Genomic DNA, 54,613 nt, shown 5'->3' on the forward strand with positions numbered 1-54,613 from the left:
CCGTCCCTTCGGACAAGCTCGCGAAGGCGCCGCGCGGTTCGCAGATCGGCATTCCCGGCGCCCCCGACTCGCTGCCCGCGGCGGCCGCGCTCGTCAAAACGCCGTGGACGAGCTGCTCGCGGACCACTCAGGACGCGCCCGCGTCGGCAGAACCGGAGACGACGGTGCTCCTCGGCGCGCCCGCGGCCGGGGTCGACCTGCCGAGGGACCAGGCCGTCGTGGTCCGTGTCCCCGACGGCGAGCGCTACCTCGTGACGGCGGGACGCCGCTACAAGCTCACCCCGGAAGCCGCCACGGCGCTGCAGTTCGACACCTATCCGGTGATCGCGGTGTCGTCCCGGTGGATCGGTACCGTCGCCGCCGGCCGCGATCTGGCCTACCGCGCGGTCGAGGACGCCGGACGGCCCGGCCCGAAGGTCGGCGGCACCGCGACGAAGGTCGGTTCGGTGCTCGGCGTCGTCGACGCGATGGCGTCGCCCAACGACGCGACGTCCTACTACCTCGTCCGCGCCGAAGGGCTCCAACCGATCGGACAGACCGAGGCGAGCCTGCTGATCAACACGCCGGAGAACGCGGACGCCTACAACGGTGTCCCGGCGCCCGTCGCGGTGCGCGCGGCCGACGTCGCCGCGGTGCCGAAGGTCGCCTCGGCGAGGACCGGCGGCGCCGATCCCGCCGAGTATCCGGACCGGATCCCGCGAAAAGCGCCCGTTACCGGACAGTCCGTGACGTTATGCGCACACGGTTCTCGAATCGTTATCTCCGCACAGGTCCCGTTGCCGCAAGGTGCGAAGGCGATCCCGGTGACGGCGCGCACGGACGCGCTCGTCGCCGACGCCGTCTTCGTGCCTCCGTCGGGAGGCGCGGTGGTGGCGGAATCCGGTTCCGGCACGGTCTACGTCGTCACCGACACGGGCCTGAAGTACCCGGTGGCGAGCACCGAGGCACTCGCTTCGCTCGGGTACGGCCAAGCCGAACGGCAACCGGTTCCGAATGGATTGCTGGCACTGGTGCCGCGCGGGCCCGCGCTGGACCCGGCGCAGGCAGGCCGCGCGGTGTCCGCGGCGGTGGGTGGGACGGGGTGATCGGAACGTGCAGGTGACCGAAGACAGGCCGGAGACCGACCGGGTCGACGTCGCGGTGATCGAAGACCATCCGCTGTACCGGCACGCCGTGGTGCGGGTCCTCACCGAGGCCGAAGGGATCGAACTGGGCGCGGTGGTCGATTCGGTCGCCCGGTTCCACGTCCATCCGCAGCCGCCCGGCAGCGTGGTGCTGCTCGACCTCGGCCTGCCGGGGATCGCCGGGGCGGCCGCCGTGCTCCAGGTGGCCGAACTGGGACATCACGTGCTCGTGGTGTCCGCGCAGGCCGAGCCCGAGCAGGTGCTCGGCGCGATCGCCGCCGGTGCCAAGGGATTCCTGTCCAAGGACGTCGACGTCGACGAACTGCTGACCGCGATCAGGACGGTCGCGCGGGGCAGGGCCTACGTTTCCGCGGTGGTGGCCGGGATGATCATCAAGGACAACGCCGACCGTCCCGCGCCGGCCCCGGACGTCGCGCTCTCCGCGCGGGAGAAGCAGGTCCTGCGGCTGGTCGCGGCGGGCGAACGCGACGTCGACATCGCCCGCATCCTCGGGATCGGAGTTCGGACGGTCCGCGGTTATCTGGACCGGATCCGTGACAAACTCGGAGAGAGAAGGCGGGCCGGTCTGGTCCGCAAGGCCATCCAGTTCGGGCTCGCGTCTCCGCCGGAGGTGCCCGGCCCGTCTCGGCCGGTCGCGCCCCGCGCCGACGCGGGCGGATTCGAAGGACGCCGGTGAACGCAGACGAGCAGCAGCCGAAACGCACCACGCCGATCAACGTCGGGGTGATCGAAGATCATCCGCTGTACCGGGACGCCGTCGCGCGTGTCCTCACCGAAGCGCCCGACATCGCGCTGGGCGCCGTCGCCGACTCCGTCGCGCGGTTCGCCGTCCAGGAACAGCCGCCCGGCAGCGTCGTCGTCCTCGACCTCAAGCTGAGAGGCGTCCAGGACGCCGCCGCCGTGCTCGAAGTGGGCCAGATGGGGCACAAGGTGCTCGTGGTGTCCGCGCACGCCGAGCAGCCCGAGGTACTGGGCGCCATGCAGGCCGGGGCGAAAGGCTTTCTCTCCAAGGACGTCGACGGCGACGAACTCCTGCGCGCCATCCGCACCATCGCCGAGGACAACGCGTACGTGTCGCCGACGCTGGCCGGGATGATCATCCAGGACAGCGAAGACCGTCACGCCGGGCCCAAGATCGTCCTTTCCGAGCGGGAGAAGCAGGTCCTGCGGCTGGTCGCGGCGGGCGAACGCGACGTCGACGTGGCGGAGATCCTGAACATCAGCGTGCGGACCGTGCGGTCCTATCTCGACCGGATCCGGGACAAGACCGGGGAACGGCGGCGGGCCGGATTCGTCCGCGTGGCGATCCGCGAGGGCCTGCTGCGCTAGCCCCCGCGTTTAGTCCTCTGGATGCGGTAGTTGCCCAGCGCAACGACCGCATCCAGAGGACTAAACGCGTGGTCCCGAGAAGTTCACCCGCAGCGTGTAGACCGAACTGGACGCGGTGATGAACAGATCGTTCCGCCGCGGTCCGCCGAACGTCAGGTTCGAACAGACCTCCGGCACACGCAGTTTCCCGATCCGCGTGCCGTCGGGCGCGAAGCAGTGCAGGCCGTCGTGCGCCGCGGCCCAGACCCGGCCCGCGGCGTCCACGCGCACGCCGTCGAAACCGCCGGCGTCGCAGGTCGCGAACACCTCGCCACCCGACAACACGGACCCGTCCACCGAGAAAACCCTGATATGACTGGGTTTCTGCCGCGTGTCCGCGATGTAGAGCAGAGACTCGTCGAGCGAGAAAGCGAGCCCGTTCGGGCGCGAGAAATCGTCCGCGACGATCCGTACGGAACCATCCGGATCGACCCGGTAGACGTGGCAGGCGCCGATCTCACTTTCCGCCTCGTGGCCTTCGTAGTCGCTGTCGATGCCGTAACTCGGGTCGGTGAACCAGATCGCGCCGTCCGAGGACTCGACGACGTCGTTGGGGCTGTTGAACCTCTTGCCCTGATAGGTGTCCGCGAGGACGGTGGTCGTGCCGTCGTGTTCGGTGCGCGTCACCCGGCGGCCGCCCTGTTCGCAGCTGACGAGCCTGCCCTGGCGGTCGACGGTGTGCCCGTTGTGGAATCCGGCGGGCTCGCGGAACACGCCGACCGCGCCGGTGGTCTCGTCCCAGCGCAGGACCCGGTCGTTCGGGATGTCGCTGAACACCAGGTACCGGCCGGCCGGGAAGTAGGCGGGCCCCTCGGTCCAGCGGCAGCCGGTGTGGATCCGCTGCATCCACTCGTCCCCGTTGACGCGGGCGAACCGTTCGTCGAGGACTTCGAAGTGTGCCTTGACCATGTCCATGGAAACCCCAGTGCTCTGAATGAGATATTGCGATCATCATGAACCGCCGAACTTGATATGGTCAACTCATGGATGACGTAGATCGCATGCTGCTCACGGCGTTGCAGCAGGACGCGACTCAGGCGTACGCCGCGCTCGGCAAGGCGGTCGGCCTGTCCGCGGGCGCCGCGCACGAGCGGGTCCGCAAACTGCGCGAACAGGGCGTCATCCGGCGCACGACCGTGGACGTCGATCCGGCGGCGGTCGGCCGGGGAGTGATGGCGTTCGTGCTGGTCGAGGCGGGCTCGTGGATGGGCGACGCGCCGACCAAGGCCGCGCTGGAGGCGTTGCCGGAGGTCGTCGAGGCGCACATCGTCGCGGGCCCGGCCTCGCTGCTGGTGAAGGTGCGCACGCCGACCACCGAGGAACTGCAGGCGTCACTGCGCAGGCTGTACGCGATCGAGGGGGTCACCGGGACGCAGACGATCGTGGTGCTCGAATCCTTCTTCGAGCGTTCTGTGGACGCTAGAGGCGACGGTTCGCCAGCACCCCCGTCGCCGCCCGCGCCTTCCCGCTGACCGCGGGATCCACGTCGACGACCACCAGTTCCGGCCCGGCGCCCAGCTGGGTGTGGACGCGGCCGAAACCGTCGGAGACCGTGGAGTAGCCGATCCCGGTGGGAGCCTTCGGATTCACCGGGGTCGAGGTCGTGGCCGGATCGGCCTGCCCGCAGCCCAGCACCCAGCAGCCGGAGTCGAGCGCGCGGGCGCGCACCAGCACCTCCCACTGCTCGCGTTTGCCCTCGCCCGCGCCCCAGGACGTCGGCACGAGGACGATGTCGGCGCCGTCGTCGGCCAGCTTCCGGAACAGTTCAGGGAAGCGGATGTCGTAGCAGGTCGCGACGCCGAATGTGGTCCCGTCGACCTCGAAGGTGGCGGGCGCGGAGCCGGGAGCGACCGTGTCGGACTCGGCGAACCCGAAGGCGTCGTACAGATGGATCTTGTCGTAGCCGAAGTGATGCCCCGCGCCGGTGACGAGCAGGGTGTTGCTCACGCGCCCGTCGGGTGACGGCGTGAACATGCCCGCGACGACCACGACGCCGTGCTCTTCGGCGAGCCCGGCCACAGTGGACGCCCACGGTCCGTCCAAGGGTTGCGCGACGGGCCCGAGCGGGATGCCGAAGCGCGCCATCGCCGCCTCCGGGAACACGACGATCCGGGCGCCTTCGCCCGCCGCGGCCGTCACGCCCTCGCGAATCAGCTTCAGGTTCGCCTCGGGATCCTCGGCGGCCGTGAGCTGGCACAACCCGATTCGCGGCACGGAGGCCTCCCTCATCGTGGGATCGCTGGTCACCACCCCAGTGTGCCTGCTCGGGGCGATCCGGCCACCTCGTACCCTTGACCCATGCTGAACCGTACCGACCTGCGTGGACAGGTCCCGTCCGTTGCCGAGCTCAGGCGCACGCTCCCGCGTGCCGAGTACGACGTGGACGCGGCGCTGCATCACGTACGGCCGGTGGTCGAGGCGGTCCGCGATCGCGGTGTCGAGGCGGTTCTCGAGTACACCGAGAAGTTCGACAAGGTCCGCCCCGGCGGCGTCCGCGTGGCCGCCGCGGAGCTCACCAGCGCGCTCGCGAACCTCGATCCGGCCGTCCGCGAGGCGCTGGAGGAGTCGATCGCCCGCGCCCGCAAGGTCCACGGCGACCAGCGCCGCCAGGACGTCACGACCGAGGTCGTCGACGGCGGCACCGTCACCGAGCGCTGGATCCCGGTCGAGCGCGTCGGCCTGTACGCGCCGGGCGGGCTCGCGGTCTACCCCTCGACCGTGGTGATGAACGTCGTCCCGGCGCAGATCGCCGGTGTCGGCACGCTCGTGCTGTGCTCGCCGCCGCAGGCCGCGTTCGGCGGGCTCCCGCACCCGACGATCCTCGCCGCCGCCGAACTGCTCGGCGTCGACGAGGTCTGGGCCGTCGGCGGGGCGCAGGCCGTCGCGCTGCTCGCGTACGGCGGCACCGACACCGACGGCGCGACGCTGGAGCCGGTCGACGTCGTCACCGGGCCCGGCAACATCTACCTCACCGCGGCCAAGCGGCTGCTGCGCGGCATCATCGGTATCGACTCCGAGGCGGGCCCGACCGAGATCGCCATCCTCGCCGACGAGACCGCCGACCCGGTGCACGTCGCCGCCGACCTGATCAGCCAGGCCGAGCACGACCCGCTCGCCGCGAGCGTGCTGGTCACCACGTCCGAGGAGCTCGCGGACGCCGTCGACAAGGAGCTGGCCGGCCGCGTCGCCGCGACCAAGCACTCCGAGCGGGTGACGGAAGCCTTAGGCGGCAAGCAGTCCGGCATCATCCTCGTGTCCACTGTAGACGACGGGATCCGTGTCGTGGACGCGTACGCCGCGGAACACCTGGAGATCCAGACCGCGGACGCGCCGGCGGTGGCTGCCCGCGTGCGCAACGCCGGCGCGATCTTCGTCGGGGCGTACGCGCCGGTCTCGCTCGGCGACTATTGCGCCGGGTCGAACCACGTCCTGCCCACCGGCGGGTTCGCGCGGCACTCGTCCGGGCTTTCGGTGCAGAGCTTCCTCAAGGGCGTGCACGTCGTCGACTACAGCCAGGACGCGCTGCGCGAGATCGCCGGCCGCGTCGTCGCGCTGGCGAACGCCGAAGACCTGCCCGCGCACGGCGAGGCCATCACGGCGCGGTTCGAAGGGGAGCGCGCATGAGCATCGGCGAGGAGATCACGCTCGGCGCGCTCCCGCTGCGGGACGACCTGCGGGGCAAGACCCCGTATGGCGCGCCGCAGCTGGACGTGCCGATCCGGCTCAACACCAACGAAAACCCGTACCCGCCGCCGGACGCGCTGGTGGCCGACGTCGCCGAGGCCGTCCGCGCCGAAGCCGCTTCGCTGCACCGCTACCCGGATCGCGACGCCGTCGCGCTGCGCCAGGACCTCGCGGACTACCTCGCGGTGTCCACCGGCGTGCTCGTGTCGGAGTCGAACGTGTGGGCCGCCAACGGGTCCAACGAGATCCTGCAGCAGATCCTGCAGGCCTTCGGCGGTCCCGGCCGCTCGGCGCTGGGTTTCGAGCCGTCGTACTCGATGCACCCGATCATCTCGGCGGGCACCCGCACCGACTGGCTGCCGGTGCCGCGCCGCGACGATTTCACGCTCGACACCGAGAAGGCGGCCGCGCTCGTGCGCGAACGCCGTCCGGACATCGTGTTCGTGACCAGCCCGAACAACCCGACCGGGGGGTCGATCCCGTTCGGCGAGCTGCGCGGGCTGCTCGAAGCGGCCCCGGGCATCGTGGTGGTCGACGAGGCGTACGCGGAGTTCTCGTCGCAGCCGAGCGCCGTCGAGCTTCTCGAGGAGTACCCGGCGAAACTGATCGTGTCGCGCACGATGAGCAAGGCGTTCGCCTTCGCGGGCGGGCGGCTCGGGTATCTCGCGGCCGCGCCCGCGATCGTCGACGCGCTGCAGCTGGTGCGGCTGCCGTACCACCTCTCGAAGCTCACGCAGGCCGCCGCGCGCGCGGCGCTGCGGCACGCGGACGCCACCCTCGCCTCGGTCGCCAAACTCGCGGCCGAACGTGACCGCGTGGTGGAAGCGTTGCTGGGCTTGGGATTCACGCCGGTCCCGAGCGACGCGAACTTCGTCCTCTTCGGACGGTTCGCGGACGCGCCCGCGACCTGGAAGTCCTATTTGGACAACGGCGTGCTGATCAGGGACGTCGGCATCGAAGGGCACCTGCGGGTGACCATCGGGACGCCGGAAGAGAACGACGCCTTTCTCGAGGCCAGCAAGGAGGTGCCGCGATGAGTCGCGTCGGCAAGGTGGACCGCACCACCAGGGAATCGTCCATTTCGGTCCAGCTCGACCTGGACGGCACGGGACAGGTGGAGATCGACACCGGTGTCCCGTTCTACGACCACATGCTCACCGCGTTCGGCGTGCACGGCTCGCTCGACCTCAAGGTGCAGGCGACCGGTGACGTGCACATCGACGCGCACCACACCGTCGAGGACACCGCGATCGTGCTCGGCCAGGCACTGCGGCAGGCGCTCGGCGACAAGAGCGGCATCCGCCGCTTCGGCGACGCGTGGATCCCGATGGACGAGACCCTCGCGCACGCCGCGATCGACGTCTCCGGGCGCCCGTACTGCGTGCACCTCGGCGAGCCGGAGCAGTTCAACAGCTTCACCATCGGCGGGAACTACCCGTTCGTGCTGACGCGGCACGTGTTCGACTCGCTGTCGTTCCACGCGCAGATCGCGCTGCACGTGCGGGTGCTGCACGGCCGCGACCCGCACCACATCGCGGAGGCCGAGTACAAGGCCGTCGCGCGTGCGCTGCGCGCCGCCACCGAGCCGGACCCGCGGGCGGGCGGCATCCCGTCGACGAAGGGCGTCCTCTAACCCCCGCATTTCGTCCTCTGGATGCGTTCCTTGCGTGTGCAACTACCGCATCCAGAGGACTAAACGCGGTAGGTGTTGAGGAGTACACCGGACGGGGTGCTCGTGGTGCCGACGAACTTCATGGAGCAGGCCGGGGTTCCGTCGGCGAAGAAACGCTTGCCTGTGCCCAAAAGGAGCGGGTAGACGGCCAGCACGACTTCGTCCGCGAGCCTGTTTTCGAGCAGTGCCGAGGTCAGCGTGGAGCTGCCCGAGAGGATGAGGTCCGGGCCGTCCTGTGCCTTGAGGCGGCGAACGCCTTCGACGAGGTCCGGGCCGATTCCCTCGAACGGACCCCATTTCAGGCTTTCCGGCCGATGGGTGACAACGTATTTCGTCGCTGCCTTGAGCCGGTCCGCGAACGGGTCGCTCGGCGCGTCCGGCCAGTACTCCGACCAGAGGTCGTAGGTGCGGCGGCCGAGCAGCAGGTCGAAGTTTTCGGTGTGCGCGGCCAGGAGGGCTTCCCGGCCGGCGGGGGTCCGGTACGGCATGTTCCAGCCGCTGTACGGGAAGCCGTTCTCGTCTTCGGAATGCTGGATCACGCCGTCGAGAGAGATGTGCTCGATGATCTTGAGTCTTCTCATCACGCCTCCAGCAGTGCGTCGAGTTGGGGCATCGCGGCCCGGAAGCCCTCTTCCATCCCGGGGATCGTCTTCTCCATGGCTTCGACACTGGAAAACCGCGTCACGTGGATCATCCGTGATCCCGTGGGTGTCGGCTCGAAGGTGAAGGTCATCGAGGTGGGCATGTTTTCGTCGTTGTCGTCGCCGTCCTCCGCTTCGAAGAAGTCGATGGGGTTCACCTCGGTGAACTTCCAGGAGTTGGGCCACTTCTCCCCGTTGGGCCCGGACAGGTAGTACTCGGCGCGGCCGCCCGCCCGGAAATCGTGATGGGTGAACGTGGCGGGCGCGAAAGGCGGGCCCCAGAAGCGCTCCAGTTGCCTTGGATCCTCCCAAGCCGCCCAAAGCCGCTTTCGCGGAACGGGAAAGTCCGCCACGACGGTGAGACTGAGCTTTTCGGGCTCCTTGGTGACGGAGGTGATCGGCATCGTCATTCCCCTTCTTGCAGGACATCGTCGAGCTGCGCCACACGTTGGCGCCAAAGGACTTCGTAGGAGTCGAGCAGCTCACTGGCGCGTTGGAGCCGCTCGCGGTCGGTCGAGACCAGCTGTTCGCGGCCGCTGGCGCGTTTCCGGACCAGCCCCGCGCGCTGGAGCACGGCGACGTGTTTCTGCACGGCGGCGAAGCTCATCTCGTAACGCACGGCGAGATCGGAGACCGACGGCGTTTCCGTGATGGCCCGCGCCAGGATGTCGCGGCGCGTGCCATCGGCCAAGGCGCGGAAAAGCTGGTTGAGCGATTCCTCGCTTTCCTCCCGAAGTACAACCATGTGGTTGTACGTTAGCCGTGTCCGGTCGCGAGGGCAAGGTCCGGGCCCGGCGCGGTCCCGGCTGTGGGCGTGTGGCAGGGTGGCGGTCGTGAGTAACACGACCATCGCTGTGCTGCTGTTCGCGCTCGGCGGCTTCCTGATCGGCGGCGTCTACGCGACCTGGAAGAGCGTCAAGTTCATGGCCGTCGTGCTGGGGATCGGTGCGGTGCTGGCGATCGGCGGCGCCATCGCCTGGCTGGCCTGACCGCCGCCCGGTAAATCGGCTGCGCGCCGTGACGGCGGCGGGCATGCTGTCCGGCATGTCCGGAAACCCGCGCTCGGTCGCCGAAGTCGTCCGGCTCCAGCGATCGGGGAGCCGCGTCAAATTTCTGTTCTTCTGGGGCCACCAGCCGCCGCGTGACGGCACGATCGGTCCGGAATGCTTCAGCCAGTGGTGGCCCGCCCGGTTCACCGCCGACGGCGAAACCTTCCCGACGGCGGAGCACTACATGATGTGGCGCAAAGCCGTCCTGTTCGACGACGCCGAGAGCGCGGCGCGGATCCTCGCCGCCCGGCATCCGCGTCAGGCCAAGGAGCTGGGCCGCGAAGTGCGGGGATTCGAGCAGAGCCGGTGGGAAGACGCGCGCTCCGCCATCGTCCTAGAGGGGACGATCGCGAAGTTCGGGCAGCATCCGGAACTGCGCGATTTCCTGCTCGGTACCAGGAATCGGGTGCTGGTCGAGGCCAGCCCGCTGGACGCGATCTGGGGGATCGGGCTCGCCGCCGACCATACGGACGTCGAGAACGCGGAACGCTGGCGCGGCCTGAACCTGCTCGGCTTCGCACTGGGAGAGGCCCGCGCGGCGCTCGCCTGAGTACGTGAAGGCCCCCTTCACTGCGCTAGACGCAATGAAGGGGGCCTTCACGTACTTATCGAGGGGGTCCAAGCGGCGCGTCGCGAAAGCCACTTTCGCGACGTCTGATGTCTCGAAAGTGGCTTTCGCGACATGGGCGCACCGGGCCCAGGCCGCCTTCGCCTCCAGAACCTACTTCGAGGCGTCGACCAGCTCTCGCTCGTCAGGCGCATCGAGCTGCTTCGCGAGCTTCTCGCCTTCGACGTCGACATCGGGCAGCACGCGATCCAGCCACTTCGGCAGCCACCAGGCACCGCGGCCGAGCAGCGACATCAGCGCCGGCACGATGGTCATCCGGATAACGAACGCGTCGACGAGCACCCCGAAGGCCAGCGCGAACCCGATCGACTGGATCAGCGACGATTCCGCGAGGACGAACCCGGCGAACACGCTGATCATGATCAGCGCGGCGGCGACCACGACGCGGGAGCCGTGCCGGAAACCGGTGACCATCGCCTGCTGCGGGTCGGCGCCGTGGACGTATTCCTCCCGCATCCGCGTCACCAGGAACACCTGGTAGTCCATCGCGAGCCCGAACAGCACGCCGATCAGCAGGATCGGCAGCATGCTCATGATCGGCCCGGTCGTCTTCACCCCGAGCAGGTCGGTGAGCCAGCCCCACTGGAACACCGCCACCACGGCGCCGAACGTCGCGACCACGGAGCCGAGGAAGCCCAGCGTCGCCTTCAGCGGGACCACGATCGACCGGAACACCAGCATCAGCAGCAGGAACGCCAGCCCGACGATCAGCGCGAGATAGGGCAGCATCGCGTCGGCGAGTTTCTCCGAGACGTCGATGTTGGCCGCGGTCTGGCCGGTCACCGCCAGCGACGCGCCGGTGGCCGTGCCGAGCCCCGCGTTCAGGCCGCGGATGTCGCTGACCAGGTCTTCGGTCGCGGTGCTGCTCGGACCGCTCTTCGGGATGACGGTCAGCAGCGCCAGGTCGCCGTCCCGGTTGGTCTTCGGCGGCGTGACGATCGGGCGTTCGGGGAGGCCGCCGATACCCGCGGCCGCCTGCTGGAGCGCGGCTTGGCGGTCGGTGCTGCCGCTCAGGTCGACGACGATCACCAGCGGCCCGTTCGCGCCTTCGCCGAAGCTGCGCGCGACGGTGTCGTAGGCCTTGCGCTGGGTGGTGTCCGGCGCGGCGGTGCTGTCGTTCGGCAGGCCGAGTTGCATGCTCGCGGCCGGGATGGCGACGATCGCGAGACCGGCGATCGCGGCGATCAGCACCGGGATCCGGCGGCGGGCCACGAAACGCGCCCAGCGCTCGCCGTGTGTCGTCGCGTTTTCCTTGCGGCGCAAGCGGATCTTGCCGCCCGCCAGTTTGCCGCCCGCGAAGCCGAGCACGGCGGGCAGCAGGGTGAGCGCGATGACGACCGCGATGGCGACGGTGATCGCCGCGGCGATGCCCATCTCGCCGAGGAACGGGATGCCGACGACGGTCAGGCCCGCCAGCGCGATGATCACGGTCAGCCCGGCGAACACGACCGCGGAACCCGCCGTGCCGGTGGCGCGTCCGGCGGCTTCCTCCGGATCCCGGCCGATCGTGAGTTCGTGCCGGTAGCGGGAAACGATGAAGAGCGCGTAGTCGATGCCGACGGCGAGGCCGATCATCAGCGCGAGTACGGGTGTGTTCGTGTTCAGTTCCAGGAAACCGGACGCCGTCGTGATCCCCGCCATGCCGATACCGACGCCGATGAGCGCGGTCAGCAGGGGGATCCCGGCCGCGAGCAGCGAGCCGAAGGTGATGATCAGGACGACGGCGGCCACCGCGACACCGAGACCTTCGGTGGCGTTCGTGGCGGGCATCGCCTGGACGGCGTCGCCGCCGAATTCCACCGTGTACCCGGCTGCCTTGGCGGAATCCGCGGCGGCCATCAGGCCGTCGCGGTCTGCGTCGGTGAGCTCGAAGCCCGGGACGCGGTAGCTGACCTGCGCCAGCGCCACGTGCTTGTCGGGCGAGATCGCCTGCGTCTGCAGCGGGTCGGTCACGCCTGCGACCTTCGGCGCGTCCGTGAGTCCCTTGACGAGCCCCGCGATCGCGGCCTGCCCACCGGCGTCGGTGATGTCACCAGGCGCCGAGATGACGACGCGCGCCGTCGCGCCGCCGGCGGCGGCTTCCGGGAACCGGTCGGCGAGCTGGTCGATCGCCTTCTGCGATTCGGTGCCGGGGATGGTCACCGAGTTCGAAAGCTGGCCGGACAGGGTCAGCGCGCCCGCGCCGAGGGCCACCAGGACGGCGGCCCACACCGCCGTCACCAGGACCCGGCGCCGGAACGAGAACCGGCCCAGGCGGTACAGGAAGCTGGCCACGAAACTCTCCCGTTCACTCGTTCAGGTTCATTTCAAGCTAGCCGATCGGCTAGGGGCCTACAAGCCGATCGGCAAGTGTGTGACTAGCCGCACGGCTAGTACTCGTTTGGCCGGGCGGCCACGCTTGACGTAATCTCCGACGGCTGAACGAGGAGGGAACATGGACGTCGTCCACGCGGAGGACACCCGCACGCGACTACTGGGCACTGCGTTGCGGCTGTTCACCGAACACGGCGTGGAAGGCACCTCGCTGCAGATGATCGCGGACGCCCTCGGCGTCACCAAGGCCGCCGTCTACTACCACTTCAAGACGAAGGCGGAGATCACCGAATCCGTCGCCGAACCCGTGCTGCGGGAGCTCGAAGGCATCGTCGACGACGCCCGCGCCCAGCGCACCCGGGGCGCGCAGATCGACCACCTGCTAGACGGTTTCGTCGATCTCGTGGTGCGGCACCGCGCGCTGGTCGCCCTGTTCTCCAGCGACCCCGGCATCGCCCGCGCGATCGAAAAATCCGTCCACCGCTCGGAAAGCTTCAAGAACCGGCTGCTGGAGATCCTCGCCGGCCCGGAGCCGGACGTACTGGGGATGGTCACCGCGCAGGTGCTCCTGGCCGGTATCGCCCTCGCCGGCGGCTCGCCCGAGGTCGCTTCGCTCGACGACGAGACGCTGCGCGAAACGCTCCTCAGCGTCGGCCGCAAGCTCTACAACCGTCCGCGCCGCCGCTCGTGACCGATGTGTTCAAGACAGGCGCCGCGATCCGCGCGACCCTGTCGGCATGAACATCGATCTGAACGCGGCGGCCACGTTCATGGCCACCCAGGCCCGGCTGCTCGACAGGCGGCGCTTCGACGTCCTCTTCCGCGACGGTGACCCGGCCGCGGCGCTCGCCGCGCTGGAGGCGTATCGCAATCCCGACGGGGGCTACGGCCACGGGCTCGAACCCGACTGCCGCTCGGCGACCAGCCAGCCCGCCGGCGCGCTGCACGCCTTCGAGGTCTTCGCCGACGTCGCCAAGTCGACAAGTCCGCGTGCGGCCGAACTCTGCGACTGGCTCGCCTCGATCTCCCTGCCCGACGGCGGGATCCCGTTCGCGCTGCCGATGCCGGACCCCGCCGGTAGCGCGCCGTTCTGGGCGAGCGCGGATCCGACGGTCTCCTCGTTGCAGATCACCGCGATCGTCGCGGTGACCGCGCACCGCGTCGCGGCGCACGACCCCGCGGTCGCCGTGCATCCCTGGCTGGCGAAGGCAACGCGCTACTGCCTCGATGAGATCGAGAAGCTCGACGAGGCACCGCACGCGCTCGTGCTCGCCTTCACGATGAAGCTGGTGGACGCCCTGGGCGACACGCGTCTGGTCGAGAAGCTCGGCCGGTTCGTCCCGGACGACGGCGTGGTCGCCGTCGGCGGCGGGATCGAGGGCGAGGCCATGCGCCCGCTCGATTTCGCGCCGGAACCCGGTGGCCCGGCACGGAAGCTCTTCCGGCCCGGCGTCATCGAAGCGGATCTGCGACGGGTGGCGGGCGGCCAGCACGAAGACGGAGGCTGGCGGGTCGACTACACCAGCTATTCGCCGGCCGCCGCGCTGGAGTGGAACGGGATGTTCACCGTGGGCACGCTGGGGCTCCTGCGGGCCAACGGCCTGGTCTAGGGCAGCCTGCGCAGGAATTCCGGCGGAACGGCGGCGGTGAGCCAGACGCCGTTCGCGCTCACCTGGAATTCGTGCCCGGCGGCGGCCATCTTCCTGGCGTCCACGGCGAGCAGCACCGGGACGCCGCGCCGCGCCCCGACCGTCCGCGCGGTGTCCACGGTCGCCGAAAGGTGGACGGCATGCCGCTTCATCGGCCGGAGCCCTTCGTGCAGGATCGCGTCGAGGAACCGGGAGACCGTGCCGTGGTAGAGCACGTCCGGCGGGATCGCGGCGGGCAGGGCGAGGTCGACGTCGACGCTGTGGCCCTGGCTGGCGCGGATCCGCAGCCCGGACTCGTCGAAGGCGAAGCGCCGTTTGTCGTTGCCCTCGACCACTTCGTCGAGTTCGGCGCGGGTGAGCGGCAAACCGTTGCGGCGCAAGGCCGCCAGGAGTGTGTCGACGTCGACCCAGCCGTCAGGGGTGAGGGTGACGCCGATATCGCCGGGCGCGTGGCGCAGATGCCGGGAGAGTCGTTTCGAGACCCGGATGAGGTGTTTCTTGTCCATTTCGAGTCACAGTGACGCACACCCGGCACCCGCGTGGCAACGGAATTCAGATGCCGCCCTCGGAAGCCGGGCGCAGTTTCCCGGCGCCGGGGCCGAAGCGGGACATCTGGTCGTCGGCGTTGTAGAGCCCGCAGCTGCGCAGGGAGAGGCAGCCGCAGCCGACACATCCGGTCAGCCTGTCGCGCAGGCGCTGCAACGCGTCGATCCGCGCGTCGAGCTCGTCCTGCCAGCCCCGCGACAGGCGGGCCCAGTCGGCCTTGGTGGGGGCGTGGTCCTTGGGCAGGGTCTCCAGTGCCGAGCTGATGTCGTCCAGGCTGAGCCCGACCCGCTGCGCGGCGCGGATGAAAGCGATCCGGCGCAGTACCGAGCGCGAGTACCGGCGCTGATTGCCCGCCGAACGCTCGGAACTGATCAGCCCCTTGTCCTCGTAGAAACGCAAAGCCGTATGGGGTACGCCGCTACGGTCGGCGACCTGCCCGATGCTCAGGTGTTCAGCCAGTCTCGTCACGTCGCCAGGCTAGCCTTGACTTCGACCTAAGTCGAGGTTGCAACCTCGGTTCATGACCACCGACACCAAGACCGGCTACGAGGATCTGCCGAGGCTGATCTCGTTGATGACCGGCGACGAGAAGCATCAGGCCGCCGCGGAGTCCACAGTGGACGTCCTGTGGGTGCTCTACGACCGTGTGCTCGACATCACCCCGGAGAACGTCCGTGCCCCGGGCCGCGACCGTTTCCTGCTGTCGAAGGGCCACGGCCCGATGGCCTACTACGCGGTGCTGGCGAAGAAGGGCTTCATCCACGAGGAGGAACTCGCCGACTGGACCTCGGCCGAGTCCCGGCTCGGTCACCATCCCGACCGGGCGAGGCTCCCCGTGGCCGAGATCTCCAGCGGTTCGCTCGGGCACGGCCTCCCGCTGGCCATCGGCACCGTGTTCGGCCTGCGCGCCAAGGGATTCCGTGAGGCCAAGGTCGTCACCCTCATCGGCGACGCGGAGCTCGACGAGGGATCCAACCAGGAGGCCATCGCGGTGGCGGGCCGGATCGGCATGCCGCAGCTGACCGCCGTCGTCATCGACAACTCCTCGGCCACCCACGGCTGGCCCGGCGGGATCGCGCGCCGGTTCGAGGTCGAAGGCTGGACGACCCGCACCGTCGACGGCCGCGACCACGACGCGCTGTACGAAGCCTTCACCACACCGCATCCGGACCGGCCGCTCGCCGTGGTCGCGACCGTCGAGCGAAAGGGCTGAACCCGTGAACATGCGTGAAACGTTCCTCGAAGCCGCCGCCGACGCGCTCGACACCGACCCGAACGTCGCCGTCGTGCTCGCCGACATCTCCGCGGCACAGCTCGCCTTCGCCGCGCGGAAACATCCCGACCGGGTGCTCAACGTCGGCATCCGCGAACAACTGATGATGAGCACCGCGGGCGGCCTCGCGCTGGCCGGGATGCGCCCGATCGTCCACACCTTCTCGTCGTTCCTCGTGGAGCGGGCCTTCGAGCAGGTCAAACTCGACCTCGGGCACCAGGACGTCGGGGCCGTGCTGGTGTCCTCGGGCGCTTCCTACGACATGCCGACCGCCGGGCGGACCCACCAGGCGCCCGGCGACGTCGCCCTCATCGACACGCTGCCGGGCTGGACCGTGCACGTGCCGGGGCATCCCGAGGAGGCACGGCGGTTGCTGCTCGAGTCCATCCCGGGCGACGGGCGCGTCTATCTCCGGCTTTCCGCGCAGGAGAACGCGAAAGCGCATCTGGGTGCGGGCCTGCAGACCCTGCGCGAAGGCGGGCGAGGGGTGGTGGTGGCCGTCGGGCCGATGCTCGACCGGACACTGGAGGCGACCGCCGACCTCGACGTGACCGTGCTCTACACCTCGACCGTCCGGCCGTTCGACGCCGCCGGGCTGCGCGCGGCCGTCGACGCCGCCGGGACCACCGACGTCGTGCTGATCGAGCCGTACCTCGCGGGGACGTCGGCGCACGCTGTGACGGGCGCGCTGTCCGAAACGCCGCACCGGCTGCTCTCCCTCGGCGTCCGGCGCGACGCGGAAGTACGGATCTACGGCGAAATGGCCGACCACGACCTCGCGCACGGCCTCGACGCCGGCTCGATCGCCTTGTCCGTCAAGGAATTCCTCCGCTAGCGTCACCAGGATGACGAAGATCCGCCCGCTCGCGCTCGGGGTCATCCGGCGTGGTGAAGACCTTCTCGTGTTCGAAGGCCGCGATCACACCAAAGGGGTGACCTACCACCGCCCGCTCGGCGGCGGGATCGAGTTCGGGGAGACCGCCGCCGAGGCGCTGCACCGCGAATTCCAGGAGGAACTCGCGGCGGAGCTGACCTCGGTCGAGCAGATCGCCGTACTCGAGAACGTGTACACCTACGAAGGCAGGCCAGGGCACGAGATCGTGTTCCTGTTCACCGCGGATCTGACGGACAAGGCGTTCTACGAGCGCGACGAGGTCGGCGTGGTGCTCGACGACGGCGCGCGCGTGCACTGGCTGCCGATGGCCGACGTGGCCAGCGGCAAGGCGATCCTGTACCCGGACGGACTCGCGGACCTCCTTTCAGCGCAGCACTGACCGCGCGGTCGGCGTCAGTTCCCGCTGCTCCCAGGGACGTTCGAGGTGGCTCGCGAGTTCGGCGCCTGTCCGGGCGAGAAGTTCGCGGTGTTCGTCGGCGGCCTTCGTGAACCAGACGAACACCCGCTCGTCCTCCCGCACGGGCAGCCGGGGGAAGGTGTTCTCCGCGGGCTCGGTTTCGAAATGGCCGAACGTCTCCACACCGGATTCCCGCAGGGCGGGCGCCACGTTCTCCGCGAAGTGTTCGGAGAACTCCTTGACCGGACCGATCGGATGGCACACCGTCACCAGCACCCGGGAATCCCCGGCGCCGCCGGGAGCGGGGAACCCCGGCCCGGACGGGCGCAGCAGGAGGACGTCGGAGGCGTCGATCATCGTCTCGTTCGCCGCGGGCCCGTGCGCGCGCCACACGGGCCCGTAGTAGAACGATTCGAGCGCGGCACGCCGGGACTCCATGTCCCGGAAACCGCGCAGCCACACGAACCTGTCCGGCTCGGCCGGCTCGCGGAAGAGGCCGAACAAGCGCATGCCGCAGGCTTCCTGGGTCTCCACGAACTCGCGCTCGAAGAGCTCGATCAGCTCGTCCCGGCGGCCGGGGTGCAGCGTGTACCGGCGCAGCTCGACGACGGACTGGAACTCGGGGGAATCGGTCATGCGCGGACCCTAGAGGCCCGCACCGACAGTTTCCGGGTTCTCAGCCGAGCGGTACGTCAGCGGAAGGCGGCGAGCCCGGTGACCGACTGCCCGAGCGAGAGCGCGTGCATCTCTTCGGTGCCTTCGTAGGTCAGCACGGTTTCCAGGTTCGACATATGCCGCATCACCGGGTACTCCAGCGAGATCCCGTTGGCGCCGAGCATGGCGCGCGCGGTCCTGGCGACCTCCAGCGCGGAGCGGACGTTGGCGAGCTTGCCGAAGCTGACGTGGTTGTGGTGCAGCGTCCCGGCGTCCTTGAGCCGTCCGATCCGCAGCGCGACCAGCCCGGCGCGGTTGACCTCGACGACGAGATCGGCGAGTTTGCGCTGGGTGAGCTGGAAACCGGCCAGCGGTTTGCCGAACTGTTCCCGGCTCAGCGTGTACTCCAGCGCGGATTCGTAGCAGGAGCGGGCGGCGCCGACGACGCCGAACAGGATCCCGTAGCGCGCCTCGTTCAGGCAGGACAGCGGTCCACGCAAGCCCCTGACCTCAGGGAACGCCGCGGAATCGGGAAGGCGGACGCCGTCGAGCACGAGTTCCGCGGTCAGCGAGGCCCGCAGCGACAGCTTGTGCTTGACCTCGTTCGCGGTGAAGCCCGGCGTGTTCGTGGGGACGACGAAGCCGCGCACGCCTTCGTCGGTCTGGGCCCAGACGACCGCGACGTCGGCGACGGTTCCGTTGGTGATCCACATCTTCGTACCGCTCAGCACCCAGTCCGAGCCGTCGCGCACCGCGCGGGTCCGCATACTGCCGGGGTCGCTGCCGGCGTCGGGCTCGGTCAGGCCGAAGCAGCCGAGCGCCTCACCGGCGGCCATCCGGGGCAGCCACTCCTGCTTCTGCTCCTCGGTGCCCCATTTGTGGATCGCGTACATCGCCAGCGAGCCCTGCACCGAGACGAAGCTGCGCAACCCGGAGTCGACGGCCTCCAGTTCCCGGCAGGCGATGCCGTAGGCGACGGCGCTGGTCCCGGCGCAGCCGTAACCCTCCAGGTGCATGCCCAGCAGTCCGAGCTGCCCGAATCCCTTGGCGAGCTCGGCGGCGGGCAGCGCGCCCGTCTCGTACCAGCCGGCCACGTTCGGCAAGAGCTGGTCCTGGGCGTAGGCGCGCACGGCGTCACGCATGGCCCGGTCCTCGGCGGTGAGCTCGGCGTCGAGATCGAGGAAGTCGCGCGGATCCGGGCTGCTGCTCATGCGGTCACTCCTGGTCGGCTCGGTGGGTCGTCCTTCCCAAGAAGAAAACCACACACGCGACCGGAGTCGGGTGTCAGTGATTCCGCCAGCCGGTGGTCTTCGTCACCTGAACCGATGCCGTGGCCGTCCGGGCGGGGGCGGAGCGCCGCTTCTGCGCCGGGATCAGCAGCTCCGCGAAGGTAGGGAAAGGCACGCTCTCGATGTCGTCCCGCCAGGCGCTGAGCAGGCGGGTCAGTTCGTCGGCGTCCTGCATCGTTCCTCCATAAGTGCAGGGCGGTCCTGCGCCGGCCTTTCACTCGGAGTCGCTATTACCCAGAAGAGTGAAGGTCGAAACGGGGAATCCGGGAAAAATCCGGTCCGCTAGCCTGGTGTGCGTGGCTACTCCTCGCGTGGTGATCCTGGACTACGGGTCCGGCAACCTCCGCTCCGCCGAACGCGCCGTCCAGCGCGCCGGCGCCGACGTCGAGGTCACCGCCGACCCGCATGCCGCGCTCGAGGCAGACGGCCTGGTCGTCCCCGGTGTCGGCGCCTTCTCCGCCTGCATGGAGGGGCTGCGGTCGGTGTCGGGGGAGAAGATCATCGGCAAGCGTCTCGCCGGCGGCCGTCCGGTGCTGGGCATCTGCGTCGGCATGCAGATCCTGTTCGAACGCGGGGTCGAGCACGGCGTGGAGGCCGAGGGCGCCGGGGAGTGGCCGGGCACGGTCGACCGGCTGGAGGCCGACGTCCTGCCCCACATGGGGTGGAACACCGTCCGCGCCCCGGAGGATTCACAGCTGTTCGCCGGTCTGGACGCGGACACGCGGTTCTACTTCGTGCACTCCTACGCCGCGCGGACCTGGGAACTGGACTCCGGCCTCGCCGGGCAGCAGCCCAGGGTGACCTGGGCGAACCACGGCCAGGACTTCGTCGCCGCCGTCGAGAACGGGCCGCTCTGGGCGACCCAGTTCCACCCCGAGAAGTCCGGGGACGCCGGGGCGCACCTGCTGCGCAACTGGCTGAACACCCTGTCTTAGAGTGGGCGCGTGACTTTCACGCTCCTTCCCGCCGTTGATGTGGCCGATGGCCAGGCCGTGCGACTCGTCCAGGGCGAGGCCGGCACCGAGACCTCCTATGGCAGCCCGCTGGAGGCGGCGCTCGCCTGGCAGCGCGACGGGGCGGAGTGGATCCATCTGGTGGACCTCGACGCCGCGTTCGGCAAGGGTTCCAACCGCGAGCTGCTCGCCGACGTCGTGGCCAAGCTCGACGTCCAGGTGGAGCTGTCCGGTGGTATCCGCGACGACGCCTCGCTGGAGGCCGCGCTGGCCACCGGCGCCCGCCGCGTCAACCTCGGCACCGCGGCGCTGGAGGACCCGGAGTGGACCGCGAAGGTCGTCTCCTCCTACGGCGACCGCGTCGCCATCGGGCTGGACGTGCGGATCACCGAGGCCGGGCACCGGCTGTCCGCCCGCGGCTGGACGCAGGACGGCGGTGACCTCTGGGAGGTCCTCGACCGGCTCGACCGCGACGGCGCGCAGCGCTACGTCGTCACCGACGTGAGCAAGGACGGCACCCTCCAGGGGCCGAACATCGACCTGCTCCGCGAGGTCGCCGCCCGCACCGACGCGCCGGTCATCGCCTCCGGCGGTGTGTCCAGTGTGGACGATCTCCGCGCGCTGGCCGCGCTGGCCCGCGACGGGGTCGAAGGCTCCATCGTCGGCAAGGCGCTCTACGCCGGCGCGTTCACCCTGCCCGAGGCGCTCGCGGCCGTCGCGGAGTTCTGAGCTTTACCTCCCGGGTAATCGACGCCACGCGCCGGCTCGGTCAGGATTCCTTCCAGGACAACGAAACCTGGAGGACACCATGACCGCCTACGGACTCGCCCACCTTCGCCCCGCCGCCGTGCTGGCCGAAGAGGTCTTCGAGTACATGGAACGGATCCAGGCCACGCTCGACCCCTTCGGCGGCAGGTTCCTTGTGCACGGAGCCGGGGTCCACGTCGTCGAGGGGGAGTGGCCGGGGGCGCTCGTGCTCATCGAGTTCCCGAGCCTCGACGCCGCGCGGGAGTGGTACGACTCGCCCGCGTACCAGGAGATCCTGCCGCTGCGGGCCGACCACATCCCCGGCGATCTGATCCTGGTCGAGGGATGCGGGCCGGACCACGACTCGGCGGCGCTGGCGGCCGGGCTGCGGGCGCTGCAGGCGGCCTGAGTGAGCCGGTGCCGGCCGAGGGGTGCCGCGAAAGCCACTTTCGCAACCTTCAACGTTGCGAAAGTGGCTTTCGCAACATCAGTCGTGGCCGGGCACGGCACCGTCCTGGCGAGCATGTCGCGNGGAGCTCGCCTGTGCTGTTGGGTGCCGGGCTTGGCAGAAGGTTGCGAAAGCCACTTTCGCAACCTTCAACGTTGCGAAAGTGGCTTTCGCAGCGTCAGTGGGGGTAGGCGGTTCGGCAGCCGGTGGCACGTCGCGAAAGCCACTTTCGCGACGTCTGATGTCCCGAAAGTGGCTTTCGCGACATGACCAGCGGCCCCCCCGGGTCACTCCGCCAGCTTGACGGCGATCCCCACCGTCCGGTCCTTCGGCCCACGCAGCCTGCTGAAGAACATCGTGACCCGCCCGGTGATCCCGTACTTCCGCGCGATCACCTTGCGCACGCGTTCGGTCTCGTCGAGGTCCAGCAGCCGCGCCTCGCCCGCGACGACGTCGCCATGGGTCTTGGCGCCGCGGAAGTCGCAGGCCTGGACCTCGACGCGGCCGCTGTTGCGGATGCGCTTGACCTTGCCCGCCTTCCGCTCGGACCAGATCACCAGTTCGCCGCCGTCGCCCGCCGCCCAGACCGGGGTCGGCACCGGGGTGCCGTTCTTGCGGAAGGTGGTCAGGACGACGTACTTCTCGGCGGCGATCCGCTCGAACTGCGATCCCATGTGGAGAGTCTAGGGCGTTCGCCGGCGCAGCGTCGCCGCGCCGAGCACCAGCGCGGCCAGGGCGCACGCCCCGACGATGAGCAGGTTCCGGATCAGCGTCGCGTCCACGGTGCCCGAGGTGGTGACCCAGGTGAGCGCTTCGACCGCGTACGAAAGCGGCATCACGTTCGAAAGCCAGTTCAGGAGCCAGCCCATTTCGCCGCGCGGGACGAACAGCCCGCACAGCAGGATCTGCGGCAGCACGAACAGCGGCATGAACTGCACCGCCTGGAATTCCGTCCGTGCGAACGCGCTCACGAACAGGCCGAGCGCCATCCCCAGGAGGGCGTCGAGGACGGCGATGAGCAGCAGCATCCCGATCGAGCCCGCGATGTCGAGACCGAGCCAGGCGAGCGAGACCCCAGCGGCGACGCCGACCTGCACGATCGCGATCGAACCGAACGCGATCGCGTAGCCGAAGAGCAGGTCCATCCGGCCGATCGGCAGGGTCATCAGCCGTTCCAGGGGCGCCGTGGTGCGCTCGCGCAGCGTGGTGATCGAGGTGATCAGGAACATGATCAGGAACGGGAAGACGCCGAGCAGCGCCGGGGCGACCCGGCTGAACACCGCTTCGGAGTTGAAGACGAAGCGCAGCAGCACCATCAGCAGTGACGGGACGACGATCAGCATCGCGACGGTGCGCGGATCGTGCCGCAGCTGAAGGAGGATGCGGCGGGCCGTGGCGAGCGTCAGCGTGGGGTTCACGAGGTCATCTCCGTCTCCCGGACGAGCCGCAGGAACGCCTGCTCCAGATCGGTGGTGCCGGTGCGTTCGCGCAGCCCGGCCGGGGTGTCGTCGGCGAGGAGCCGCCCTTCGCGTATGAGCAGCAGACGGTCGCAGCGCGCGGCCTCGTCCATGACGTGGCTGGACACGAGCAGCGTCGCGCCGCCGTCGGCGAGGTCGCGGAACAGCGCCCAAAGTTCGTCGCGGAGCACGGGATCGAGGCCGACCGTCGGTTCGTCGAGGACGAGCAGTTCGGGCTTCCCGAGCAGCGCGACGGCGAGGTTGGCGCGGTTGTGCTGGCCGCCGGACACGGAGCCGACCAGTTTGCCCGCGTGGTCGGTGAGCCCGACTTCGGCGATCACTCTGTCCACATCGGACATCGGCGCGCGAAGGACGGACGCGAAGTAGCGCAAGGCTTCCGTGATGGTGAGGTCGGCGTAGATGGCCGGGTTCTGGGTGGCGTAGCCGATCAGCCGACGCAGCGGCGGGCTGCCCGCGGGATGGCCGAGCACGGTGACCTCGCCCGCGGCGACGATCTGCACGCCGACGATCGCGCGCATCAGCGTCGTCTTGCCGCAGCCGCTCGGCCCGAGCAGACCGGTGATGAGGCCGCGCGGCGTCCGGAACGCGATGTCCTTGACGACCTCGCGACCGCCGCGGACGACCCTCAGTCCCGTCACGGAGATCGCTGAATTAGCCATGCGTTTAATTCTGCGCCCGTTGAGAAGCGCGAGTCAAGGGGTGCGGGTTTCAGGACAGCCGGACGGCGATGCCCGGGTAGTCGCGGACCAGCAGGTGCCGGTCGTAACGCAGCACGCAGGAGAAGTCGAAGACCGGTGCCGCGTAGGCGAAATCGCGGTCACCGATCCGCTCGTAGCGCTGCTCGAGCCGCTCCACGGCGAGGTCGCCCGCCCGGACGTACACGGCGGGCGCCTCGGCGGCGGCCCCCGACGCCAGGCCGAGCCGGTGCACCGGCAGCGTGTTCGTCATCGACGACGATTCGAGATCCACGTCGAAACAGCCGTCGAGCCGCGGATCCGCGACTCCGTCCACTCGCCAGCGGCCGTCGCCGCCGGATTCGAGGACCGTGTGCCGGGCCCCGCTCGCCGACCGGCCGGAGAGCTCCGCCGACCTCGTATGCCAGGTGGCGCCGACGGTGATCGCGTACTCGACGAACCAGGATTCGCCGTCCTCGACCGCCGTCGTGGCACCGCTGATCCGCCAGCCGCCTTCGTGTTCTTCGAAGAACGCGACCTCGACGCCGGTCCTCGCGTCCCGATGCAGCCAGCTCGCCGTCGCGGGAAGGTTCACGGGACCAGGACGAGTTTGCCCCGGACGTGGCCCGCTTCGCTCTCGTCCTGGGCCGCGGCCGCCTCGTCGAGCGGGTACACCCGGGCGATCGGCAGGTCGAGCTTGCCTTCGGCGGCGAGCGCGGCACCTTCGGCCAGCGAGCCGGGGACTTGCTCGGCGGGGGAGCCCGACGTGAAGCGGACGCCGTGGTCGGCCGCGTCCGGCGCGGCGATGGTGATGACCCGCTTCGGGCCGCCGGTCAGCTCGACGAGGGTGGCGAGCGAGCCGCGTCCGGAGGCGTCGAAGGAGGCGTCGATGCCCTGGGGAGCGACGCCGCGTACGCGCTCGGCGAGCCCTTCGCCGTACTGCACCGGGACGGCACCCAGCGAGCGAAGGTAATCGTGGTTCGCTTCGCTCGCGGTGCCCACGACGGTGAGTCCGCGTGCGGCGGCGAGCTGGACGGCGATGGTGCCGACGCCACCCGCCGCACCGTCGATGAGCAGCGTCTCGCCCTTCTGCAGATCCAGGAGGTTGAGTGCGCGATAGGCGGTGTTGACGACCGCCGGCAGCGCCGCGGCCAGCTCCCAGGACAGTGCCTCGGGCTTGCGGACCAACTTCGCGGGATCCGCGAGGACGTACTCCGCGTACCCACCGATACCGGACCCCAAGACCTCGTCACCGGCGGCGAACTCGGTCACTCCCTCACCGACCGCGTCGATCACGCCCGAAATGTCACCGCCGGGGACGGCGGGGAACTTCGCGGGATACACCTCCGCCATCAGGCCGGAGCGGATCTTCCAGTCGATCGGGTTCACCCCCGCGGCCCGGACGGCGACCCTCACCTGGCCGGGACCCGGCACGGGAAGCTCGCGTTCGAGGACGCGCAGGACCCCGGAGTCGCCGTACTCGGTGAACGCGATGGAGCGGTAGGTGTCCGTCATGCCGTCGACAACCGCCGCCCGCCCGCCACTATTCCGGCGGTTTCCCGAACCAGCTGTAGTCACCGGGGACGATCTGCAGGCCCTCGGCGACGTCGAGCAGCGTCGCCCGGTCCCGCTTACCCGACACGGTGAGCCAGCGCCCGCCTTCGACCTGGACGGCGACCGTTTCGTCCTGCTGCCCGAGCCGTCCGTTCCGGGCGGGAAGGGCGAAACCGTCGAGCCCGCGGACCTTGAGCGGCACGGGCGCGGCGTCACCCGCGTCCGGCCGCCCGCCGCCGAGCGTCGCCGTGACGACCGCCGCCGCGCCGGGCTGCCCGGCGCGGGTGGCTTCGAGTTCGGTCCTGCCGCCGTCGACCATCATGGCCAGGTTCACCCCGGACAGCTCCAGTTCGGCGGGCAACCTGCCGAACCGCAGTTCGCCCGACACCCGGGCGCGGCCGTCCCTGACCATCTCGTCCGCGATCCGCTGACCCACGCCGCGCGCGTCCCGCACGCCGTACAGGGTCAGGTTCAGCACGTACGCGTCGTCGGGTGACCACGTCAGCATCGTCGCGTCGCCGTAGACCTCCGAGACCATGCCGACCCGGCCGTGCACGATGATCTGGTTCGGGGCGGGCGCGATGGTCCACGGCCCGCGCCGTTCGTCCAGCGGAGTGGTGGTCAGCTGGACCTGGCCCGCCTCGCCGCCGTTCCACATCCTGGTCTGAGGCGCGGGAAAGGGCTTCGCGGCGCGGCTCATCTCCGTGAAACCGTCGGGCAGCCACCCCGGCTTGTACGGCAGCACCGACCAGTCCGCGTCGCGCGGGGAAGCCGGCGTGACCGTGGTGGTGTAGGCCCGCAGGCCCAGCGGCACGCCGAGCGCGATGATCGCGACCGCCGCCGCGACCAGCGCCAAGGCCATCCTCGGGCGGCTTCGCGACCGTTGGGTCAGCGCGTCGCGGATCTCGGCACCATCGGGCGCCCGCGTCGCCAGGTGTTCGAGGCTCTCGCGGATCAGGTCCTCGGTGTGCTCGTCACTCAGTCGGGTCATTTGCGGGCTCCCGTGGGCACGGACGGGGACGGCTCGGTTTCCCGCAGCGTCGCGAGCGCGCGCGAGATCTGGCTGCGCACGGTCGACGTCGCGCAGCGGAGTACCGCGCCGATCTCCTCGTCGGAGTAGTTCTCGTAGTAGCGGAGCACGATCGCGGCGCGTTGTTTGCGCGGGAGCTTCGCGAGCCGGTCCAGCATCGCGTCGCGTTCGTCGTACTCGATGGCGTGATCGGAGACCGGCGGGCTCATCAGGGCGAGTGCTTCCGGCGACGACGGTGTCACCCGGCGGACCGCCAGCCGCCTCCGCCACGAGAGGTACTCGTTGGTCACCATCCGGCGGACGTACGTCGGCGGCGAGTCGATCTTCGGCCAGCGTTCCTGAGCGCGCAGCAGCACCTCCTGGACGATGTCCTGCGCCAGGTACGGGTCGTCGGTCAGGACGGTCGCGTAGCGCAGGAGGCCGTCCAGGCGATCCGCGACGAACTCGTCGAAGGTCGCAGGCACGTATCTCCCTCAGCCGGTGGTCTCGCTCTAGTGACGCGCGAGACCACCCTCCTGATGCATCGGGAGCCGAACTTTCTCGGCGCCGGGGGTCAGGTAGTACTGCGCGACCGGGGCCAGCATCGCGACGACCTCCTCCTCCGAGGCGTTGACCAGCGGCGGGAGCCCGATGACGTAGCGCAGCAGCGCGAACCCGATCATCTGCGCGGCGATCCCGGACACCCGCACCTTCGGCACGCCGCGCGCTTCGGCGACCCGCGCCAGCACCGCCCGCTCCAGGAACTGCCGCATCATGGTCGCGACCTGGTCGTTGGTGGTCGCTGACCGGATCATCGCCAGGAACGGCGCGCGGCCGTCCGGGGCCTGCCAGAGGCCGAGGAACGCGCGGACGAGGCGCTCGCCGATCTCTTCTTCGGGGCCTTCGAGGATCCGGGGGACCAGCTCGCCCGGGTCGACCGGCAGATTCATCGACGCGGCGAAGAGCCGTTGCTTGGTACCGAAGAAATGGTGCAGCAGCGCCGCGTTGACCCCGGCGTCGGCCGCGATGGCGCGGACGGTCGCCCCGTCGTAACCCTGTTCGGCGAATCTGCGCCTCGCCGCTTCGAGGATCTCCTCCCGCGTCTCGGTCTGCCCCGGCCGCCGCCCCGCCTGTGCCATCCCGCGAGCTTAGAACGGCTCTTGACTACGCTTGTCCCCATGTCAGTCGCAGTCAGGGTCATCCCGTGTCTCGACGTCGACGCGGGCCGTGTGGTGAAGGGCGTCAACTTCGCCGACCTGCGCGACGCCGGCGACCCCGTCGAGCTCGCCCGCCTGTACGACGCCGAGGGCGCGGACGAGCTCACGTTCCTCGACGTCACGGCGTCCTCCGGGGACCGTGAGACCACCTTCGACGTCGTCCGCCGGACCGCGGAGCAGGTCTTCATCCCGCTCACCGTCGGCGGCGGCGTGCGGACGAACGACGACGTCAACCGGTTGCTGCGCACGGGCGCGGACAAGGTGAGCATCAACACCGCCGCCATCGCGCGGCCGGAGTTCCTGCGCGAGGCGTCCCGCCGGTTCGGCGCGCAGTGCGTCGTGCTGTCGGTGGACGCGCGCCGGGTCCCCGAGGGGACCGAGCCGACTCCGTCCGGGTTCGAGGTGACCACGCACGGCGGGCGCCGCGGCACCGGGATCGACGCCGTCGAGTGGGCCGCGCGCGGCGAGGAACTCGGCGTCGGCGAGATCCTGCTCAACTCGATGGACGCCGACGGCACCAAGAACGGTTTCGATCTCGAACTCCTGACCCAGGTGCGGGCGGCGGTCCGCGTCCCGGTGATCGCCAGCGGTGGCGCCGGCGCGCTCGAGCACTTCCTGCCCGCCGTCGAGGCAGGCGCGGACGCGGTGCTCGCGGCCAGCGTGTTCCACTTCGGACAGTTGAAGATCGGCGAGGTCAAGAGCGCGCTGCGCGCCGGGGGAGTCGTGGTCCGGTGATCCTGGCCAAATGGAAGGCCTCCACCGAGGTCAAGGTCGTCTGCGCGCTGCTGCTCGGGCTTCCCATCGCCTATATCGCGATGGCCGTGATCCTCATGTTCGCGCCGTACTCCACCGCGAGGACGTTCCTGCTGCCGGGGACGTCGCTGGTCCTCGGCGGTCTGGTCGTGGCGGGGCTGGTGCTGAAGATGACCTCCGCGCGGTTCGCCGGTTTCGCCGTCAGCTTCCTGTTCGGGTTGCTGCACGCGCTTTCCATGCTCGCGGCGGAACTCTTCTGGGTGAAGATCGTCTCCGGGCTGCTGTTCGCCGGGTACATCTACACGGCGGTACTGCTCAACTCGATGCCGGTGAAACGGCACCTTCTCGGAGCCACGAATGACGCTTGACCCCGCCCTCTCGGATCGCTTGAAGCGCAACGCGGACGGGCTGATCGCCGCCGTCGTCGTCGAACACTCCACATCGGACGTCCTGATGATGGCGTGGATGGACGACGAGGCGCTCGAGCGCACCCTCACCACGCGGCGCGCCACCTACTACTCGCGCAGCCGCAAGGAACTGTGGGTCAAGGGCGAGACCTCCGGCCACGTCCAGCACGTGCGCGAGGTGCGGATCGACTGCGACGGCGATACCGTCCTCCTGCGCGTCGACCAGACCGGCCCGGCCTGTCACACCGGCACGCACACCTGCTTCGACACCGACGAACGGCTGCTGCTGGCCGACGAGAGCGAGAACCCGTGAATGTCGTCGCCAACGTCCTGGTCGGCATCGTCGCCCTGATCCACCTGTACATCGTCGTGCTCGAGATGTTCCTGTGGACCACACCGCGCGCCCGCGCCTCCTTCGGCACCACCGAGGAATTCGCGAAGGAGAGCTCGGCGCTCGCGGCGAATCAGGGGCTGTACAACGGTTTCCTCGCCGCCGCGTTGATCTGGGGCCTGATCGCGACCGGCAGCACCGCCTGGCAGTTCAAGATCTTCGGTCTCGCCTGCGTGATCGTGGCCGGGCTCTACGGGACGGCGACGGCGAGCAAGAAGATCTTCTTCGTGCAGGTGGTCCCCGGCACGTTGGCGCTGATCGCGGTGCTGCTCGCGGGCTGACGCGCCTGCTGACTTGCACGCGCGCCGGGCGCTCACGGTTGCCTTGGAGCGAGATGCGACTCGATGGCCGGAAAAGGCACTTCTCTCGATTAACCTCAGCGCATGAAACCGGGGCGTGGGAAGCGAAGATCAGCCGAGCGTGACGGTCCGAGTCGACGCCCGCGGGTCGCCGGGAGGCCTCGCTCCACTCCGGACGATGACGTGACCGAAAGCTTTGTGGCGCCGACGGTCCACGAAGAGGTGGCCACCCCCTTGATCGGGAAACTGTCGATTCTCGAACAACGGGCGACCGCTTTGGCGGTGTTCTGGATGGCCTACTTCGTCGTGTGCCTGATGGTTTCGGAAGATCCTCGGTTCGAAGTGCTGTCCCCGCTGTCTTTGGCGGCCTTCTACGGTGTTCCGGCGTGTCTGTACGCCGCCTGGCTCTGGAAGAGCCGCCGTCGCTCCGCAGCGAAGACCGGATTGCGCGAGGCCACGGCGACGGTGCGGCCCGGCTGGTTGTACCCCAGGATCGACGTCTACCTCGAGCGCGATTACAAACTGCTTCAGACGCGACGGTCGCTGAGGATCGCTCCTCGTTTCGGGGGACTCGAGAAAGTCCCCGTCTTCGTCGGCGGCGAGGGAACGGACATGATCGTGATCTTCCCGCGCGGACGGTTCTCGAAGGACACGCTCTACACGGTTCCCGTCAAGGAGATCGAGCCGGACACGGCCTGATCGGACGACACCCGGCCCGCGAGTTCCGCCTCTGATCACGCGAGTTACGTCTCCGATCACGTGAGTTCCGTTTCTCCTCACGCGCGGCGTCGCCATCCGCTCGGTGGGTAGTGAAGGCCTCCTTCGCTACCGTCAGGGTAGGCAAGGAGGCCTTGGGCGCGATTCGCGTGTCCAGACGGCGAACTCACGTGATCGAAGGCGGAACTCGCGTGATCGGACGGCGAACACGGCCCGGTTCAGTCGATGTCCCCGGTCAGATACCGCTGCACGGTCGGCGCGATCGCGGTCACCAGCGGCTCGATCTCGCTCGACGCCATGGGTTCGAACTTCGCGACGTACCGCACCAGCCCCATCCCGACGAGCTGGGAGGCGCAGAGCGTGGTGCGCAGTTCGACGCGGTCCGAGCCCAGCCCGCCGATGACCTTCGTGAAGAAGTTCTGGAAGAACCCGCGCAGTACGGCCGCGGCCTGTTCGTGCCCGGCGACGCTGCGGACGAGCGCCTGGAACACTTCGCCGCCGGCACCGTCCCACCGGGTGAGGAAGGTCCGCACGATCCGCCGGCCGAACTCCTCGTCGGGCCCGTCCTGAAGTTCCGCGAGCAGTTCGTGCGGGTCGAAGGGGAGCTTCAGGATCGCTTGGGCGAACAGCCCCTCCTTGCTGCCGAACCAGTGATTGACCATCGCCGCGTCGACCCCGGCGCGGGTCGCGATCGTGCGGACGGTCGCGCCGTCGAAGCCGCTCTCACCGAACACCGCGCGCGCCGCTTCGATCAGCGCGGTGCGGGTGTCCTGTCCGCCGGGCCGCCGTCCCCGGCGCCGCGCGGTAGTGTCGTCAACAGCCATGGCGTCATCATGAACGGACCCGGCCCGAAATTCAACATTCTTTGAATTCATCCCCCCGTCCAGGTCCTCACGGCCGTTGCAGCACAATGAGCGACATGGTCAGCGCCGCAAACGCCAGCCCCTCGGGGCTCGGCTCGGTCAGCCCTTCGCGCGACGAGTTCCGCGCGCTCGCCGAGGGCCGTCGCGTCATCCCCGTCGTTCGCCGCGTGCTCGCCGACGGTGAGACCCCCATCGGGGTCTACCGCAAGCTCGCCGCCGACCGGCCGGGGACGTTCCTCTTCGAATCGGCGGAGAACGGCGCGTCGTGGAGCCGATGGTCGTTCATCGGCGTCGACAGCCCCGCCGCGCTGACCGTGCGTGACGGCGAGGCGGTCTGGACCGGCACCCCGCCGGTCGGCCTGCCGACCGAGGGCGACCCGCTCACCGTGCTGCGGGAGACCGTCGCCGCGCTCCACACCGAGCAGCTGCCCGGGATGCCGCCGCTCACCGGCGGCATGGTCGGCTACATCGGCTACGACGCCGTCCGCTGGCTCGAACGGCTCCCCGAACTCGCCGAGCGCGACCTCGACATACCCGAACTCACCATGCTCCTGGCGACCGACCTCGCCGCCTTCGACCACCACGAGGGCACCGTCACGCTGATCGCCAACGCGGTCAACTGGGACGACTCGGCCGAGCGTGTCGACGCCGCGTACGACGACGCCGTCGCGCGTTTGAACGCGATGACCAAGCAGCTGCACGTCGCGGCCCCGGCCACGGCCGCCGTCTTCGACCGTCCCGCGCCCGAATTCACCCGCCGCCGCTCGAAGCCGGACTTCCACGCGGCCGTCGAGAAGGCGGTCGAGGCGATCAAGGCGGGCGAAGCGTTCCAAATCGTGCCGTCGCAACGATTCGAGATCGAGACGCGGGCCGACGCGCTGGACGTCTACCGCGTGCTGCGCACCTCCAATCCGAGCCCGTACATGTACCTGCTGCGACTGGACGGTTTCGACATCGTCGGGTCCAGCCCGGAGTCGCTGGTCACCGTGCGGGACGGCCGCGCGACCACACATCCCATCGCGGGCACCCGCTGGCGCGGCGCCGACCCGGAGGAGGACGCGCAGCTGGCCAAGGACCTGCTGGCGGACGAGAAGGAACGCGCCGAGCACCTGATGCTCGTCGACCTCGGCCGCAACGACCTCGGCAAGGTATGCAAACCCGGCACCGTGCGCGTCGTCGACTTCTTCGACGTCGAGCGCTACAGCCACGTCATGCACATCGTCTCGACGGTCACCGGTGAACTCCTCGACGACAAGACGGCTTTCGACGCCGTCACCGCCTGTTTCCCGGCGGGGACGCTCTCCGGCGCGCCGAAGGTCCGCGCGATGCAGCTGATCGAGGAACTGGAGCCGACCCGCAGGGCGCTCTACGGCGGTGTCGTCGGCTATCTCGACTTCGCCGGGGATGCCGACACCGCGATCGCGATCCGCACCGCGCTGATGAAGGACGGCACCGCGTACGTCCAGGCCGGCGGGGGAGTCGTCGCGGATTCGGTGGCCGACTACGAGGACAACGAGTCGCTCAACAAGGCCCGCACCGTGCTCTCCGCCGTCGCGGCGGCGCAGACGATGATCGCCGCGGACGAGCTCGACCCGGCGGGTGACAGCACTCGTGTCTGACGCCCCGGCGAAGAAGGCCAAGCGTCCACTGTGGATCGCCGTGGTGGGCCTGCTGCTGGGCGCGGTCGCGCTGTGGGGTTCTTCGCGGCTCGTCTGGTTCGCGGAGTTCCGCGACGGCGGCGTGCGCGGCACGGTGCTGTACACGGAAACCGGTTCACAGCGCGCGGTCGCGCTGATTCCGCTCGCGTTGCTGGCGCTCGCCGGCACGGCGGGGCTGATCGCCACCGGCGGCTGGCCACGCCGGGTGCTCGGCGTGGTACTCGCCGTGGCCGGTGCCGCCGCGGTGTGGATCGGCGTGGCGGGCGGCTCGTTCAGCGGCTTCGCCGACGGCCTGCCCGTGGCTCAGATGGTGGGAGCACGCGGTCTCGCGATCCTGGGGGGAATTCTCGTGACGGCGGGCGGGTTGGCAGCCATCAAGGGCGCGGGCCGGATGCCTCGTCTCGGCGCGAAGTACTCGGCGCCGGGGGCGAAGAAGAAGGCAGCCAAGGATCCGGAGACCGAGCTGTGGGAGGCGCTGTCCGAAGGCGAAGATCCCACCGCGACCCGGTGATGGCCGCGGAAAACGCGCGTTTCCGAGATCTGCGCCGCGAAAGATGACACGGTTGGCATTCGGAGTAACGGACATACCCGGAACCAGGCCGTATCCGTGCGGGGGTTAGCATCGTTTCGGCGGGAAGGGGAAGGTTTTTGTGAGCGACCTTGCGAAGGAATCAGTGAGTACGACGGCCGGTGAGGTACTCCGGTGAGCGTGCTCGAAGACATCGTCGCCGGCGTCCGTGCCGATCTCGCCGAGCGCGAGGCGGTTCTGCCGTTCGACGAGCTGAAGAAGCGCGCGACCCAGGTCGCGCCCCCACGTGACGTGCTCGCGGCCCTGCGCGAGTCCGGTATCGGCGTCATCGCCGAGGTGAAGCGGCGCAGCCCGTCCAAGGGCGATCTGGCCGAGATCCCGGACCCGGCCGCGCTGGCGAAGGACTACGCCGACGGCGGCGCCAGGGTGATCAGCGTGCTGACCGAGCAGCGGCGGTTCGGCGGTTCGCTCGCCGACCTCGACGCGGTCCGCGCCGCGGTCGACATCCCGGTGCTGCGCAAGGACTTCATCGTCAGCCCGTACCAGGTCCACGAGGCGCGGCTGCACGGCGCGGACATGGTCCTGCTGATCGTGGCCGCCCTGGAGCAGAACGCCCTGATCGCGTTGCTGGACCGGGTCGAATCCCTCGGGATGACCGCGCTGGTCGAGATCCACAACGCCGAAGAGGCCGACAAGGCCCTCGAAGCCGGCGCGAAGGTGATCGGCGTCAACGCCCGCAACCTGCACACCCTCGAGGTCGACCGGGACGTCTTCTCGCGGCTGGCCCCCGGCCTGCCGATGGACGTCTTCAAGATCGCCGAGTCCGGCGTGCGCGGCCCGGGCGACCTGATGTCCTACGCGGGTCACGGCGCCGACGCCGTCCTCGTGGGCGAAGGGCTCGTCGCTTCGGGCGACCCGAAGGGCGCGCTGGTCAAGCTCGTCACCGCCGGATCGCACCCTGCCTGCCCGAGGCCTTCTCGATGACCACGGAGTACCACGAAGAACCCCACGGCAAGCACGATCCGGACGACCGGGGCTACTACGGCCCGTACGGCGGCCGGTTCATGCCCGAGGCCCTGATCGGCGTCGTCGACGAGGTCGCGGCCGAGTACGACAAGGCGCGGAACGACCCGGACTTCGTCAACGAGTTCCGGCGTCTGCTGCGTGACTACGCCGGCCGTCCGTCGCTGCTCACCGAGGCCAAGCGCTTCGGTGAGCACGCCGGCGGCGCCCGGATCTTCCTCAAGCGCGAGGATCTGAACCACACCGGTTCGCACAAGATCAACAACGTGCTGGGCCAGGCGTTGCTCACCAAGCGAATGGGCAAGAAGCGGGTCATCGCCGAGACCGGTGCCGGTCAGCACGGCGTGGCCACCGCCACCGCCTGCGCGCTGCTGGACCTGGAATGCATCGTCTACATGGGCGAGGTCGACACCGAGCGGCAGGCGCTGAACGTCGCCCGCATGAAGCTGCTCGGCGCCGAGGTCGTCCCGGTGAAGACCGGTTCGCGCACGCTCAAGGACGCCATCAACGAGGCCCTGCGCGACTGGGTCACCAACGCCGACACGACGCACTACCTGTTCGGCACGGCGGCGGGCCCGTACCCGTTCCCGATGATGGTGCGGAACTTCCACAAGATCATCGGCGAGGAGGCCCGCGTCCAGATCCTGGAGCAGGCCGGACGCCTGCCGGACGCCGTCGCGGCCTGCGTCGGCGGCGGGTCGAACGCGATCGGCATCTTCCACGGCTTCATCGACGACCCGGAGGTCCGGCTCGTCGGTCTCGAACCGGGCGGTGAGGGCATCGAGGGCAACCGCCACGGCGCCACGCTGACCAAGGGCACCCCGGGCAACCTGCACGGCGCGATGACGTACCTGCTGCAGGACGAGGACGGCCAGACCGTCGAGTCGCATTCGATCTCCGCGGGTCTCGACTACCCGGGCGTCGGCCCGGAGCACTCGTGGCTCAAGGACAGCGGCCGCGCCGAGTACCGGCCGGTCACCGACGCCGAGGCGATGGACGCGTTCAAGCTGCTTTCGCGCACCGAGGGCATCATCCCGGCGATCGAGTCGGCGCACGCGCTGGCCGGCGCGCTGGTGCTGGGCCGCGAACTCGGCCCCGAGGGGCTGATCATCGTGAACCTGTCCGGTCGCGGCGACAAGGACATTGACACGGCCGCGAAGTACTTCGGCCTGGTGGAGAACGCATGAGCGGGTTGAAGGAGCTCTTCGCGGCGACGCGCGCGGAGGGTCGCGGAGCGCTGATCGGGTACCTCCCGGCGGGCTTCCCGACGGTCAACGGGTCGAAGGACCTGCTGGCCGCGGTGGTCGACGGCGGTGCCGACCTGGTCGAGGTGGGCGTGCCCTACTCGGACCCGGTGATGGACGGCCCGACCATCCAGGCCGCCTCGGTGAGCGCGCTTTCCGGCGGTTTCAAGCTCAAGCACCTGTTCGAGGTCGTCGAGTCGGTGTCGTCGCGCGGCGGCAAGGCCGTCGTGATGACGTACTGGAACCCGGTGCACCGCTACGGCGTCGACCGCTTCGCGCGGGACCTCGCCGCCGCGGGCGGGCTCGGCATGATCACCCCGGATCTGATCCCGGACGAGGCCGACGAGTGGATGGCCGCCTCCGAACAGCATGGTCTGGACCGGATCTTCCTGGTCGCGCCGTCCTCCTCGGAGGAGCGGATCGCGAAGACCGTCGAGGCCGCCTCGGGCTTCGTGTACGCCACCGCGGTGATGGGCGTGACCGGCGCCCGTGACCAGGTCGGCGTGCACGCCGAGGACCTGGTCGCACGGACCCGCGCGCATACGGACCTGCCGATCGGCGTCGGTCTCGGCGTCCGTTCCGGCGAGCAGGCGGCGCAGGTCGCCGGATTCGCGGACGGCGTCATCGTCGGTTCCGCGCTGGTGACCGCCGCCGCGAGCGGACTGGACGCGGTGCGCGAGCTTTCGGCCGAGCTGGCCGCGGGTGTGCGGAAGACCGTCGCCCCCGCTTGATCCGACTTGAGCCGAAAGGGCCCTTCACCGCACGAGATGCGGTGAAGGGCCCTTTCGTTCAGCACTCGGTGATGGACAGCGGTGAAGACCAGAAACTGGTGTACCAGGTGAATCCGGCGACGTTGTTCGCGTGGTCGACGTACAGATCCCAGCGCCGCGACACGCCATCGGGGTCGGTGATGAACCCGAGCGTGCAGACGGCCGCGATGTCGTGTCCCGGGTACATCGCCTCATAAGCCCAGTCGGGCCTCGGGTAGAGATGCACCCATGTCTCGGCCTTGGCGCCGCCGGTCTTCTGCCCGACGTTCCCGCACCACTGCGTCGATTGCGTCGTCAGGTAGGACGCGTAGGTGTAGCCGGTCCGCATCTGGAAGTCGTCGTAGATCAGGTTCCAGCGGACGTTGCCCTGGTCGATGTAGCAGATCGTCCTCAGCGCGACGTTGCTGACCACGAGGTAGGCGGAGTCGAGGGCCGGTCTGAAATGCACCCAGGCTTCGCGATGCTCGGGCTTCAGCGTGGTCCGGGTCCCGACTTCGGCGCTGGCCATCGGCGCGGTCGAGACGAGTGCGGTCAGTACGAGCGCGGCCGTCACCAAGACGGCCTTCACCTTCTTCATCGAGGAATCCCCAGTTCGCGTGAAGGCTCGTCCGGCATGGACGAGTGAGCGTCACTTTAGAGACGGCCGGGGGTGCCGGACCAGGTCTGTTCCGGTGACCCGCCGGGTCAGTGCCGCCAGCGCTGCGCCGCGGTGATCTCCTCCGGGGTCGCGTGCGCGAACCGCTCGATCTCCGCCCGCCGCACGTCCACGATCGTCGTCGCCAGCGGAGCGCCGAACGCGGCCGCCAGGTCCTTGTCCGCCTCGAACGCCGCGACGGCCTCTTCCAGCCGCTGGGGCAGCCGCTCGATCCCGCGGGCGGCGCGTTCCTCCTCGGTCAAGGTCCCGGGATCGACGTCGAGCGGCACCGGAAGGGTCGCTTCCTCGTCGGCTCCGGCCATCCCGGCGAACAGCAGGGCGGCCGCCAGCAGATACGGATTCGCGGTCAGGTCGAAGCATTTGACCTCGAGGTTCGCCGCCGCGGCACGGTTCCCGGCGACGCCGCGCACCAGCCGCAGCGGCGTCTCCCGGTTCTCCAGTCCCCACGCGCCGTACACACCCGCCCAGTGGTGCGGCTCCAGCCGCAGATAGCTGACGACCGACGGCGCCCCGATCGCGAGCAGTGCGGGCAGCCGCCGCAGGATGCCCGCGCTGAACGACTCGGCGGCAGGCGTCAGCCCGAAAATCCTTTCCCCGCCGGAGAAAAGGTTCCGAGTGCCGTCCCAGACGCTCAGGTGCACATGCCCGCCGTTGCCGACGCCGGCGGGCACGAACTTCGGGGTGAAGGAAGCCTTCAGCCCGTGCCGGTGGCTGAGCGCGCGGATCGTCTCCTTCGTCAGGACGGCGACGTCGGCCGCGCGCACCGGGCCGGCCGCGGCGACCGACAGCTCGAACTGGCCGTCGGCGTACTCGGGGTGGATCTGCTCCACACCGACCCCTTGCTGGTCCAAAGTGGACACCAGGGCGCGGAGATAGTCCGCGTGCTCGGAAAGCCTCGCGTAACCGTACGCCGGGCCGGCGGTGGCCGAGGTCGGATCGTCCGGGGCGTCGGCGCCGGTGATCACCCACTCGATTTCGAAGCTCATCCGGGCCCGGAGTCCGCGGGCGGCGAGCCGGTCCACCGCCGTCGCCAGCAGGGCACGCGGATCCTGTGGATGCGGCTCGCCCTCCTGGTCGAGTTTCGTCACCGGTGCCCAGGCCCAGCCGGGTTGCCCGGCGAGCACGGTCAGCGCGTCGAGGTCCGGATGGAGCCGCAGGTCACCGACCGGGCCGAGGGAATGCTCACCGCCGGTGATGACGTCGTCCGAGCCGAAGAAGTCGAAGGATTTCGAAGCGCCGACACCCCACGCGGCCGCCGACGGCAGTTTCCGCAGGGGCACCGCCTTGACCCGCGCGATCCCGGCGTTGTCCACGAAGGTCAGCGCGACGAGCTCGACACCCCGGGCCCGGAGCTCCGCGGTGAGGGCGGTCGCGCGGGCGGTCAGTGCTTCCCGGTTCACCATGGTTCCTCATCCTGGCCTCGATCGGAGGCCCTTGCCACGCCCGGATCCGGTCATAGGGTGAGGCCGCACTCGTCGATCACGAGAAGGGACGCGCCCATGCCGGCAACCCCGATCCTGCCGTTCGTCGCCCGGACGAGGCTGGTGGATCACCACTGTCACGGCGTCGTCACCGGTGATCTGGGCCGGATCGAGTTCGAACAGCTGCTCACCGAGGCCGACACCGTCTCGTCACTGGGCACGACCCTGTTCGACTCGCTGATCGGGCTCGCGGTCCGCGCCCGCTGCGCCCCGGTGCTCGACCTGCCGCCGCACGTCCCGGCCGAGGTCTATCTGGCCCGCCGCGCCGAACTGGGCGCCACCGAGGTCAACGCGCGGTTCCTGCGCGCCACCGGCACGACCGAATTCCTGCTCGACGGCGGCTTCCTGCCGGACACGCTGACCACGACCGAGCAGTTCGCGGGCCTGTCCGGCGCCCGCGCGCGGGACATCGTCCGGCTCGAACAGGTCGCCGAAGCGGTGATCGGATCCACCACCGCGGCCGGATTCGCGACGGCGTTCGCGGCGGAGCTGGCGAGACGCGCGACGACCGCGGTCGGGTTCAAGTCCATCGCCGCCTACCGGGTCGGCCTCGACCTGGCGGGGGAGCGGCCGACGGACACCGAGGTCACCGAAGCGGCGGGCCGCTGGCTCGCCCGGATCGAGGCAGGCGAACCGGTCCGGCTCGCGGACGAGGTGCTGCACCGGTTCCTGATCTGGACCGGGATCGACCTGGCCCTGCCCATCCAGTTCCACGTCGGTTTCGGCGACTCCGATGTCGATCTGCATCGCTGCGATCCGCTGCTGCTCACCGGGCTGTTGCGGGCCACCCGGTCACACGGGGTGCCGATCATGCTGCTGCACAACTATCCCTTCCACCGGAACGCCGCGTATCTGGCGCAGGTGTTCGAGCACGTGTTCGTCGACGTGGGACTCGCGACGCACAACGCCGGTCATCGTGCGCCCGCGATCATCGCGGAGACAATGGAGATCGTGCCGTTCGGGAAGCTGCTGTTCTCCACGGACGCGTTCGGGCTGGCCGAGCTGTACCACCTCGGCACCGCGCTGTTCCGGCAGGGACTGTCCGACTTCCTGTACGCGGGGCTCACTTCGGACGTACTGTCCGAAGTGGACGCGCATCGGATAGCGGCGCTGGTGGGGCACCGCAACGCCGAACGGGTGTACGGGCTGGAGGGGACATGACGGAACTGGACGAACTGCAGGACCGGTGGGAGGCCGCCGTCGAGGCGGAACTGCCGTCCGCGATCGAGCTGCGGCACCGGGTGCACGCCGATCCGCGCGCGTCGGGGGACGAGGAGGACACCGCGAGGGTCCTCGTCGAGGCGCTGGGCATCGACGAAGGGGTCCCGGTCGCCAAGACCGGGCGCGCCGTGCTGCTCCCCGGTACCGCGGCGGGACCGGCCGTGGCGTTGCGTGCCGAACTGGACGCGCTGCCGGTCACCGAACGCACCGGGATCCCGTGGGCCTCGGAGACGTCGCTGATGCACGCGTGCGGGCACGACGTGCACATGGCCGCGCTCGTCGCCACCTGCCGCGCGGCGGCCGTGGTCGGGGTGCCCCGGCCGCTTCTCGCGCTCCTGCAGCCGCGTGAGGAGACGTCGCCGTCCGGCGCGCTGGACATCGTCGAGTCGGGCGTGCTCACCGAGTACGGCGTCGAGTCGGTCATCGGCGCGCATGTCCAGCCCAGGCTGGCGGCGGGCGTGGTGTCGGCGGTGCAGGGACCGGTCAACGCCTCCACCGACGAATTCGAGGTCGTCGTCCGCGGCCAGGGCGGGCACGCCGGCTACCCGCATCTGCTGCGGGACCCGATCCTCGCGCTCAGCCAGATCGTGGTGAGCCTGCAGCAGCTCGCGAGCCGCCGGGTCGACCCGGTGTTCGGCGCGGTCTGCTCGGTCGGGCGGATCGAAGCCGGGACGACGGCGAATGTCGTGCCGAACGAGGCCCGCCTGTCGGGCTCGCTGCGGCTGATGCGCGCCGACGACCGCGACCTCGCCCTGGAGGGGCTCGCCGAGGTCGTCCACGGCACCGCGAAGGCGCACGGCTGCCGGGCGGAACTGGAGATCAGCCCGTGCGAACCGGTGCTGCACAACGACGCCGGGCTCACCCAGCGCGCGCACCGGCGGCTCGTCCGGTCGGGGGCGGGCGTGGACACCGACTTCCGGTCGTTCGGCGCCGACGACTTCGCGCACTACTGCGGGATGACCCGCGGGCTGATGATGTTCGTCGGCCTCGGCGACACGGCGGGCGCGCCCAGCCTGCACGACGAAGTGTTCCTGCCGCCCGACGCGGCCATCGGGCACGTCGCGTCGGCGCTGATCGCGGGCTATTTGGCCGCCGTCGAGGGCTGACGCCCCCAAGAAGCCGGCGAAGCGCTACGGTGGCCGACGTGAATACCGCCTCGGCAGCGTTCCTCGCGACCATCCCCAGTCCCGACCAGGGCGTCTGGCATATCGGGCCGGTCCCGATCCGGGCCTACGCGCTCTGCATCATCGCCGGCATCATCGTGGCGATCTGGCTGGGCGAGCGGCGCTGGGTGAACCGCGGCGGCACGAAGGGCACGGTCATCGACGTCGCGGTCTTCGCGGTGCCGTTCGGCCTGGTCGGCGGGCGGTTGTACCACGTCATCACCGACAACCAGCTGTACTTCGGCGAGGGCAAGAACCCGCTCAACGCGCTGAAGATCTGGGACGGCGGCCTCGGGATCTGGGGTGCCATCGCGCTCGGCGCGGTCGGCGCGCTGATCGCCTGCCGCCGCCGGGGGATCCCGCTGCCCGCGATGGCCGACGCGCTCGCGCCGGGGATCGTGATCGCGCAGGCGATCGGGCGGATCGGCAACTACTTCAACCAGGAGCTCTACGGCGCGCACACCGACCTGCCGTGGGGCCTGGAGATCTACCAGCGCTACAACCCCACCAACCCGGACGACTTCCTGAACGGCGTCGCGCTCGGGCACGTCCCGCTGCCGGACAGCCCGGTGCACCCGACGTTCCTCTACGAGCTGATCTGGAACCTCGGTGTCGCGCTGCTGATCATCTGGGCGGACAAGAAGTTCCGCCTCGGCCACGGCCGCGTGTTCGCGCTGTACGTCGCCGGGTACACCGCGGGCCGGTTCTGGATCGAGATGATGCGGACCGACACCGCGAACCACATCCTCGGCCTGCGGGTCAACGTGTGGACCTCGATCCTGCTGTTCGTCGCGGCGATCGTGTACTTCGTCCTCGCCGCGAAGCGGGGGCCGCGGGAAGCGCCGGAAACCTTGTGGAGCAAGGACGTGCCGCGGGAGGACTCCGCCGAGCCCGCCGATGAGGCGCATGCGGACGTGGCGGCGGCTCCGGACACCGTCCGGGACTCGGCCGCCGACAAGGCGACCGAGGACCCGAAGCCGGACCCCGAGAAGTAGCGTTCCAAGTACGTGAAGGCCCCCTTCATTGCGCCTAGCGCAATGAAGGGGGCCTTCACGTACATCAGGGCGAGACCAGGCCTCGTCCGGTCACCAGGGGCAGGTCCAGCGCGGTCAGCAGCCCGGGCGGAGCCGCCACCACCGCCGGGATGGCGTTCACCAGCCGCATCGCGGTCGCCTTCAGGCCGGCCGTGTTGTGGTCGCCGTCGGTGCCGACCAGGCGCAGGTCCAGCACGTAGTTCGGCTCCCCGGTGACCTGGACGCGGTAGCAGCCCTGCCCGGCCGGCTGCGGCCAGTCCGGTCCGAGGTCGCCGCGCAGGCGCGTGACGTGCTCCAGCACGCACACCGCCCGCCCGCCGCGCATGCCGCGCACCTCGAACCGCAGCGCCGCCGCCGTGCCCTCTTTGATCGTTCCCGAGGCGATCTCGAACGTCTCAGGCGCCGGGAGCCGTTCGTAGACCTCCTCGACGCCGTCGAGTTCGACGTCCAGCCCGGCCGCGAGCTGCCGAACGACGCTGCCCCAGGCCAGCGACAGCACGCCGGGCTGCAGCAACAGCGGCGGATCGTCCATCTCCCGGCCGAAGCCCATGATGTCGAAAAGGACCTTGCCGTTGTCGTACGTCGAGTAGTCGAGGATCTCCAGGCAGCGCACCTCGTCGATCCGTTCGCACACACCGGTGAGCACCAGTGGCAGCCAGTCGTTGGCGAAGCCGGGGTCGACACCGTTGACCCACAGCGAGGCGCCGCCTTCGCGGGCGGCCTCCCGGATCGGCTCGATCATCTCCGGCGGGACGACACCGTCGGGGTACTGGAGGAAGACCGGGCTGCTGGACACCACGTTGATCCCCGCGCGCAGGAAGCGTTTCAGGTCTTCGACGGCCTCGGGCAGCCGGTCGTCGGCCATCGCCGTGTAGAGCACGCAGTCCGGCTTCAGCGCGATGAGGGCGTCCGCGTCGGTCGTCGCGGTGACGCCTAACGGCCGTCCGAGCCCGGCCAGTTCCCCGGCGTCCACGCCCGCCTTGGCCTCGCTCGAAACCCAGACCCCGGCGAGTTCGAGATCGGGGCGGGCGTCGATCCCGGCCAGCGCGTGGCGGCCGACGTTCCCGGTACTCCACTGGACCACGCGCACGGCGCCTCCTACAGATCGGGCAGACCAAGTTCCAGGTTCGGAGCCTGCAATCCACCGTCGACTTCGATGATCTTGCCGGTGACGTACCGGCCCGCGCCCGACGCCAGGAACACGACGGTGGCCGCGATGTCCTCGGCCTCGCCGATCCGGCGCAGGGGAGTGGCGGCCTCCATGCGGCCGCGCAGTTCGTCGTTGCCCACCACCACTTCGAGCGCGGAGGTCGCCACCGAGCCGACCGAGATGGCGTTCACGCGCACCTTCGGCGCGAGATCGGCGGCCGCGAGCCGGGTGTAGTGCGCCAGCGCGGCCTTCGCCGTCCCGTACGCGGCGAAGCCCCGGCCGGTCACGCGGCCCATGACCGACGAGATGTTGACGACCGATCCGCCCGTCTCCAATAAGGACGGGGCCGCCGCGACGGTCAGCGCGTGCGCGGTGGAGACGTTGAAACGAAAGGCTTCTTCGAGGAATCCGGCGGTGGTTTCCAACAGCGGCCGGGGATAGGTGCCGCCGACGTTGTTGACCACCAGGTCCAGCCGCCCGAACTCCGCCGTCGCGATCCGCGCCAGCTCGCCCGCGGCGGCCGGGTCGCTCAGGTCGGCGGGCACCACGTGGGCGCGTCTGCCGGTGGCGGCGACCAGGGCGGCCACCTCGTCGAGCTGGGTTTCGGTGCGGGACGAGATCACCACGTCGGCACCGGCCTCGGCGAGCGCCACGGCCGTCGCCGCGCCGATCCCGCGTCCGGCGCCGGTGACCACGGCGACCTGGTCGGTGAGCCGGAAACGGTCCAGGATCATACGCGAAACTGTAACACGTTCTATTTCCGGTGTCCCGGGCTCGCGCGAGGAGCCCGGAGTGACTAGGGTCGCCTCACCGCGTCTCGTGACATCCCGGAACGGGACATATACTTAGCGGAACGAACTACTGTGACCTCATCAGGAACTGTGTCGTTCCGGGCGTCCAGATCGTTACCCATCCGCGGGCTTTCGCGCCCGCCGAACTGATGCCGACGTGTTTCACAGGTGTTAAAGTCGCGCTAACGAACGGGCCATCGTCGTCCCGTGCGCATTCCCCCGGCCGGCCCCGCCCGGCCGCTGAGCACAGACGACGAAGGAGGTCCCTTCATGATCTTCTCCGCCATTCCAGGCAAACAGGGTCTCTACGATCCCGAATCCGAACAGGACTCCTGCGGTGTGGCCATGGTGGCCGACGTCCGCGGGCGGCGTTCGCACGGAATCGTCACCGACGGCCTGTCCGCGCTGACGAACCTCGACCACCGCGGTGCCGCCGGCGCCGAGCCGACCAGTGGTGACGGCGCGGGCATCCTGCTGCAGCTCCCGGACGAGTTGCTGCGGGCCGAAGTGGACTTCACGCTGCCCCAGGCGGACGCCGACGGTCACCAGACCTACGCGACCGGTATCGGTTTCCTGCCCTCGGACATCGAGGAGCGGAACAAGGCCATCGCCCTGATCGAGCGGATCGCCGGCGAAGAGGGCCTCGACGTCCTCGGCTGGCGTGAGGTCCCGGTCGACGCCGACCGCGCCGACATCGGCCCGACGGCGCGTTCGGTGATGCCGCATTTCGCGATGCTGTTCGTCGCGGCCGCCGAGACCGACGGGCGATGTCCCTCCGGGCTCGAACTGGACCGCCTGGCCTTCTGCCTCCGCAAGCGCGTCGAGAACGAGAGCGTGACCGCCGGCTGCGGCACCTATTTCCCGTCGCTGTCCTCGCGCACCATCGTCTACAAGGGAATGCTGACCCCCGAGCAGCTCCCGCTCTTCTTCGCCGACCTGACCGACACCCGGCTCACCAGCGCCATCGCGCTCGTGCACTCCCGGTTCTCCACCAACACCTTCCCGTCGTGGCCGCTGGCGCATCCGTTCCGGTTCGTCGCGCACAACGGCGAGATCAACACCATCCGGGGCAACCGCAACCGCATGCGCGCCCGTGAGGCGCTGCTCGAATCGGATCTCATCCCCGGCGACCTGACCCGCCTGTACCCGATCTGCTCGGCCGACGCGTCGGACTCCGCCTCCTTCGACGAGGTGCTGGAGCTGCTGCACCTCGGCGGCCGGTCGCTGCCGCACGCGGTGCTGATGATGATCCCCGAAGCGTGGGAGAACCACACCGGGATGAACGCCCAGCGCCGTGCGTTCTACCAGTTCCACGCCAGCCTCATGGAGCCGTGGGACGGCCCGGCCTGCGTCACCTTCACCGACGGCACCCTCGTCGGCGCCGTCCTCGACCGCAACGGCCTGCGCCCCGCCCGCTGGTGGCGCACCGCGGACGACCGTGTCGTGCTGGCCAGTGAGGCGGGCGTGCTCGACGTCGCCCCCGCGGACGTCGTGGCCAAGGGCCGCCTCAAACCCGGCCGCATGTTCCTGGTGGACACCGAAGCGGGCCGGATCGTCGACGACGAAGAGGTCAAGTCGGAGCTGGCCAAGGAACTCCCGTACGAAGGCTGGCTGCACGCCGGCCTCCTGCAGATCGCCGACCTCCCGGACCGCGATCACATCGTGCAGAGCCACGATTCCGTGCTGCGGCGCCAGCTTTCCTTCGGCTACACCGAAGAAGAGCTGAAGATCCTCCTCGCGCCGATGGCGCTCAAGGCCGCCGAGCCGATCGGCTCGATGGGTTCCGACACCCCGCCCGCGGTGCTGTCGCAGCGTTCCCGGCTGCTCTACGACTACTTCAAGCAGAACTTCGCGCAGGTCACCAACCCGCCGCTGGACGCGATCCGCGAAGAGCTCGTCACCTCGATGAGCCGGATCATGGGGCCCGAGCGGAACCTGCTCGCCCCCGGCCCGGCCTCCTGCCGTCACGTGCAGCTGCCGTATCCGGTGATCGACAACGACGAGCTCGCCAAGCTGATCCACATCAACGACGACGGCGACCTTCCCGGCTTCGCGTGCAGTGTCCTTTCCGGACTGTACGAAGTGGACGGTGGGGCCGACGCGCTGGCGTCCGCGATCGAGCGGGTCCGGCGCGAGGCCTCCGAGGCGATCGAGGCGGGCGCGCGCACGCTGGTCCTGTCCGATCGCGACTCCGACCATCGGATGGCGCCGATCCCGTCGCTGCTGCTCGTCTCCGCGGTGCACCACCATCTGGTGCGCACCAAGGAAAGGCTGCGGGTCGCGCTCGTCGTCGAGACCGGCGACGCCCGCGAGGTCCACCACATCGCGCTGCTGCTCGGCTACGGCGCCGCGGCGGTGAACCCGTACTTGGCCTTCGAGACCATCGAAGACATGATCTCGACCGGCGGCATCACCGGGATCGAGCCCGCCACCGCGATCCGCAACTACGTCAAGGCGCTCGTGAAGGGCGTCCTGAAGATCATGTCGAAGATGGGCATCTCGACCGTCGGCGCGTACACCGCGGCGCAGGTCTTCGAATCCTTCGGGTTGGCACAGGATCTGCTCGACGAGTACTTCACCGGGACGTCGTCGAAGCTCGGCGGCGTCGGGCTGAGCGTGCTCGCCGAAGAGGTCGCCACGCGCCACCGCCGGGCGTACCCGGACAACCCGACCGATCGGGTCCACCGTGGACTCGAGACCGGCGGTGAGTACGCGTACCGCCGCGAGGGCGAACTGCACCTGTTCACCCCGGAGACCGTCTTCCTGTTGCAGCACGCGACGAAGACCGGCCGGGAAGAGGTGTACAAGAAGTACTCCGACGAGGTGCACCGCCTGTACCGGCAGGGTGGCGCGCTGCGCGGGCTGTTCTCCTTCCGCGAGGGCGCGCGCGAGCCCGTGCCACTGGACGAGGTCGAGCCCGTCGAGGCGATCTTCAAACGCTTCAACACCGGCGCGATGTCCTACGGCTCGATTTCGGCCGAGGCGCACGAAACGCTCGCCATCGCGATGAACCGCATCGGCGGCCGGTCCAACACCGGTGAGGGCGGGGAAGACCCCGAGCGGCTCTACGACCCGGCGCGGCGCAGCGCGATCAAGCAGGTCGCGAGCGGCCGGTTCGGCGTCACGAGCGAGTACCTGGTCAACGCCGACGACATCCAGATCAAGATCAAGCAGGTCGCGAGCGGCCGGTTCGGCGTCACGAGCGAGTACCTGGTCAACGCCGACGACATCCAGATCAAGATGGCGCAGGGCGCGAGCGGCCGGTTCGGCGTCACGAGCGAGTACCTGGTCAACGCCGACGACATCCAGATCAAGATGGCGCAGGGTGCGAAGCCGGGTGAGGGCGGGCAGCTGCCGCCGAACAAGGTGTATCCGTGGATCGCGCGCACACGGCATTCGACGCCGGGCGTCGGGTTGATCTCGCCGCCGCCGCACCACGACATCTACTCGATCGAGGATCTGGCGCAGCTGATCCACGACCTCAAGAACGCCAACGAGAACGCCCGCATCCACGTGAAGCTGGTGTCCTCGCTCGGCGTCGGCACGGTCGCGGCGGGCGTGTCCAAGGCGCACGCCGACGTCGTGCTGATCTCCGGTCACGACGGCGGCACCGGCGCCTCCCCGATGAACTCGCTCAAACACGCGGGCACGCCGTGGGAGATCGGGCTCGCCGAGACGCAGCAGACGTTGCTGCTCAACGGTTTGCGCGACCGGATCACCGTGCAGGTCGACGGCGCGATGAAGACCGGCAAGGACGTCGTCATCGCCGCGCTGCTCGGCGCGGAGGAGTACGGCTTCGCGACGGCGCCGCTGATCGTCGAGGGCTGCGTCATGATGCGCGTCTGCCACCTCGACACCTGCCCGGTCGGCGTCGCGACCCAGAGCCCGGATCTGCGCAAGCGGTACACCGGCCAGGCCGACCACGTCGTGAACTACTTCCGGTTCGTCGCCGAAGAGGTCCGGGAAACGTTGGCGGCGCTCGGTTTCCGCACCCTCGACGAGGCCATCGGGCACGCCGAGATGCTGAACACCGACGAGGCGGTCGAGCACTGGAAGGCCTCCGGTCTCGACCTCGCGCCGATCTTCGAGATGCCGACGGAGACCCCGTACGGCGGGGCGAAGCGGCGCACGCGCACGCAGGACCACGGTCTGGAGCACGCGCTCGACCGGACGCTGATCCAGCTCGCCGAGGCGGCGCTGGAGGACGCGCATCCGGTGCGGCTGGAGCTGCCGGTGCGGAACGTGAACCGGACCGTCGGCACGCTGCTCGGCTCCGAGATCACCCGCCGCTACGGCGGCGAGGGCCTGCCCGAGGACACGATCCACGTGCTGCTGACCGGTTCCGCCGGGCAGTCGCTCGGCGCGTTCCTGCCGCGCGGCATCACGCTCGACATGGTCGGCGACGCGAACGACTACGTCGGTAAGGGCCTGTCGGGCGGGCGGATCATCGTGCGCCCGCATCCGGACGCGAAGTTCGCGGCGGAAGGCCAGACCATCGCCGGGAACACACTCGCTTACGGCGCCACCGGCGGCGAGATGTTCCTGCGCGGCCAGGTCGGCGAGCGGTTCTGCGTGCGCAACTCCGGCGCGGTGGTCGTCGCCGAGGGCGTCGGCGACCACGCCTTCGAGTACATGACCGGTGGGCAGGCCGTGGTGCTCGGCCCGACCGGGCGCAACCTCGCGGCGGGGATGTCCGGCGGCGAGGCCTACGTGCTCGACCTGGACCGTGGCAAGGTCAACGAGGAGATGGTCAACTTGCTGACCCCGTCCTCGGAGGATCTCGCCTGGCTCAAGAAGACCGTGCAGAAACATTACGACCTCACACGTTCGGCCGTGGCCGCGTCGCTGCTCGGCGACTGGCCGCGTCGCTCGGCGGCGTTCACCAAGGTGATGCCCCGCGACTACCAGCGTGTCCTTGACGCGGCGAAGGCGGCGCGTGCCGCGGGCCGCGACGTCGACGAAGCGATCATGGAGGCCGCTCGTGGCTGATCCGACGGGTTTCCTGAAGTACGAACGCGAAGAGCCGAAGAAGAAGTCCAAAGAGGAGCGTCTCGCCACCTGGGGCGAGGTCTACGTCGACGTCGAGCCGGCCGAGCGCAACGAACAGGTGCGCAAGCAGGCTTCGCGGTGCATGGACTGCGGTATCCCGTTCTGTCATTCCAGTGGTTCCGGCTGCCCGCTGGGCAACCTGATCCCGGAGTGGAACGACCTCGTGCGCCGCGGCGACTGGGCCGCGGCGAGCGACCGGCTCCACGCCACCAACAACTTCCCCGAGTTCACCGGGAAGCTGTGCCCCGCGCCGTGCGAGGCGGGTTGTGTCCTTTCGGTCTCGCCGCTGTCCGGCGGTCCGGTCGCGATCAAGCGCGTCGAGCAGACGATCGCCGACCAGTCGTGGGAAGCGGGCTACGTGCAGCCGCAGATCTCGGCGGTGTCGTCGGGGCAGCTGGTCGCGGTCGTCGGCTCCGGCCCCGCCGGGCTCGCGGCCGCGCAGCAGCTGACCCGCGCCGGCCACGAAGTGACCGTCTACGAACGGGACGACCGGCTCGGCGGCCTGCTGCGGTACGGCATCCCCGAGTTCAAGATGGAGAAGAAGGTCCTCGACCGGCGGCTCGCGCAACTCCGCAAGGAGGGCACGAAGTTCGTCACCGGCTGCGAGGTCGGCGTCGATCTGACCGTCGAGGAACTGCGGGCGGGCTACGACGCGGTGGTCCTCGCCGTGGGCGCGCTGCGCGGCCGCGACGACACGACGACGCCGGGTCGCGAGCTGTCGGGGATCCACCTGGCGATGGAACATCTGGTCCCGGCCAACAAGTACGTCGAGGGCGACGGCCCGTCGGCGGTGGACGCGGCGGGCAAGCACGTCGTCATCATCGGCGGCGGTGACACCGGGGCCGACTCATACGGCACCGCGACCCGGCAGGGCGCGCTTTCGGTGACCCAGCTGGACCAGTACCCGACGCCACCGTCCACAAGGGACGACGAGCGGTCGCCGTGGCCGACCTGGCCGTACATCCTGCGCACCTACCCCGCGCACGAAGAGGCGGGCGAGCGCAAGTTCGCCGTCGCGGTCACCCGGTTCATCGGTGACGACGAAGGCAACGTGCGTGCCGTCGAGCTCCGGCAGGTCCGCGTGGTCAAGGACCCGGAGACCGGCAAGCGCATGGTGACCCCGATCAACGACGAGGTCGAGGAGCTGCCGGCCGATCTCGTGCTGCTCGCGATCGGGTTCGAGGGTGTCGAGCACATGCCGTTGCTGGACGGGCTCGGGCTTTCGCTGACCAAACGCGGCACGCTCTCGTGCGGCGCGGACTGGCAGACCTCCTCGCCCGGCGTGTTCGTCTGCGGCGACGCGCACCGCGGTGCCTCGCTGGTCGTATGGGCGATCGCCGAGGGACGCTCGGTGGCGAGCGCGGTGGACGCGTACCTGACCGGTGCTTCGGACCTGCCCGCTCCGGTGCACCCGACGGCGCTGCCGCTCGCGGTGGTCTAGGTCCGGACAGCGTCGCGACATGGGCGGGCCGGTGGAAGGCTCCACTGACCTCTGGTAGCGCGGTTCGCGTGACTGGACGGACGACACGACTGGCGGCTGGGCATGCCGTGTGTCGTCCGTCTGATCACGCGAACAGACCGCTCGCGAGGCCCCGGCCTGGCGATGCCCGCGCAACTCGCGCAGCGTCAGGGACAGTCCGGCCTGCTCGACAGTTACGACGTCATCGGNCTCTGGTAGCGCGGTTCGCGTGACTGGACGGACGACACGACTGGCGGCTGGGCATGCCGTGTGTCGTCCGTCTGATCACGCGAACAGACCGCTCGCGAGGCCCCGGCCTGGCGATGCCCGCGCAACTCGCGCAGCGTCAGGGACAGTCCGGCCTGCTCGACAGTTACGACGTCATCGGTTTCGATCCGCGAGGGACCACTTACAGCACGCCGGTGACCTGTGACCTGACCGAGGAGCAGCGGTTCATCGTCGTCGGCCCGTACGCGGGCGGCCCGCGCGACGTAGCCGAGAAGGCGGCGAAGTCCCGTGTGGTGGCGAAGCAATGCGCCGAGTCGAAGACGGCGGATCTCCTGCCGCAGATGACCACCGCCAACACGGCGCGCGACATGGACCGGATCCGCGAGGCGTTGGGGGAGCGGAAGATCTCGTACTACGGCGTTTCGTACGGGAGCTATCTCGGCGCCGCCTACGCGTCGATGTTCCCCGCACGCACGGACCGGATCGTGCTGGACAGCCTGCTCGGTCCCGACGGGCTGGACGTCCGGGCGCATCAGCGTTTCGCCGAGGGCTTCGATGACCGCTTCGGCGACTTCACGGCTTGGGCGGCGGCACGGGACGACGTCTACCACCTCGGGCGGACGCCGGCCGAGGTGACGGCGAAGTTCGTCGAACTGGCCGAAAAGCGCCCGGGAATCCGAAGCGACACCTGGGGAGCGCTGTACGACGACGCGAACTTCCCGGGGCTCGCCGAGAAATGGTCCGCTCCGGCAGCGAAGGCGCAGGGCGGGCCGCTCGACTCCGACAATCACGCCGCGCTCCAGCTCCAGGTGCTCTGCAACGACTCCGACTGGCCGGAAAACGTCCGCTACTACCAAAAGGCGGTCGAACGCGCGCGCGTGACACATCCGCTGTTCGGCCCCGCCGCCGCGAACATCAACCCGTGCGCGTTCTGGCCGGTCGAACGCCGCGAACCGCCCGTGCGGATCCACGACCGCGGCCCGTCGAACATCCTGCTGGTGCAGAACCTCCGCGACCCGGCGACGCCGCTCGTCGGCGCCCGCGAACTGCGGGCGGCGCTGGGGACCCGGGCGAAGTTCGTCACCGTGGACGCGGGTGGGCACGGCGTCTTCACCATGGGGAACGCCTGCGGCAACGACGCGGTCGTCCGCTATCTGCGGGATGGTGCCCTTCCGGCCGCGGACGCGCACTGTCCGGCTTGATCAGGAGAACAGGAAGACGATCAAACCGATCCAGCCGAGGCCGCCGACCAGGATCCCCAGCAGGACCCCGGCGGCGGTTTCGGCGAAGGTGTCTTCGCCCAGCTTGACGCGGGCCCAGCCCAGCCAGGCCACCAGCAGGCCGCCGAGCAGCATCACGGGCCCGAAGGTGAACACCAGCACGGTGACCGCGGCGGATTCGGGCGACGTGTACGGCGAGATCCCGAAACCGGATCCGCGCTTGATCGACCATCCCACGGCGAGCGTCACGAGCGCCGAACCGGCCAGCGCCAGAATCGACGGCCAGGCGAGGCCTTGGCCGTCACCGACCACGATCGCGATCGGTGCCAGGAGCATCCAGGCGATCGGAGCCGCGAGACGCGTGCCCAGCCGGGCGAAGCCGTTCACCGAAATCCCCACGAGCAAGGCTAACCCGCCCGCGGCTTGGCCGTAGTTGGGCCGAACGGCCGCTTGTACGCCTGGTAGCAGGACAAATACTTTCGAAATGTCGTGCAAGTCATACGGCAATTCACCGGTGGCGAAAGGTGGTACGCCATGAAGAGGACGGCTTCCCGGACGGGGATCCTGGCGGCGCTCGTCGGGCTGGCGGTGACGGGGCTGACCGCCGTCGCGGGTCCCGCGCACGCCGGACCGGTCCAGCATCAGGCAGCGACCGGCGCGGAGGCGGTGGCGGCCTACTGGACGCCCGAGCGGATGCGGTCGGCGGTGCCGATCGAACGGCTGGTCCAGGCGCCCGCCTTCACACCGAAGGATGTCGCGAAGGGCAAGAGCACGATCATCCAGAGCATCCCCAACGGTGGCGGAGCGTGGACCGGGGCCGGCAAGGTCGTCCAGACCGCGGGCCGGGTGTTCTTCACCATGGGCGGGCGGAACGCGTCGTGCTCCGGTGACGCGGTCACCAGCACGAACGGCAGCGTCGTGATCACCGCCGGCCACTGCGTGAAGTACCAGGGCGCCTGGCACACCAACTGGACCTTCGCGCCCGGGTACAACAACGGCAACACGCCCTACGGCACCTGGGCCGCGAAGAGCACGCTGACCACTCCGCAGTGGGAAGCGAGCGAGGACATGAACTACGACATCGGCGCGGCCGTGGTCAGCCCGCTCAACGGGCAGAAGCTGACCGACGTCGTCGGCGCGCAGGGGATCGCGTTCAACCAGGCGCGCAACCAGTCGATGTACACGTTCGGGTACCCGGCGGCGGCGCCGTACGACGGCTCGAAGCTGATCTACTGCAGCGGGAGCACGTTCACCGACTTCCTGCTCACCAAGGACCACGGGATGAGCTGCAACATGACCGGCGGTTCGAGCGGCGGCCCGTGGTTCCTCAACTTCAGCGAGGCGACCGGCGCGGGCGTCCAGGCCTCGGTGAACAGCTTCGGCTACACCTTCCTGCCCGGTTACATGTTCGGCCCGTACTTCGGGACGGACGCGCAGAACCTCTACAACAAGGCGCAGGCCGCCTGATCAGCCCGCCGCCCGTCCACGTTCTGGGACTTTCGTCCCGGTGGGCGGGCGGCTTTCGGCGCGGCATATCCTGGTCCGGTGAACTGGACAGTGGACGTTCCCGTCGACACGCTCCCCGAACTGCCTCCTCTGCCTCCCGAGCTGCGTGATCGGCTCGACGACGCGCTTTCCCGGCCCGCGGCGCAGCAGCCCGAGTGGCCGGACGCCGAGCTGACGAAGCGGGTCCGCGGCGTGCTGGAGAGTGTGCCGCCGATCACCGTCCCCGCCGAGATCGACCGTCTTTCCGACCGGCTCGCGATGGTCGCCCGCGGCGAGGCGTTCCTGCTTCAGGGCGGCGACTGCGCGGAGACGTTCGAGTCGAACACCGAACCGCATATCCGCGCCAACCTGCGCACCCTGCTGCAGATGGCCGTCGTCCTCACTTACGGCGCGAGCCTCCCGGTGGTGAAGGTCGGCCGGATCGCCGGCCAGTACGCGAAGCCGCGTTCGGCGTCCACCGACGCGCTCGGCCTGCCGGTGTACCGCGGCGACATCATCAACTCGCTCGTCGCCAAGCCCGAACTCCGCGTGCCCGACCCCGGCCGGATGATCCGCGCCTACGCGAACGCGGGCGCCGCGATGAACCTCGTCCGCGCGCTCACCGGCGCCGGCATGGCGGACCTGCACCAGGTGCACGACTGGAACAAGGACTTCGTGAAGTCCTCGCCCGCCAGCGAGCGCTACGAGGCGCTGGCCTCGGAGATCGACCGCGGCCTGCGGTTCATGTCGGCCTGCGGGGTCACCGACACCTCGCTCCAGTCCACCGAGATCTTCGCCAGCCACGAGGCGCTGCTGCTGGACTACGAGCGCTCCATGCTGCGGATGGACCGCGCGGACGCGGCGAACCCCAAGCTGTACAACCTGTCCTCGCACTTCCTGTGGGTGGGCGAGCGGACCAGGCAGCTCGACGGCGCGCACATCGCCTTCGCCGAACTGCTGGCCAACCCGATCGGCCTCAAGATCGGCCCGACGACCACGCCCGAGCAGGCCGTCGAGTACGTCCGCCGCCTCGACCCGCGCAACGAGCCCGGCCGCCTGACGCTGATCGCCCGGATGGGCAACGGCAAGGTCCGCGAGGTGCTGCCCGCGATCGTCGAGAAGGTCGAGGCCTCCGGGCACAAGGTCATCTGGCAGTGCGACCCCATGCACGGCAACACCCACGAGTCTTCGACGGGCTACAAGACCCGGCACTTCGACCGGATCGTGGACGAGGTGCAGGGCTTCTTCGAGGTGCACCGCAAGCTCGGCACGTACCCTGGCGGCATCCACGTCGAGCTGACCGGCGAGGACGTCACCGAATGCCTCGGCGGCGCGCAGGAGATCTCGGATCTGGACCTTTCGGGCCGGTACGAGACCGCTTGCGACCCGCGCCTGAACACGCAGCAGTCGCTGGAGCTGGCGTTCCTGGTCGCGGAGATGCTGCGCGGCTGAGCTGTCAGGCGGTGTGCAGCAGGCGCGAAGCCGATTTGAGCACGCCGTCCCGCAGCGAACCCACGTCCGAGACCGCCGCCCCGTTCGCCTGAAGTCCGATGTGGACCGAGTCGCGATAGGTCGCCACCGCGATGCCGACCGCCTGCCGCGGCGCCAGCGGCACGAACGGGTACACGCCGGAGACCTTCGTCCCGTCGAGGGTGAGCCGGTTGGGCGGCACCGGAACCGTGGTGATCACGAGGTCGAACAGCAGCGGCGCGGCCAGCCCGGCCGCCTTCGAGCCGAGCC

General features: G+C 69.7%; 60 protein-coding genes and 1 pseudogene (2 of these 61 running past the window's edge). 35 read left to right on the forward strand and 26 right to left on the reverse strand.

Translation table 11 applies throughout. The features are described from left to right. The 3 genes in view from eccB to ACXIZN_RS03390 are tightly spaced (at most 7 nt apart) and all read left to right on the forward strand, a layout consistent with a single transcriptional unit that may run on beyond the window. Window positions 1-1,085, forward strand: the 3' portion of a protein-coding gene (gene eccB / locus ACXIZN_RS03380) for a type VII secretion protein EccB (RefSeq protein ID WP_257485363.1). The gene continues 343 nt to the left of window position 1, outside the view; the window shows 1,085 of its 1,428 coding nt (coding positions 344-1,428); its start codon lies off the left edge, out of view; its stop codon occupies window positions 1,083-1,085. 7 nt (window positions 1,086-1,092) lie between these two features. Further along, window positions 1,093-1,821, forward strand: coding sequence for a response regulator (locus tag ACXIZN_RS03385; RefSeq protein WP_457952506.1), 729 nt, complete (start codon window positions 1,093-1,095; stop codon window positions 1,819-1,821). After that, window positions 1,818-2,474 (forward strand): response regulator, encoded by a 657-nt coding sequence (locus tag ACXIZN_RS03390; RefSeq protein WP_034319368.1) that lies wholly within the window; start codon window positions 1,818-1,820, stop codon window positions 2,472-2,474. The genes ACXIZN_RS03385 and ACXIZN_RS03390 overlap by 4 nt, the downstream gene beginning before the upstream one ends. Window positions 2,475-2,534: 60 nt before the next feature. Here the strand turns inward: ACXIZN_RS03390 and ACXIZN_RS03395 are convergent, their stop codons facing one another. Next, window positions 2,535-3,428: an SMP-30/gluconolactonase/LRE family protein gene (locus ACXIZN_RS03395; RefSeq protein ID WP_457952507.1), complete on the reverse strand. Its 894-nt coding sequence runs from the start codon at window positions 3,426-3,428 to the stop codon at window positions 2,535-2,537. Between the two features lie 68 nt (window positions 3,429-3,496). On the opposite strand from ACXIZN_RS03395, the gene ACXIZN_RS03400 reads away from it, so the two are divergent. Beyond that, complete coding sequence (locus tag ACXIZN_RS03400) at window positions 3,497-3,985, forward strand: Lrp/AsnC family transcriptional regulator (protein WP_457952508.1); 489 nt, start codon at window positions 3,497-3,499, stop codon at window positions 3,983-3,985. Here ACXIZN_RS03400 and ACXIZN_RS03405 read toward each other — a convergent pair. Then, a complete protein-coding gene (locus ACXIZN_RS03405) occupies window positions 3,933-4,727 on the reverse strand; it encodes a carbon-nitrogen hydrolase family protein (protein WP_457952509.1) in 795 nt (264 codons plus the stop codon). The two genes, ACXIZN_RS03400 and ACXIZN_RS03405, sit on opposite strands and share 53 nt — an antisense overlap. Window positions 4,728-4,811: 84 nt before the next feature. Here ACXIZN_RS03405 and hisD point away from each other — a divergent pair, with 84 nt between their 5' ends. From hisD to hisB, 3 genes are read left to right on the forward strand one after another with little or no spacing between them, the layout of a single operon-like run. Next, window positions 4,812-6,137: a histidinol dehydrogenase gene (gene hisD / locus ACXIZN_RS03410; RefSeq protein ID WP_457952510.1), complete on the forward strand. Its 1,326-nt coding sequence runs from the start codon at window positions 4,812-4,814 to the stop codon at window positions 6,135-6,137. After that, window positions 6,134-7,234: a histidinol-phosphate transaminase gene (locus tag ACXIZN_RS03415; RefSeq protein WP_126733737.1), complete on the forward strand. Its 1,101-nt coding sequence runs from the start codon at window positions 6,134-6,136 to the stop codon at window positions 7,232-7,234. Before hisD ends, ACXIZN_RS03415 begins: the two co-directional genes overlap by 4 nt. Next, window positions 7,231-7,830, forward strand: a complete 600-nt coding sequence (hisB, locus tag ACXIZN_RS03420) for an imidazoleglycerol-phosphate dehydratase HisB (RefSeq protein ID WP_005155296.1) — start codon at window positions 7,231-7,233, stop codon at window positions 7,828-7,830. Before ACXIZN_RS03415 ends, hisB begins: the two co-directional genes overlap by 4 nt. A 59-nt stretch (window positions 7,831-7,889) precedes the next feature. On the opposite strand, the gene ACXIZN_RS03425 is transcribed toward hisB, so the two are convergent. Genes ACXIZN_RS03425 through ACXIZN_RS03435 form a run of 3 tightly spaced genes read right to left on the reverse strand, consistent with a single transcriptional unit; the run spans window position 7,890 to window position 9,255 of the window. Next, entirely contained in the window at window positions 7,890-8,450 is a 561-nt protein-coding gene (locus tag ACXIZN_RS03425; RefSeq protein ID WP_457952511.1) for a dihydrofolate reductase family protein, read from the reverse strand. Then, complete coding sequence (locus tag ACXIZN_RS03430; RefSeq protein WP_457952512.1) at window positions 8,450-8,914, reverse strand: SRPBCC family protein; 465 nt, start codon at window positions 8,912-8,914, stop codon at window positions 8,450-8,452. The genes ACXIZN_RS03425 and ACXIZN_RS03430 overlap by 1 nt, the downstream gene beginning before the upstream one ends. Window positions 8,915-8,916: 2 nt before the next feature. Then, window positions 8,917-9,255, reverse strand: coding sequence for an ArsR/SmtB family transcription factor (locus ACXIZN_RS03435; RefSeq protein ID WP_457952513.1), 339 nt, complete (start codon window positions 9,253-9,255; stop codon window positions 8,917-8,919). Window positions 9,256-9,343: 88 nt separating this feature from the next. On the opposite strand from ACXIZN_RS03435, the gene ACXIZN_RS03440 reads away from it, so the two are divergent. After that, window positions 9,344-9,499: a hypothetical protein gene (locus tag ACXIZN_RS03440; RefSeq protein ID WP_167373564.1), complete on the forward strand. Its 156-nt coding sequence runs from the start codon at window positions 9,344-9,346 to the stop codon at window positions 9,497-9,499. 55 nt (window positions 9,500-9,554) lie between these two features. Next, a complete protein-coding gene (locus tag ACXIZN_RS03445; protein WP_457952514.1) occupies window positions 9,555-10,109 on the forward strand; it encodes an NADAR family protein in 555 nt (184 codons plus the stop codon). Window positions 10,110-10,280: 171 nt separating this feature from the next. Here ACXIZN_RS03445 and ACXIZN_RS03450 read toward each other — a convergent pair whose 3' ends face one another. Beyond that, window positions 10,281-12,461: an MMPL family transporter gene (locus tag ACXIZN_RS03450; protein ID WP_457952515.1), complete on the reverse strand. Its 2,181-nt coding sequence runs from the start codon at window positions 12,459-12,461 to the stop codon at window positions 10,281-10,283. Window positions 12,462-12,621: 160 nt separating this feature from the next. Between ACXIZN_RS03450 and ACXIZN_RS03455 the strand changes: the two genes are divergently transcribed. Further along, window positions 12,622-13,191: a TetR/AcrR family transcriptional regulator gene (locus ACXIZN_RS03455; RefSeq protein ID WP_457952516.1), complete on the forward strand. Its 570-nt coding sequence runs from the start codon at window positions 12,622-12,624 to the stop codon at window positions 13,189-13,191. Between the two features lie 46 nt (window positions 13,192-13,237). Next, on the forward strand, window positions 13,238-14,110 hold the full coding sequence (locus ACXIZN_RS03460; RefSeq protein WP_457952517.1) for a hypothetical protein: 873 nt from the start codon (window positions 13,238-13,240) through the stop codon (window positions 14,108-14,110). Here the strand turns inward: ACXIZN_RS03460 and ACXIZN_RS03465 are convergent. Both ACXIZN_RS03465 and soxR read right to left on the reverse strand, forming a co-directional pair. Continuing rightward, complete coding sequence (locus ACXIZN_RS03465; RefSeq protein WP_457952518.1) at window positions 14,107-14,655, reverse strand: RNA 2'-phosphotransferase; 549 nt, start codon at window positions 14,653-14,655, stop codon at window positions 14,107-14,109. The genes ACXIZN_RS03460 and ACXIZN_RS03465 overlap by 4 nt on opposite strands. Before the next feature lie 46 nt (window positions 14,656-14,701). Next, window positions 14,702-15,163, reverse strand: a complete 462-nt coding sequence (gene soxR / locus ACXIZN_RS03470; RefSeq protein WP_016335982.1) for a redox-sensitive transcriptional activator SoxR — start codon at window positions 15,161-15,163, stop codon at window positions 14,702-14,704. Between the two features lie 52 nt (window positions 15,164-15,215). Here soxR and ACXIZN_RS03475 point away from each other — a divergent pair, with 52 nt between their 5' ends. Genes ACXIZN_RS03475 through ACXIZN_RS03485 form a run of 3 tightly spaced genes read left to right on the forward strand, consistent with a single transcriptional unit; the run spans window position 15,216 to window position 17,242 of the window. Beyond that, window positions 15,216-15,908, forward strand: coding sequence for a transketolase (locus ACXIZN_RS03475; RefSeq protein ID WP_457952519.1), 693 nt, complete (start codon window positions 15,216-15,218; stop codon window positions 15,906-15,908). Between the two features lie 4 nt (window positions 15,909-15,912). Next, a complete protein-coding gene (locus ACXIZN_RS03480) occupies window positions 15,913-16,803 on the forward strand; it encodes a transketolase family protein (RefSeq protein ID WP_457952520.1) in 891 nt (296 codons plus the stop codon). Between the two features lie 10 nt (window positions 16,804-16,813). Then, entirely contained in the window at window positions 16,814-17,242 is a 429-nt protein-coding gene (locus ACXIZN_RS03485; protein WP_457952521.1) for an NUDIX hydrolase, read from the forward strand. Here ACXIZN_RS03485 and ACXIZN_RS03490 read toward each other — a convergent pair. The 3 genes from ACXIZN_RS03490 to ACXIZN_RS03500 all read right to left on the reverse strand — a co-directional run bounded on the left by ACXIZN_RS03490 (window position 17,228) and on the right by ACXIZN_RS03500 (window position 19,378). Further along, complete coding sequence (locus tag ACXIZN_RS03490; RefSeq protein ID WP_457952522.1) at window positions 17,228-17,896, reverse strand: NIPSNAP family protein; 669 nt, start codon at window positions 17,894-17,896, stop codon at window positions 17,228-17,230. The two genes, ACXIZN_RS03485 and ACXIZN_RS03490, sit on opposite strands and share 15 nt — an antisense overlap. Before the next feature lie 56 nt (window positions 17,897-17,952). Continuing rightward, window positions 17,953-19,125, reverse strand: coding sequence for an acyl-CoA dehydrogenase family protein (locus tag ACXIZN_RS03495; RefSeq protein WP_457952523.1), 1,173 nt, complete (start codon window positions 19,123-19,125; stop codon window positions 17,953-17,955). Window positions 19,126-19,198: 73 nt separating this feature from the next. Next, entirely contained in the window at window positions 19,199-19,378 is a 180-nt protein-coding gene (locus ACXIZN_RS03500; RefSeq protein ID WP_192741149.1) for a hypothetical protein, read from the reverse strand. A 136-nt stretch (window positions 19,379-19,514) separates the two neighbouring features. On the opposite strand from ACXIZN_RS03500, the gene hisH reads away from it, so the two are divergent. The 3 genes from hisH (at window position 19,515) to ACXIZN_RS03515 (ending at window position 21,312) form a co-directional block, all read left to right on the forward strand. Then, window positions 19,515-20,138, forward strand: coding sequence for an imidazole glycerol phosphate synthase subunit HisH (hisH, locus tag ACXIZN_RS03505; protein ID WP_457960448.1), 624 nt, complete (start codon window positions 19,515-19,517; stop codon window positions 20,136-20,138). Window positions 20,139-20,147: 9 nt separating this feature from the next. Then, a complete protein-coding gene (gene priA, locus ACXIZN_RS03510; protein ID WP_007029948.1) occupies window positions 20,148-20,885 on the forward strand; it encodes a bifunctional 1-(5-phosphoribosyl)-5-((5-phosphoribosylamino)methylideneamino)imidazole-4-carboxamide isomerase/phosphoribosylanthranilate isomerase PriA in 738 nt (245 codons plus the stop codon). A gap of 79 nt (window positions 20,886-20,964) precedes the next feature. Continuing rightward, the gene (locus ACXIZN_RS03515) at window positions 20,965-21,312 is read left to right on the forward strand and encodes a DUF1330 domain-containing protein (RefSeq protein ID WP_257485382.1); all 348 of its coding nucleotides are present in this window, start codon (window positions 20,965-20,967) and stop codon (window positions 21,310-21,312) included. A 326-nt stretch (window positions 21,313-21,638) separates the two neighbouring features. On the opposite strand, the gene ACXIZN_RS03520 is transcribed toward ACXIZN_RS03515, so the two are convergent. From ACXIZN_RS03520 to ACXIZN_RS03555, 8 genes are read right to left on the reverse strand one after another with little or no spacing between them, the layout of a single operon-like run. Then, window positions 21,639-22,025 carry a PPOX class F420-dependent oxidoreductase gene (locus ACXIZN_RS03520; RefSeq protein ID WP_457952524.1) on the reverse strand — a complete coding sequence of 129 codons (387 nt, stop codon included), beginning with the start codon at window positions 22,023-22,025 and terminating at the stop codon, window positions 21,639-21,641. Window positions 22,026-22,034: 9 nt separating this feature from the next. Further along, window positions 22,035-22,769, reverse strand: a complete 735-nt coding sequence (locus ACXIZN_RS03525; RefSeq protein WP_457952525.1) for an ABC transporter permease — start codon at window positions 22,767-22,769, stop codon at window positions 22,035-22,037. After that, window positions 22,766-23,488 carry an ABC transporter ATP-binding protein gene (locus ACXIZN_RS03530; RefSeq protein ID WP_457952526.1) on the reverse strand — a complete coding sequence of 241 codons (723 nt, stop codon included), beginning with the start codon at window positions 23,486-23,488 and terminating at the stop codon, window positions 22,766-22,768. Before ACXIZN_RS03530 ends, ACXIZN_RS03525 begins: the two co-directional genes overlap by 4 nt. 49 nt (window positions 23,489-23,537) lie before the next feature. Then, entirely contained in the window at window positions 23,538-24,098 is a 561-nt protein-coding gene (locus tag ACXIZN_RS03535) for a putative glycolipid-binding domain-containing protein (protein ID WP_457952527.1), read from the reverse strand. Further along, window positions 24,095-25,018 (reverse strand): NADP-dependent oxidoreductase, encoded by a 924-nt coding sequence (locus ACXIZN_RS03540; RefSeq protein ID WP_457952528.1) that lies wholly within the window; start codon window positions 25,016-25,018, stop codon window positions 24,095-24,097. The genes ACXIZN_RS03535 and ACXIZN_RS03540 overlap by 4 nt, the downstream gene beginning before the upstream one ends. Window positions 25,019-25,046: 28 nt before the next feature. After that, window positions 25,047-26,048, reverse strand: a complete 1,002-nt coding sequence (locus tag ACXIZN_RS03545) for a hypothetical protein (protein WP_457952529.1) — start codon at window positions 26,046-26,048, stop codon at window positions 25,047-25,049. After that, window positions 26,045-26,551, reverse strand: a complete 507-nt coding sequence (locus ACXIZN_RS03550; RefSeq protein ID WP_457952530.1) for an RNA polymerase sigma factor — start codon at window positions 26,549-26,551, stop codon at window positions 26,045-26,047. The genes ACXIZN_RS03545 and ACXIZN_RS03550 overlap by 4 nt, the downstream gene beginning before the upstream one ends. A 27-nt stretch (window positions 26,552-26,578) precedes the next feature. Continuing rightward, entirely contained in the window at window positions 26,579-27,205 is a 627-nt protein-coding gene (locus ACXIZN_RS03555; protein ID WP_457952531.1) for a TetR/AcrR family transcriptional regulator, read from the reverse strand. Window positions 27,206-27,244: 39 nt separating this feature from the next. Here ACXIZN_RS03555 and hisF point away from each other — a divergent pair, with 39 nt between their 5' ends. From hisF to ACXIZN_RS03580, 5 genes are all read left to right on the forward strand, one after another. Then, window positions 27,245-28,018 carry an imidazole glycerol phosphate synthase subunit HisF gene (hisF, locus tag ACXIZN_RS03560; RefSeq protein WP_016335963.1) on the forward strand — a complete coding sequence of 258 codons (774 nt, stop codon included), beginning with the start codon at window positions 27,245-27,247 and terminating at the stop codon, window positions 28,016-28,018. Next, window positions 28,015-28,404, forward strand: coding sequence for a hypothetical protein (locus ACXIZN_RS03565; protein WP_457952532.1), 390 nt, complete (start codon window positions 28,015-28,017; stop codon window positions 28,402-28,404). The genes hisF and ACXIZN_RS03565 overlap by 4 nt, the downstream gene beginning before the upstream one ends. Then, on the forward strand, window positions 28,394-28,756 hold the full coding sequence (gene hisI, locus ACXIZN_RS03570; RefSeq protein WP_034319286.1) for a phosphoribosyl-AMP cyclohydrolase: 363 nt from the start codon (window positions 28,394-28,396) through the stop codon (window positions 28,754-28,756). Before ACXIZN_RS03565 ends, hisI begins: the two co-directional genes overlap by 11 nt. Beyond that, a complete protein-coding gene (locus ACXIZN_RS03575) occupies window positions 28,753-29,115 on the forward strand; it encodes a DUF1304 domain-containing protein (protein WP_126733710.1) in 363 nt (120 codons plus the stop codon). The genes hisI and ACXIZN_RS03575 overlap by 4 nt, the downstream gene beginning before the upstream one ends. A 201-nt stretch (window positions 29,116-29,316) precedes the next feature. Next, window positions 29,317-29,832 carry a hypothetical protein gene (locus tag ACXIZN_RS03580; RefSeq protein ID WP_457952533.1) on the forward strand — a complete coding sequence of 172 codons (516 nt, stop codon included), beginning with the start codon at window positions 29,317-29,319 and terminating at the stop codon, window positions 29,830-29,832. Between the two features lie 236 nt (window positions 29,833-30,068). Here the strand turns inward: ACXIZN_RS03580 and ACXIZN_RS03585 are convergent, their stop codons facing one another. Beyond that, window positions 30,069-30,674, reverse strand: coding sequence for a TetR/AcrR family transcriptional regulator (locus ACXIZN_RS03585; RefSeq protein WP_457952534.1), 606 nt, complete (start codon window positions 30,672-30,674; stop codon window positions 30,069-30,071). A 95-nt stretch (window positions 30,675-30,769) separates the two neighbouring features. On the opposite strand from ACXIZN_RS03585, the gene ACXIZN_RS03590 reads away from it, so the two are divergent. From ACXIZN_RS03590 to trpA, 5 genes are all read left to right on the forward strand, one after another. Next, window positions 30,770-32,332 (forward strand): anthranilate synthase component I, encoded by a 1,563-nt coding sequence (locus ACXIZN_RS03590; protein WP_457952535.1) that lies wholly within the window; start codon window positions 30,770-30,772, stop codon window positions 32,330-32,332. Next, window positions 32,325-32,882 carry a Trp biosynthesis-associated membrane protein gene (locus ACXIZN_RS03595; protein WP_457952536.1) on the forward strand — a complete coding sequence of 186 codons (558 nt, stop codon included), beginning with the start codon at window positions 32,325-32,327 and terminating at the stop codon, window positions 32,880-32,882. The genes ACXIZN_RS03590 and ACXIZN_RS03595 overlap by 8 nt, the downstream gene beginning before the upstream one ends. A gap of 192 nt (window positions 32,883-33,074) precedes the next feature. Next, window positions 33,075-33,884: an indole-3-glycerol phosphate synthase TrpC gene (gene trpC / locus ACXIZN_RS03600; RefSeq protein ID WP_020630310.1), complete on the forward strand. Its 810-nt coding sequence runs from the start codon at window positions 33,075-33,077 to the stop codon at window positions 33,882-33,884. After that, entirely contained in the window at window positions 33,881-35,110 is a 1,230-nt protein-coding gene (gene trpB, locus ACXIZN_RS03605; RefSeq protein WP_457952537.1) for a tryptophan synthase subunit beta, read from the forward strand. The genes trpC and trpB overlap by 4 nt, the downstream gene beginning before the upstream one ends. Further along, the gene (gene trpA, locus ACXIZN_RS03610) at window positions 35,107-35,898 is read left to right on the forward strand and encodes a tryptophan synthase subunit alpha (RefSeq protein WP_457952538.1); all 792 of its coding nucleotides are present in this window, start codon (window positions 35,107-35,109) and stop codon (window positions 35,896-35,898) included. The genes trpB and trpA overlap by 4 nt, the downstream gene beginning before the upstream one ends. A 58-nt stretch (window positions 35,899-35,956) precedes the next feature. Here the strand turns inward: trpA and ACXIZN_RS03615 are convergent, their stop codons facing one another. After that, on the reverse strand, window positions 35,957-36,514 hold the full coding sequence (locus ACXIZN_RS03615; protein WP_457952539.1) for a hypothetical protein: 558 nt from the start codon (window positions 36,512-36,514) through the stop codon (window positions 35,957-35,959). 107 nt (window positions 36,515-36,621) lie between these two features. Beyond that, window positions 36,622-37,995, reverse strand: coding sequence for a glutamine synthetase family protein (locus ACXIZN_RS03620; protein WP_457952540.1), 1,374 nt, complete (start codon window positions 37,993-37,995; stop codon window positions 36,622-36,624). A 96-nt stretch (window positions 37,996-38,091) separates the two neighbouring features. Between ACXIZN_RS03620 and ACXIZN_RS03625 the strand changes: the two genes are divergently transcribed. The 3 genes from ACXIZN_RS03625 to lgt are packed head-to-tail and all read left to right on the forward strand — an operon-like array spanning window position 38,092 to window position 41,452. Then, window positions 38,092-39,234, forward strand: coding sequence for an amidohydrolase family protein (locus tag ACXIZN_RS03625; RefSeq protein ID WP_457952541.1), 1,143 nt, complete (start codon window positions 38,092-38,094; stop codon window positions 39,232-39,234). Further along, entirely contained in the window at window positions 39,231-40,400 is a 1,170-nt protein-coding gene (locus ACXIZN_RS03630; RefSeq protein WP_457952542.1) for a M20 metallopeptidase family protein, read from the forward strand. The genes ACXIZN_RS03625 and ACXIZN_RS03630 overlap by 4 nt, the downstream gene beginning before the upstream one ends. Before the next feature lie 29 nt (window positions 40,401-40,429). After that, window positions 40,430-41,452 carry a prolipoprotein diacylglyceryl transferase gene (gene lgt / locus ACXIZN_RS03635; protein WP_457952543.1) on the forward strand — a complete coding sequence of 341 codons (1,023 nt, stop codon included), beginning with the start codon at window positions 40,430-40,432 and terminating at the stop codon, window positions 41,450-41,452. 64 nt (window positions 41,453-41,516) lie between these two features. Here lgt and ACXIZN_RS03640 read toward each other — a convergent pair whose 3' ends face one another. Both ACXIZN_RS03640 and ACXIZN_RS03645 read right to left on the reverse strand, forming a co-directional pair. Next, on the reverse strand, window positions 41,517-42,581 hold the full coding sequence (locus tag ACXIZN_RS03640) for an NAD(P)H-dependent amine dehydrogenase family protein (RefSeq protein ID WP_457952544.1): 1,065 nt from the start codon (window positions 42,579-42,581) through the stop codon (window positions 41,517-41,519). Window positions 42,582-42,589: 8 nt separating this feature from the next. Next, window positions 42,590-43,375 (reverse strand): SDR family oxidoreductase, encoded by a 786-nt coding sequence (locus ACXIZN_RS03645; RefSeq protein ID WP_457952545.1) that lies wholly within the window; start codon window positions 43,373-43,375, stop codon window positions 42,590-42,592. A 327-nt stretch (window positions 43,376-43,702) separates the two neighbouring features. On the opposite strand from ACXIZN_RS03645, the gene ACXIZN_RS03650 reads away from it, so the two are divergent. The 3 genes and pseudogenes from ACXIZN_RS03650 to ACXIZN_RS03660 form a co-directional block, all read left to right on the forward strand. Continuing rightward, window positions 43,703-48,421, forward strand: coding sequence for a glutamate synthase-related protein (locus ACXIZN_RS03650; protein ID WP_457952546.1), 4,719 nt, complete (start codon window positions 43,703-43,705; stop codon window positions 48,419-48,421). Further along, window positions 48,414-49,922: a glutamate synthase subunit beta gene (locus ACXIZN_RS03655; RefSeq protein WP_457952547.1), complete on the forward strand. Its 1,509-nt coding sequence runs from the start codon at window positions 48,414-48,416 to the stop codon at window positions 49,920-49,922. The genes ACXIZN_RS03650 and ACXIZN_RS03655 overlap by 8 nt, the downstream gene beginning before the upstream one ends. Before the next feature lie 329 nt (window positions 49,923-50,251). After that, window positions 50,252-51,370: pseudogene (locus ACXIZN_RS03660) on the forward strand (alpha/beta hydrolase); the annotation flags it as partial. Here ACXIZN_RS03660 and ACXIZN_RS03665 read toward each other — a convergent pair. Further along, window positions 51,371-51,787 (reverse strand): hypothetical protein, encoded by a 417-nt coding sequence (locus tag ACXIZN_RS03665; protein WP_457952548.1) that lies wholly within the window; start codon window positions 51,785-51,787, stop codon window positions 51,371-51,373. A 135-nt stretch (window positions 51,788-51,922) separates the two neighbouring features. Here ACXIZN_RS03665 and ACXIZN_RS03670 point away from each other — a divergent pair, with 135 nt between their 5' ends. Beyond that, window positions 51,923-52,855, forward strand: coding sequence for a trypsin-like serine peptidase (locus ACXIZN_RS03670; protein ID WP_457952549.1), 933 nt, complete (start codon window positions 51,923-51,925; stop codon window positions 52,853-52,855). 78 nt (window positions 52,856-52,933) lie between these two features. After that, complete coding sequence (locus ACXIZN_RS03675; protein WP_034319228.1) at window positions 52,934-54,325, forward strand: class II 3-deoxy-7-phosphoheptulonate synthase; 1,392 nt, start codon at window positions 52,934-52,936, stop codon at window positions 54,323-54,325. A gap of 4 nt (window positions 54,326-54,329) precedes the next feature. On the opposite strand, the gene ACXIZN_RS03680 is transcribed toward ACXIZN_RS03675, so the two are convergent. Continuing rightward, on the reverse strand, window positions 54,330-54,613 hold the final stretch of the coding sequence (locus tag ACXIZN_RS03680) for a wax ester/triacylglycerol synthase family O-acyltransferase (protein ID WP_457952550.1). The gene runs 1,021 nt beyond the window's last position; only the last 284 of its 1,305 coding nucleotides appear in the window; its start codon lies beyond the right edge, outside the window; its stop codon occupies window positions 54,330-54,332.

The sequence above is a fragment of the Amycolatopsis sp. TRM77291 genome (genome assembly GCF_054166285.1).

Coding starts and splice junctions, on each gene's coding strand:
- trpB (WP_457952537.1), top strand. CDS start 33,881: ATGACCACGGAGTACCACGAAGAACCCCACGGCAAGCACGATCCGGAC.
- ACXIZN_RS03500 (WP_192741149.1), bottom strand. CDS start 19,378: ATGCAGGACGCCGACGAACTGACCCGCCTGCTCAGCGCCTGGCGGGAC.
- ACXIZN_RS03520 (WP_457952524.1), bottom strand. CDS start 22,025: ATGGGATCGCAGTTCGAGCGGATCGCCGCCGAGAAGTACGTCGTCCTG.
- ACXIZN_RS03395 (WP_457952507.1), bottom strand. CDS start 3,428: ATGGACATGGTCAAGGCACACTTCGAAGTCCTCGACGAACGGTTCGCC.
- ACXIZN_RS03645 (WP_457952545.1), bottom strand. CDS start 43,375: ATGATCCTGGACCGTTTCCGGCTCACCGACCAGGTCGCCGTGGTCACC.
- ACXIZN_RS03615 (WP_457952539.1), bottom strand. CDS start 36,514: ATGAAGAAGGTGAAGGCCGTCTTGGTGACGGCCGCGCTCGTACTGACC.
- hisI (WP_034319286.1), top strand. CDS start 28,394: ATGACGCTTGACCCCGCCCTCTCGGATCGCTTGAAGCGCAACGCGGAC.
- ACXIZN_RS03620 (WP_457952540.1), bottom strand. CDS start 37,995: ATGGTGAACCGGGAAGCACTGACCGCCCGCGCGACCGCCCTCACCGCG.
- ACXIZN_RS03435 (WP_457952513.1), bottom strand. CDS start 9,255: ATGGTTGTACTTCGGGAGGAAAGCGAGGAATCGCTCAACCAGCTTTTC.
- ACXIZN_RS03625 (WP_457952541.1), top strand. CDS start 38,092: ATGCCGGCAACCCCGATCCTGCCGTTCGTCGCCCGGACGAGGCTGGTG.
- ACXIZN_RS03555 (WP_457952531.1), bottom strand. CDS start 27,205: ATGGCACAGGCGGGGCGGCGGCCGGGGCAGACCGAGACGCGGGAGGAG.
- hisD (WP_457952510.1), top strand. CDS start 4,812: ATGCTGAACCGTACCGACCTGCGTGGACAGGTCCCGTCCGTTGCCGAG.
- ACXIZN_RS03415 (WP_126733737.1), top strand. CDS start 6,134: ATGAGCATCGGCGAGGAGATCACGCTCGGCGCGCTCCCGCTGCGGGAC.
- ACXIZN_RS03530 (WP_457952526.1), bottom strand. CDS start 23,488: ATGGCTAATTCAGCGATCTCCGTGACGGGACTGAGGGTCGTCCGCGGC.
- ACXIZN_RS03650 (WP_457952546.1), top strand. CDS start 43,703: ATGATCTTCTCCGCCATTCCAGGCAAACAGGGTCTCTACGATCCCGAA.
- ACXIZN_RS03630 (WP_457952542.1), top strand. CDS start 39,231: ATGACGGAACTGGACGAACTGCAGGACCGGTGGGAGGCCGCCGTCGAG.
- ACXIZN_RS03400 (WP_457952508.1), top strand. CDS start 3,497: ATGGATGACGTAGATCGCATGCTGCTCACGGCGTTGCAGCAGGACGCG.
- hisB (WP_005155296.1), top strand. CDS start 7,231: ATGAGTCGCGTCGGCAAGGTGGACCGCACCACCAGGGAATCGTCCATT.
- hisF (WP_016335963.1), top strand. CDS start 27,245: ATGTCAGTCGCAGTCAGGGTCATCCCGTGTCTCGACGTCGACGCGGGC.
- ACXIZN_RS03455 (WP_457952516.1), top strand. CDS start 12,622: ATGGACGTCGTCCACGCGGAGGACACCCGCACGCGACTACTGGGCACT.
- ACXIZN_RS03495 (WP_457952523.1), bottom strand. CDS start 19,125: ATGAGCAGCAGCCCGGATCCGCGCGACTTCCTCGATCTCGACGCCGAG.
- ACXIZN_RS03670 (WP_457952549.1), top strand. CDS start 51,923: ATGAAGAGGACGGCTTCCCGGACGGGGATCCTGGCGGCGCTCGTCGGG.
- ACXIZN_RS03485 (WP_457952521.1), top strand. CDS start 16,814: ATGACGAAGATCCGCCCGCTCGCGCTCGGGGTCATCCGGCGTGGTGAA.
- ACXIZN_RS03490 (WP_457952522.1), bottom strand. CDS start 17,896: ATGACCGATTCCCCCGAGTTCCAGTCCGTCGTCGAGCTGCGCCGGTAC.
- ACXIZN_RS03445 (WP_457952514.1), top strand. CDS start 9,555: ATGTCCGGAAACCCGCGCTCGGTCGCCGAAGTCGTCCGGCTCCAGCGA.
- ACXIZN_RS03585 (WP_457952534.1), bottom strand. CDS start 30,674: ATGGCTGTTGACGACACTACCGCGCGGCGCCGGGGACGGCGGCCCGGC.
- ACXIZN_RS03430 (WP_457952512.1), bottom strand. CDS start 8,914: ATGCCGATCACCTCCGTCACCAAGGAGCCCGAAAAGCTCAGTCTCACC.
- trpA (WP_457952538.1), top strand. CDS start 35,107: ATGAGCGGGTTGAAGGAGCTCTTCGCGGCGACGCGCGCGGAGGGTCGC.
- ACXIZN_RS03465 (WP_457952518.1), bottom strand. CDS start 14,655: ATGGACAAGAAACACCTCATCCGGGTCTCGAAACGACTCTCCCGGCAT.
- ACXIZN_RS03540 (WP_457952528.1), bottom strand. CDS start 25,018: ATGACGGACACCTACCGCTCCATCGCGTTCACCGAGTACGGCGACTCC.
- ACXIZN_RS03425 (WP_457952511.1), bottom strand. CDS start 8,450: ATGAGAAGACTCAAGATCATCGAGCACATCTCTCTCGACGGCGTGATC.
- ACXIZN_RS03460 (WP_457952517.1), top strand. CDS start 13,238: ATGAACATCGATCTGAACGCGGCGGCCACGTTCATGGCCACCCAGGCC.
- ACXIZN_RS03545 (WP_457952529.1), bottom strand. CDS start 26,048: ATGACCCGACTGAGTGACGAGCACACCGAGGACCTGATCCGCGAGAGC.
- ACXIZN_RS03590 (WP_457952535.1), top strand. CDS start 30,770: ATGGTCAGCGCCGCAAACGCCAGCCCCTCGGGGCTCGGCTCGGTCAGC.
- ACXIZN_RS03475 (WP_457952519.1), top strand. CDS start 15,216: ATGACCACCGACACCAAGACCGGCTACGAGGATCTGCCGAGGCTGATC.
- ACXIZN_RS03515 (WP_257485382.1), top strand. CDS start 20,965: ATGACCGCCTACGGACTCGCCCACCTTCGCCCCGCCGCCGTGCTGGCC.